We start from the raw sequence: 56376 nt of genomic DNA, 5'->3' as shown, positions 1-56376 counted from the left end.
GCACCTCGAGGCGGTTGCCGGGCACCAGCGGGCAGCGCAGCGCCCACTCGCGGGCCTGCTCCTTCGAGTCGACCCCGATGATCCAGAAGCCGTTGAAGAGCGACTCGGTCGGGCCGTAGGCGCCGTCGACGACGGTCGGCGGCTCGGAGGAGAAGTCGACCACGAAGCCGGAGGAGGCGACGTCGTCGGCCAGGCCGTCGCCCGAGAGCAGCACGCCCGCCTCGATCATCGCCTCGTTGTACTGCCCCATCCGGGTGATGATCTCGTCGAACGGGATGGAGGCGTAGGCCTCCTTCGCCGCATCGGTCGCGCGCATGATCAGCATGTACTTCATCGGGTCTCCCTGGAGTCGGTACGCGGGGGCGCAGGGCCTACTCTGGCCCATCCGGGGTGCCGGCGGAACGGTGGGTCCCGAGCGTCTGCGCCACGGGGGCGAGCGCGGAGCGACGGACCTTGCCCGCGTCGCTCCGAACGGGCTCGTGCACGATCCGGAGGGCTCGGAGGCGCCGCTCAGCGCCCAGCTCGGCGTTCGCCCGAGCGAGCAGACCGGCCGGGTCCACGCCCGCGTCGCCCACGTCGACGACCGCCTCCACCGCCTGCCCCAGCTCCGTGTCCGGCACGCCGAAGGCGACCGCCCCGCGGACTCCGGGCAGGGCCTCCAGCACCCGCTCGACCTCGGCCGGCCAGACGCTCACTCCGCCCCGGAGGATCAGATCGTCGGCGCGGTCGACCACCCAGAGCCACCCGTCCCCGTCGACGCGGCCGACGTCGCCGAGGGTGTCCCAGCCCTCCTCCGTCCGCCGCGAGCCCGCGCCGAGGTAGCGGTAGGCGGGGGCCTCGCCGCGGTGCAGCCAGATGCGGCCGAGCTCGCCGGTCGGAGCCTCCGTGCCGTCCTCCCGCAGGATGCGCAGGGTCGTCCCGCTGATCGGCCGTCCGACACTGCCCGGGTGCTCCAGCCACTCCCGTCCCGTGATCATCGTCAGTCCGTTCGACTCGCTGCCCGCATAGACCTCGACCACCCGCTCCGGGCCGAGCCAGCCGATCAGCGCCCGCTTGTCGGCGGGCGCGCAGGGCGCTCCGAGGTGCAGCACCGTCGCGAGCGAGGACACGTCCGCCCCCGACCGCTCGGGCGCAGCCAGCAGGCGGCGGATCGTGGTCGGGACGAGCAGGGTCCAGGTGACGCGGTGCTCCTCGATCGCCGCGAGGACCCGGGCGGCGTCGAACCGCGGCAGCAGCACCAGGCGCTGCCCGGTCATCAGCCCGCGGAAGGTGTAGGTGAAGGTCGCCGAGTGCATCAGCGGGCCGCTCACCAGCTGCACGCCCTCGCGCGGCAGGAACGGCGCGACCGGCGCGTCCGGGTCCAGCAGCGCCGGGCCCGCGGCGAGCACCACCTTCGGCCGCCCGGTGCTGCCGGAGGAGGTGGGCGCCTTCCAGGACGAGGCCCACCGGTCCTCGAGCGAGCCGGCCGGCACCTCCGGCCCGGGCCGCCAGTCGCCCGCGCGCCACGGGACAGCGGAGGAGGAGGGCGCGCCGATGACGAGCGCCGGCCGCGCGATCCGCTCCACCTCGGCGCGCTCCGCCGCCGACAGCCCGGTCGAGACCGGCTGCGGCACGGCGCCCGCCTTCCAGACCGCCGCGCAGACGACGAGCGCGTCCAGCGAGTTCGAGAGCGAGACGGTGACGAGGTCGTCGGTCCGGACGCCGAGATCGCGGTAGGCGCGGGCGAGGCGGGTGCTCTCGCGGTCGAGCTCCCCCGCCGTCAGCGCGCCCTCGTCGGCCACGGCGACGATCCGGTCGGGATCGGCGTCGGCGAGACCGGTGACGATGCGCGAGATCGACCGGCGGGTCACCGGCGGCGCCCGATCGTGTCCAGGCGGCAGGACGGAGTCATCCGGGCACGCCTGCTCGCGCGGATCCCGGCCCGTCCGGAGGAGTTCCTCCTGAGCTCTGAACCGAGCCGTCGAGCACCCGCTCGTAGAACCGCAGATGCGCGGCCGCGACGTCGTCCCAGGAGTGCGAGGCGGCCAGGGCCCGGCCGTCCGGCGAGGGCAGCGTCAGGGCCTCCTCCAGCGCGTCGGCGAAGGAGGCGGGGTCCCGCCCGTAGCGGACCGCGTCCCCGAACACCTCGTGGATCACCGGCAGCTCCCGCGCCACGACCGGCACCCCCGCGGCGAGCGCCTCCATCGCCGCCAGCCCGAACCCCTCCTTCACCGAGACGAAGCCCAGCGCGGAGGCGCCGGCGACGAGCGGAGCGAGCCTCTCCTCCGGAACGGTGCCGAGGATCACCGGAGCGATCCCGAGCTCGGCCGCCCTCCGGTCGAAGGCGGCCCGGTACTCGCGGTAGTCGAACAGGGTCTCGCCGCCGCCGAACACCAGCGCGACGTCGTGGCCGCGCTCGCGCAGCAGAGCCCACGCCTCGAGCAGCTCGATGCTGCCCTTCCGCGGCTCGATGCCGCCGAGGGCGAGGAGGTACGGGCCGAGCTCGGCCCGCCACCGCCCGGTCAGCGGATCGTCGACGGCGGCCGCGAACCGCGCCGCGTCGACACCGTTCGGGATCACGTCGGGCAGCAGCCCCCAGCCGGCGCGCACCTCCTCGGCGACCGCAGCGGACACGCACAGCCGGGTCAGGGGGAGCCGGACGGCGCGGTCGTGGCAGGCGCGCAGCTCCGGGGTGGTGAAGTCGTCCAGGTGGTGGATCGTGCGGATCGGCGCGAGTCCGGCGGCGAGCGCCGCGTTGGCCGAGATGCAGTCCTGCGCGTGGACGACCGGGGCGTCCTCGCCCCGCAGGGCCTCGGCCATCGCGGCGATGGACCGGACGATGCGGGCGCCGACCGGCTCGCCCTCGCGGTGCGGAAAGGGCACCACCCGCACGGTCACGCACGGATCGACGGGGCGGAAGAAGGAGTCGTCGCCGCCCCGGGCGAGCGTGCGCACCGTGACGTCGTGTCCGGCGCGCGCGAGCGCCTCGGCGAGGGCGAGGGTGTGCACCACCCCGCCGCGCGGCCTGGTGGAGTAGGTCAGCACGCAGATCCGCATCTCAGCTCCGGTAGGCGTGCTCCGCGCGGTCGCGGAGGTGGTGCATCGTGCGGCGGGCGCGGGCGACGGAGCCGGCGACGTCAGCGGAGGCGAGCGCGAGCCCGCCCTTCGCCCAGGTCTTCGCGATGATCTCTCCCGCCGGATCCACGACCTTCGCCTGCCCGAGGAACCGCAGGCCGCCGAGCACGCCGGTCTGGTTCGAGGAGACGAGGTAGACCTGGTTCTCGGCGGCGCGGGCGCAGTCGTAGAGATCGAACAGGTGGGCCTGGCGGTCGTTGCGGATCCGATCGGAACGGTCGGTCACGCTCGCGGGCCACGCGCTGAGGCAGGCCAGCACCTCCGCGCCGTCGAGGGCCAGCGAGCGCGAGGACTCCGGGAAGGTCTTGTCGAAGTCGATCAGCATCCCCATCCTCCCGATCGGCGAGTCGAAGGCGGCGAAGCCGCGACCCGGCAGGTACGCCTCGGACTCGCCCAGCGGCAGGTGGACCTTGCGGTGCGTGCCGATCACGCGCCCGCCGTGCACGCAGACCGCGGTGTCGTAGCGGACCTCGCGACCGCCCTCGAGCGCGCGCTCCGCGATCCCGAAGCACACGGTGAGATCGCCCGCCAGCTCGGCCACGCGGGCGACCTCCGGCCCATCGAGCTCGAGGCTCGGCGGCAGGTCCGGCCCGGGGTGCTGGAGGTCGAGCAGGTAGCCGCCGAGGGTCGCGTCCGGGAGCACGAGCAGGTCGACCGAGCGCTCGCGGGCGTGAGCGATGATGCCGGCGAGCTTGGCGAGGGTGCGGTCGATGTCGCGACCGAAGTGCGCTGCAACCGCACCCATCACCGTCTCCGTCATGCGAGGAGGCTATCCGGCGAGATCCGGCTCGCGCTCCCGAGCGAAGCGCCCCGCCTCGCGCACTCGCCGGACCTCCTCCGCCAGGTGCCCCGCATCGCGGGCGATCGCCTCGAAGCGGCCGGACCCCCAGGTGTGCAGCCACGGCAGCCCGAGGAACGACAGGCCCGGCACGCTCGTCACTCCGCGCCGGTGGGTGGGATGGCCGGCGCCGTCGAACACGCCGATCTCGACCCAGCGATAGTCGGAGCGGAACCCGACCGCCCAGACGACGCTGCCGATGCGCGCGAGGTCGAGCCCGGTCGCCTCGGACTCCGGCCGCCAGACCGGACGGCAGCGGTCCTCCTCGGGAGCGTCGATGCCGTGCGCCGCGATGTAGCGGTCGATGTCGTCCTTGATCGACTCCGCGACCGAGTCCGCGTAGTCGAGCGACGCCTCCGCCGTGGGGGCGAAGCGCAGCCGGGACCCCTCCACCCCGGCCAGTCGGCCGTAGAGGTGCATCCCGTCGCGGGCGAAGGCGCGCAGGTCGATGTCCCGCCCGCCCCCGCGCCCCGTCACGTAGTGGTTGGTCGACTCCCGCTTGGTGAGCCCGCCGACCTGCGCGTGGACGGGCACGTCGTACACGCCCATGTCCTGGAGCCAGGCGACGCAGTCGCGGCCCCGGTAGAAGCGCGCCACCCGCGGCGCGCTGCCGAGGGCGAGGTGGACCTCGCGCCCGGCGAGGAAGAGGTCCTCGGCGATCTGCGCGCCCGACTGCCCGGAGCCGACGACGAGCACGCCGCCGGGCGGGAGCGCCTCCGGCGAGCGGTAGTCGGCGGAGTGGAGCTGCAGCACGTCCGACGGCAGCCGCGCGGCGACGGCGGGGAGGACCGGGCGGTGGTAGCCGCCGGTCGCCACGACGACCTGGTCGGCCGTGATCGCGCCCGCGCTCGTGATCAGCTCGAAACCTCCCCCGACGCGCTCGCGGAGCCGGCTCACCTCCACGCCCTCGACCACGGGGGCGTCGAAGCTCTGCGCGTAGCGGCGCACCCACGCGTGCACCTCGTCGCGCGTCATGAATCCGTCCGGGTCCGGCCCGTCGTAGGGGTACCCGGGGAGGCGGCACTGCCAGTTCGGCGTGACGAGGGTGAAGGCGTCCCAGCGGCGGTCGATCCAGTCGTGGCCGATGGTCGCGCGCTCGAGCACGACGTGCTCGATGCCGTCGTCGACCAGGTGCCGGCTGATCGAGAGCCCGGCCTGCCCGCCTCCGACCACCGCGACCTCGACGTGGCGCCCGGGCTCGATAGCGGCGCTCACGGCCGCACCCGCTGCCCGGCCGGAGCGGGCGGCTCCATCGCGAGCACCCTGACCGTGCCGCCCTCGAAGCGCTGCGCCGTGCGGAGGATGTCGGACTCCTGCTGCATCGCGGAGGTGCAGGCGAACCCGAACCGCTCCCGCACCCGGTCCGACGCGATGCGCAGCGCCTCACTCGAACGGGCGACGAAGTCCTCGAGCGAGTAGGCGGTCCCGGTCCCGAGGAACTCGTGCACGACCAGGCTCGGCGAGTAGCAGCGCTCCTCCGAGCCGTCCGGCCAGCGGACGTGGAAGGTCATCTCAGGCATGGACGAGTCCTCCGTTCCAGACCCGGTCGATGTCGTAGGCGTCGGGCCGCCGGTCGCGCAGGTGGAACATCCCGCCGCGCATCGCCTCGAAGGCGCCGCGCACGTCGATGTCGGCGACGGCCATGCCTGCTCCGAGCAGCGTCGTCGCGAGCACGTTGCCGCCGGGATCGACGACCTTCGCGTTCCCGACGTAGCGGAGCGAGCCGAAGGTCCCCGACTGGTTCGAGGCGAGCCAGAACACCTGATTGTCGAGGGCGCGGGCGATGTCGAACTGATTGAACCGGTACGTCCAGCGGTCCTCCTGCAGGTTCTCGGCCGTCGCCGTCCGAGCGGCCGGCCACGCCGAGAGCGAGGCGATGATCTCGGCGCCGTCCAGCGCCATCGACCGCGCCGCCTCGGGGAACGCCTTGTCGTAGCAGATCTGCAGGCCCACCCGGCCGACCGGCGTCTCGAAGGTGCCGTAGCCCGGGCCCGGCGAGTACGAGAGGTGCTCGCCCAGCGGCTGGTGCACCTTCCGGTAGCTGCCGTAGACCTGCCCGCCGTCCAGGAGCGCGGCCGCGTTGTAGCGGGTCTCGCCGTCGTCGTCGAGCTCGCAGAAGCCGATCGCCACCACCAGGTCGCCGACGATCTCCTGCACCCGCCGCAGCTCCGGCCCGTCCAGGCGCACCGCCGGCGGGAGGGAGCGGCGGGTGGTGGCGACCGTGTCGCCGTGGTTGCCGAGCGAGGAGAGGTAGCCGCCGATCGCGGCCTCGGGGAGCACCAGGAAGCGCACTCCCCTCTCGCGGGCCTCCTCGGCCAGGGAGGCGATGAGCGCGTAGTTCTGATCCAGGTCGCGGGTGAAGTTCGCCGCGACCGATCCGACGAGGGTCATCGCGATCGCCTACAGGTTGTAGGTGGAGTTGATGATCGCGCCCTTGCGGGCGTAGTGGATGAGCGCGTCCTGCACGTCGAGCGGGTGGCAGGGGATGCAGCCCTCGATCAGGTCCTCCTCGCGGAGGCCGTGGAGCGCCATGCCGAACCGGCAGACGAAGACGCGGTTCCCCTCCTGGATGAAGGTCTCGATGGCGTTGTTGAGGTTCTGCTCGCCGGGGAATCCGGAGTCGCCGACCGTCGGGAAGCCGCGGGTGGCCATCGCGTTGATGGTGCCGGGCCCGTAGAAGTAGAGCGCGGACTCGTAGCCCTTCCGCGCCGCGCGGGTGGCCTGGAGCACTGCGACGAAGCTGACCGAGGACTCGTGGGCGATGCCGTGCACGAGGGTCAGGTACGACTCCCCGGGCTCGGCCTGGTAGTCGGGGAAGACCTTGGTGGAGCCGTAGAGGTTGCTGCCCTTCGGGAGCGCCGGGTGGGCGATCTCGGAGCGCGACATCTCGATGTTGGCGCTGACCTGGTCTTCGATCTCCTGGGAGACGGACATGGTTCCTCCTGGTGTCGGTCCGCCGAAGCGGCGTGCGAGTGCATGGCTCCGGCGGGATGCGCTGAGACGACGCGGGACGACGTCCGCCGGGGTGGAGCAGTGGTGCGGAGTGGAACGCGTCCAGTCAACGGCCGGGATGTTTCGGAGTGGTTTCCACCGGAAGAAGCTCCCGTGACGGCGGATCCGTAACGAGACCGCGTTCCTCCCGTCACGAGGGCGAAACACGAGGCGCCTTGACTGGGGGTGAGACGACCGCACCGACATCCCGGCCGCCGCTGTGCGCGGCCCGTCCGGCCCGCTCCGCGGTGCCACGAAGGAGTCCTCGTGACCGATCTCCGCAGTCCCTCCCCCGCGTCCTCGCCGCCGGCAACCGGTGCGGCGCACCCGGCCGCCGGCCCGCACCCGGTCGGCGGGGCGCACTCCCCGGGCGGGGCGCACTCGACCGGGATCCGCCGCACCGGCCCCTCCGCCCTCCGCACCCGCGTCGACATCGCCCTGCAGGGCATCCGCGTCGAGGCACCGGTGCACCGCGAGGCCGGCGCCGGCCCGAGCGACGACGGGCACGTGATGCTCGGCGGCCTGGGCGCCGCGATCCCGGTGAACCCCGACAGCCCCTACGTGGTGAGCGGGAACCGCCTCCTGCTCGAGGGCGCCGACATCGGCCTGGACGTGACTCCCGTCCGCCGCCCGCGCTTCTACGATCTCGACACCGCCGACGGCGTCTCCTACGAGAAGATCGCCCGGCTGCACGGCCGTGACATCCTCGCGACCACCGTCGTCCAGACCTGCATGCGCTACGACGAGGCGGAGCGCTGCCGCTTCTGCGCGATCGAGGCCTCGCTCGAAGCCGGTGCGACCATCGCGGTCAAGACCCCGGCCCAGCTCGCCGAGGTCGCGGAGGCGGCGGTCCGCCTCGACGGCGTGCGCCAGATGGTGATGACCACCGGCACCTCCAAGGGCCGCGACCGCGGAGCGGCCCACCTCGCGCGCTGCGTCCGCGCGGTGCTCGCGGCGGTCCCCGGGCTGCCGATCCAGGTCCAGTGCGAGCCCCCCTCCGACGTCTCGGCGCTGCAGGCGCTGAAGGACGCGGGCGCCGTCTCGATCGGCATCCACGTGGAGTCGATGGACGACGCGGTGCGGCAGCGCTGGACCCCGGGCAAGGCGCGGGTCAGCCTGGACGAGTACCGCTGGGCGTGGCGCGAGGCGGTGCGGATCTTCGGCCGCAACCAGGTCTCGACCTACCTCCTGGTGGGCCTCGGCGAGGACCCGGACGAGCTGGTCACGAGCGCCCGCGAGCTGATCGGGATGGGGGTCTACCCCTTCGTGGTGCCCTTCCGTCCGCTGCGCGGGACCCTGGCGACCGAGGTCGACCACGTGCTCCCGCCGGCCGGGTCACTGCTGGAGCGGGTCAGCGCCGAGGTCGCCGCGCTCCTGATCGAGGCCGGGATGCTGAGCAGCGGCCAGAGTGCGGGCTGCGCGGCGTGCGGGGCCTGCGGCGTCCTGAAGACGGCCGGCGCCTGATGGTGGAGCTCTCGATCCTCGAGGGTGTTCGGGTCGCGCCTGCGTTCACGGTGGTGCGGGCGGAGGAGCGCGAGCTCGCCGCGCACCGGGCCCTGCGGCGCGAGGTCTTCGTCGCCGAGCAGGGGCTGTTCGCGGGCGACGACCACGACGACGCCGACGACGATCCGCGCTCGGTGGTGCTCGTCGCGGTGGCTCCGGACGGCGCGGTGCTCGGCGGGGTCCGGATCGCGCCTGTCGGCGGCGGACGCGATCTGGGCTGGTGGACCGGCAGCCGCCTGGTGGTGGCGCGCGAGGCGCGGGGCGGCTCCGGGATCGGTGCCGCCCTCGTGCGCGCGGCCTGCGCGGAGGCGGAGGCGCGCGGGGTGCTCCGCTTCGAGGCCTCGGTGCAGCTGCGCAACGAGGTGCTGTTCCGGCGGCTCGGCTGGCGGAGGATCGGCACGAGCACCGTCGCCGGAGTCGAGCACGCCCGGATGCGCTGGCCGGTCGACCGGCTCGACCGGGCGGCCACCGCGGCCAAGGCGGCCCTCGGCGCCCTTCTGGCTCCGCTGGCGGCCGAGGGGGGCCTCGGTGGGGCCGGCTTCGTCGGCGACGACGGAGCACCGGTCCCGGGCAGCGACCTGATCGCCGTCTGCGACGCGATCGTCCCGTCCATGGTGGAGCGCCACCCGGAGTGGGCGGGGTGGTGCTCGGTGCTGGTCAACGTCAACGACCTCACCGCGATGGGCGCGACCGGCATCGGGCTGATGGACGCGATCGGCGCTCGCGACGCGGCCGCCGCCGCGCGCATCGTGAGCGGGCTGCGGGCCGCCTCCGCCGCCTGGGGCGTCCCCGTGCTCGGCGGGCACACCCAGCTCGGAGTGCCGGCGGCCCTGAGCGTCACCGGTCTCGGCCGTACCGCGGCGCCGGTGCCGGGCGCCGCCGCTCCGGGCGACGAGCTCTCGCTGACGGCCGACCTCGGCGGCGGCTGGCGGCCCGGCTTCGCGGGCGCCCAGTGGGACTCGACGTCGTCCCGGCGCGCGGAGGAGCTCCGGGCGATGGCCGCCTCCGTCGGACTCGCGCGGCCGAGGGCGGCGAAGGACGTGAGCATGGCCGGGCTGGTGGGGACGGTCGGCATGCTCGCCGAGGCCAGCGGAGGAGGAGCGGTGATCGACCTCGCGGCGGTCCCCGTCCCCGAGGCGGCCGGCACCGCCGACTGGCTCGGCTGCTTCCCCGGCTTCGCGATGATCACCGCCGACCGGCGGGGGGAGTCGAGGATGGGCACACCCTGGACCGCGACGGCCGCGGTGGGGAGCGTCGTCACGGAGCCGGGCGTGCGGCTGCGCTGGCCGGACGGCGAGGAGACGACGGCGATCGCCGGTGCGGTGACGGGGCTCGGCGCAGCGGGCTGACGGGCCGGGCCGGAGGCGCATCGTCCTCGGCGCGGCCGTGAGACGCAACCCCGCGCAGATCCTCGCCGAGCGGCGGAGACTGGCGGCGGCCCGTTGCTCGACGGGCGCTCATCGACGGAAGGAACGACCCCATGGTGGATCTCGGAGGACTCGCGGACAAGGCGAAGAACGCCGTGAACAGCGACAAGGGCGAGGAGCTGACCGACAAGGGACTCGACAAGGCGGGCGACGCCGCCGACTCCGCGACCGGCGGGAAGTTCGCCGGCCAGGTCGACAAGGCCCAGGAGGCCGGCGACCAGCACGTCGGCAACGACTGACCGCCGGGCGGCCCTTCCGCGCTGTCGTGGAGGGCCGCCCGTCCATCAGTCCCGGTCGCCGAGCCCGCGCAGCAGCGCCCGCACCACGGCGACGGAGCGATCGGCCGCGTCGTCGACGTGCGCCTCGAACTCGCCGGGGGCGCAGAGGTCCGAGATCCCGCGGACCGAGACGAACGGCAGCCCGTGCACGTGCGCCGTCTGCGCGAGCGCGACCGACTCCATGTCGGTGGCGAGCGCGCCGGGGAAGTCGCTCCGCACGCGGTCCACGTGGGCGCTGGAGACGAAGACGTCGCTCGAGACGATCAGGCCGCGGCGCACCTCCGGCCCCTCGGGCAGCTCGAGCTCCGCGGCGAGCGCCGCGTCGTCCCCGGAGTAGCGGGCGGGCATCCCCGGGACCTGCCCGAGCGCGTAGCCGAACGCCCGCGCATCGGCGTCGGTCTGCACGTACTCGGCGCCGATCACGACCTCGCCCACGCGGACGTCGGCGCCCAGGCCGCCGGCGGTCCCCGCGCTCACCACGAGCGGCCGCTCGCCGGCCTCCCGCAGGATCGCTGCGGTGAGACCGCCGGCCGCGTTGACGAGGCCGATGCCGGTGCGGACGAGCAGCACCGCGCGGGAGTCGAGCTCGAGCTCCCACTGCAGCGCGTTGCCGACGGCGCGCGGCTCGGAGGCGCTGGACGCGGCGGCGAGGAACGGCGCGGCCTCCTCGTCCATCGCGACCAGGACGATCGCCGTGCTCACGCGGTGACCGTCTCCCACTCCGAGCGGTGCGCGAGGAACGTGCGCGCCGCCTCCTGCGCCCCCTCGAGGGAGTGGTTGGCGCCCCAGCCGCACTGCGTCTCGTTGGCGGCCGGGACCTCGTCGGCCTCGGTGATGTCCTGGAGCGTCGCCTCGACCAGGCCGAGCACCTCGGAGAGCTCGGGCTCGCCCGAGAGGAGCAGGTAGAAGCCGGTCTGGCAGCCCATCGGCGAGAAGTCGATCACGCGGTCGGAGTGGTTGCGGGACTTCTCGGCGAATAGGTGCTCGAGCGAGTGCACGGTGGGCATCTCGAGGTGCCCGCGGTTGGGCTGGGTGAAGCGCACGTCGTACTTGACGAGGTGGTCGCCTCCGGGCAGCGTCTTCGCGTCGGCGAGGCGCACGTACGGCGCTGCGACGGTGCGGTGGTCGAGGTTGAACGACTCGACGTTCATGCGCGGCTGATCCACGGTGGTCTCCTTCGCTGGGGGTCCCTCCATTGTCCTCCGCTCTGCGGAGCAGAGGCGGACCCCGGCGGATCCCGCTGCTTCTCCTCCGGGGCTGCGCCCGGATGCGAAGAGCTCATCGCCGGCCACGACGAGGTACGCCGTGTCGAGCGCGATGATCACCAGGACCGCCCTGAACAGGCGCGCGGAGACCGTGCGGTCGTCCAGCGGGACCCCGCCGCCCAGACCCGCACGGAGGCGTGGAGCACCCCGGACAGCACCAGCGCGACGAGCGCCGTCACGCCGAGCACACTGTCCGGAACGACCACCGCCACCACCTCCTCCGTCGACGGGTCGAGCATGCCGTCGCGCCCGACGCGGCGGGGACCCGGGCCCCTGAGCGGTGGAGAACGGGCCGCTCCGATCCCTGGGGAGGAGCCTCGGCCGCTCCTCAGAACAGGTCCGAGAAGCCCATCGCGACGAGGTTCGCGTGCGAAGTCCGCAGGCAGTCGAGCGCGCTCCGCCCGTAGCGCTCGTCCTGCTCGACGAGGAGATGGTCGACGCCGAGCGCGAGGCTCGTCCCGATGATCCCCGGGAAGTCGAGGTTTCCCTCCCCCACCTCGGCGAACTGCACGTTCGAGGTGAAGGCGTGCACGGACCACCCGCCGGACACATCGGCGGGCGGCCCGACCCGGTAGTCCTTCAGGTGCACCAGGGCGACGCGCTCCCCGTACCGGCGCAGCGTCGTCACGGGATCGAGCCCGCCCCGCTGCACCCAGTGCACGTCGAGCTCGAGCCCCAGCAGCGGAGCCCGGTCGGCGACGACGTCGAGCAGGAGGCGGCCGCCGTGCCGCGCGAACTCGTGGTGGTGGTTGTGGAGCAGCAGCCGCAGCCCGTCGTCGCGGAGCCTCGCCGCGGCGGCCTGGCAGCGGTCGGCGAAGTCGAGCAGAGCGGCCGGCGAGGCCGCCGCGGAGGCGGGCAGCATGCCGATCCGGACCGTGCGCGTGCCGAGCGCGCGGGCGTCGGCGACGATCCCGGCGAGCCCGCCCTCGAGCGCGGCGCCCGGGGAGTCCCCCGGTGCCAGGCCCGCCGAGATCGCCGCGATCTCGACGCCGAGCTCGTCCCGCGCCCGCTGCAGCTCGGCCACGGTGGCCGCCGTCAGCGGGATCTGCGAGATCTCCACCGACCGGTAGCCGATCGCTCGGACCTCCCGGAGCGTCGCGAAGGCGCCCGCCGAGGCGAACGCGTCCTTCAGCATCATCGCCTGCACGCCGATCCTGGTCACGGCAGTCCTCCCGGTCGCGGTGGGGGCCGGCGTCTCCGCGGCCCGGAACGCCCCCGACGGTAGAGGCGCGCCTCCGATCTTGTCAATCGGTTGCCAATACGCGTATGGTCGTGGCACGGCGGCGCTCCTGCCCGCCGGTTCCCGACGACGAGAACGAGGCACCACCGTGACCACCGCACCCGCGACGACCGCACCCGCGACGACCGCATCCGAGAACCCCGCGCCCTGGACCCTCTCCGGCTTCGGCGACGAGATCGACCCCGACCCGGTCGTCCAGGTCGCCGTCCTCCGAGCGCTCGGCGCGCACAGCATCGAGGTGCGCAGCGCCTGGGGCCGGAACGTCGTCGACCTCGACGACGAGCGCCTCGCCCGCCTGGCCGCCGTGCTCGAGCGCGGCGGCCAGTCCGTCTCGGCCGTCGCCTCGCCCATCGGCAAGGTCGCCGTCGCCCTCGACCCCGAGCTCGAGGTGGCGCGCCTCGACCGCGTCATCCGCGCCGCGCACGCCCTCGGCACGCCGAGCATCCGCGTCTTCTCGTTCTACCGGGGCGAGGGAGTGCCGGTCGAGAGCATCCGCGACGACGTCCTGCTGCGCATGCGCAGACTCGCCGATCGAGCCGAGCGCGAGGGCGTGGTGCTGCTGCACGAGAACGAGAAGGACATCTACGGCGACGTCCCCGAGCGGATCCTCGACCTGGTCGAGTCCGTCGGCTCGCCCGCCCTGCGCCTCGCCTGGGACAACGCGAACTTCGTGCAGTGCGGGGTGCGGCCCTTCGACGACGGCTGGACGGCGCTGCGGCCCTACGTCGACTACCTGCAGGTGAAGGACGCGGTGGCCGCGACCGGCACCGTGGTGCCCGCCGGCGAGGGCGACGGCCAGCTGCGCGAGACGCTCACCGCCCTGCGCGACGACGGCTGGACGGGCGTCGCCTCGCTGGAGCCGCACCTCGCGATCACGGACGCCCTCGGCGGATTCTCCGGCCCCGAGTCGTTCGGAGTGGCCGCTCGGGCCTTCCGGGGGCTCGCCTCCTCGCTCGGGATCGACCTGCGATGAGCGTCCGCGCGGCGGTGATCGGCTGCGGCGACATCTCCTCCGTCCACCTCGCGGCGATCGGCACCGCACCCGGCGCGGAGCTGGTGGCGGTCTGCGACACCGACCCGGGCCGGCTCGCCGCGGCCACCGAGAGGCACGCGGTGCCGGGCTTCCCCGAGGCGGTCCGGATGCTCGACTCCGTCCGCCCCGACGTCGTGCACGTCTGCACTCCGCACAGCACGCACGCCGCGCTGGCGGTCGCGGCCCTGGACCGCGGCGTCGCGGTGCTCCTCGAGAAGCCGCTCGCCTCCTCCGTCGCCGAGGGCGAGCAGGTGATCGCCGCGGCCGAGCGGGGCGGGGCGCGCATCGGCGTCTGCTTCCAGAACCGCTACAACCCGCCCGTGCAGCGCCTCCGCGAGCTGCTGGTGTCCGGCTCCCTGGGCGCCGTGACGGGTGCGGCCGCGACCGTGCTCTGGCACCGCACTCCCGGCTACTACCTCGACCGCCCCTGGCGCGGGATGCGGGCCGAGGGCGGCGGCGGGATGCTGATGAACCAGGCGATCCACACCGTCGACCTCCTGCAGTGGCTCCTCGGCGAGGTGGTCGCGGTGAGCGGCTCCGCCTCCACGCGCCTGCTTCCGATCGAGGTCGAGGACACCGCCGACCTGGTGCTCACCCACGCCTCCGGCGCGCGCAGCGTCCTCTACGCGACCGTGGCGAACGCGTGGGACGAGCCGGTCGAGCTCCGCCTGCGCACCGAGCGCGCCACCGTCTCGCTGCGCGGTGCCCTCACCGTGCGGCGCGACGACGGATCCGTCGAGGTCGTCCCGGACACGGAGCGCCGATCCGGCGGGCGCTCGTACTGGGGCGCCTCGCACGAGCTGCTCGTGCACGACTTCTACGCCCGCCTCGGCGAGGACGAGCCCTTCTGGATCTCGCCCCGCGAGGCGGCGAGGTCGCTCGCGATCGTCCAGGCCGCCTACGCCCCGAGCGCGCCCGCGCGGATCCCCCACTCCACCCCGAACGAAGGACTCCTCCCATGACCACCGTCCGCCTCGGCATCATCGGATTCGGCGCCCAGGGCTCCTCCTACGCCCGCTTCCTCGCCGACGGCAGGGTGCGCGACCTCGTCGTCACCGCCGTCGCCGACGTCGACCCCGCCCGGGAGGCGGCGGCCGCCGCGCTCGCGCCCGGAGCGTCCTTCCACGCCGACCACCGCTCCCTCCTCGCGAGCGGGGAGGTCGACGCCGTCGTCGTCTGCACTCCGCACTACCTCCACCCCGGGATCGGCATCGACGCTCTCGAGCACGGGCTGCACGTGCTGGTCGACAAGCCGGCGGGCGTCTACGCCGCGCAGGTGGCGGAGCTGAACGAGGCCGCCGCCGCCCGTCCCGGGCAGCGCTTCGCGATCATGTTCAACCAGCGGGCTAACCCGCTCTACCGCCGGCTCAAGGAGGTCGTCGACGAGGGCGGGATCGGCCGGATCCTGCGCTCGAACTGGATCATCACGACCTGGTGGCGGCCGCAGGCCTACTTCGACCAGAGCGCGTGGCGCGCGACCTGGGGAGGCGAGGGCGGAGGCGTCCTGGTCAACCAGGCGCCCCACCAGCTCGACCTGTGGCAGTGGCTGTGCGGAGTGCCGGAGTCGGTGGTCGCGAAGGCCGGCTACGGGCGGTGCCGCGACATCGCGGTGGAGGACGAGGTGACGGTGCTCGCCGACTTCGGCGGGGGCACGACCGGTGTGCTGGTCACCACGACGCACGACCCGATCGGCACCGACCGCCTCGAGATCATCGGCGACCGCGGCCGGATCGTCGTCGACGACTCCCGGGTCGCGACGATCACCCGGCTGAACGCCCCCGAGCGCGAGGTCAGCGCCGCCCTCAGCGCCGAGGACGTGGGCCTCCTGCTCGGCGGTCGCTACGACACCGCGGGCCTCTCCACGACGGAGCGGATCGAGTCGGCGTCGGTCTGGGGCGAGCAGCACACGGCCGTCCTGCAGGACTTCGCGGACAGCATCCTGCACGGCACGCCGCTGCTCGCACCCGGGGCGGAGGGGATCCTCGGGGTCCGGCTCGCCAACGCCATCCACTACTCGAGCTGGACGGGACGCGAGGTACCGCTCGACCTCGACGAGGGCGTGTTCCTGGCGGCGCTCAACGAGCGCATCCGCGAGGAGGGGGCGTTCCCGGAGCGGAGCTGACGGGGCAGAGCCGCGCTGGACAGGTCCGGAGCGGTGGGCGGCCGGCCGGTGACGGCGGCCTCCCGGAGCGCGGACTCCCCGATCCGGCCCGACCCGGACGCGAGCGACGGGCCGGGCGGGCTTCTCGGCCCTGTGGCAGCATGGGCGGCGGACGGCGCCCCGTCCGCCGCCGTGCCCCTCGAGAGAAGACCGCGATCGTGCCCAGCGAAGACGCGCCCACCGGCCCCTCCGCCGCGAGACGCCGCGGCCGCTCCGCGACGACGATCTACGACGTCGCCCGACTCGCCGGCGTCGCCCCCTCCACCGTCTCGCGCGGGCTGAGCACGCCCGGACGGCTGAACGCCGCGACCGAGCAGCGGATCCGCGCCGCCGCCAAGGAGCTGGGCTACCGGCTCAACCCGATGGCGCGCGCGCTGCCGACGGGCCGCACCTCGACCCTCGGGCTGCTGGTGGCCGACATCACCAACCCGGCCTTCTTCCCCGCCGTGCGCGGAGCGGAGCGGGCGGCGTCGCTCCGCGGCTTCACGATGATCCTCGCCGAGTCGCAGGAGTCCGGGGAGCGCGAGGCCGAGGCGGCCGACCGCATCGCCGCCTCCACCGACGGGCTCGTCCTCGTCAGCACCCGCCTCAGCGACGAGGAGATCATCGCGCTGGCCGGGCGCATCCCCGTCGTCGTCCTCAACCGCGTGGTCCCCGGCGTCGCGGGGATCGTGCCCGATCTCGCCCCCGGGATCGACGCCGCGCTCGACCACCTCGCGGCCCTCGGCCACCGCTCCCTCGCCTTCATCGCCGGTCCGCCCGACTCGTGGATGAGCGCCGCGCGATGGGAGCTCCTCCTCGACCGCGCTCCGCAGCGGGGCATGACGGTCGTCGAGATCGGGCCGGGCGTCTCGACCCTCGAGGGCGGGAGGAGCGCGCTCGCGAGGGTGACCGCCTCCGGCGTCGGCGCGGTGATCGCCTACAACGACCTGGTCGCCATCGGACTGATGCGCGCGGCTCAGGAGTCGGGCGTCGCGATCCCGGAGCAGCTCAGCATCATCGGCTTCGACGACATCTTCGGGAGCGACTTCACCTCGCCGCCACTGTCGACCATCAGCGCACCGCTGGGCCGGATGGGCGAGCGGGCGGTCCGCCGGGTGCTCGGCGATGAGGAGCCTCCGGAGCGGGCCGACGACCTGCCGACGGAGTTCGTCCCGCGCGCCTCGACGGGGCCCCGCCGCGACTCCTGACCCCGGTCCGCGCCCGGTGCGCCATCCGGTGCGACACCTCTGGCAATCGGTTGACACTTCTCGGCACCCATACTTGGATGGCCCCGTGCCGACGAAGCTGCTGAACGATCCCGACCGACTCCTGCCGATCGACCCGACGACCCGGGCGATCGCCCGCGATCTCCACGCGAGCGTCGCCGACCTGCCGATCCTCTCCCCGCACGGGCACGTGGATCCGCGCCTCCTGCTCGAGGACCGCCCCTTCGCCGACGCGTCCGAGCTCTTCCTCCGGCACGACCACTACGTCACCCGTCTGCTCCACTCCGCCGGGATCGACCTCGGCGATCTCGGCATCCCGGGAGGCGAGCGCCTCGCCGGCCCGGAGGAGGTGTGGCGCACGTTCTGCGCGCACTGGCGGATCTTCGCGGGAACCGCCTCGGGCTACTGGCTCCAGTCGATCCTCGCCGAGCAGTTCGGCATCACCGAGCAGCCCGACGCCTCCACCGCCGACGCCCTCTTCGCGGCGATCGGGGCCCGGCTGTCGTCCGCCGCCTTCCGCCCGCGGGCGCTCTTCGAGCGGTTCGGGATCGAGGTGCTGGCGACGACCGACGATCCGCTGGACGACCTGGCCGTTCACCGGGCTCTGGCGGAGGATCCGGCGTTCCCGGGCCGGGTGCTGCCGACCTTCCGCCCCGACGCCTACCTCGATCCCTCCACCCCCGGCTGGCCCGAGCGCGTCGCCGCCCTGGCCGCCGCCACCGGAACGAAGGAGTCGAGCTTCCCCGGATTCCTCGAGGCCCTCCGCGCCCGTCGCCGGTACTTCCTCGACCACGGCGCCGTCTCCGCCGACCACGGAGTGCTGGAGCCGCTGACCGTCGACCTCGACCCCGCCGAGGCGCAGTCCCTCTTCGCCCGCGCCCGCGCCGGCACGATCGACGCCGAGGGCAGCCGCGTCCTCGCCGCCCACCTGCTGCTGCAGTCCGCCCGCATGAGCGTCGACGACGGCCTGGTGATGACCGTCCACGCCGGCGTGCTGCGCAACCACGATCGGCCGACCTTCGAGCGCTTCGGTCCCGACACCGGCCACGACATCCCCGTCGCGACCCGGTTCGCCGAGCCCCTCCGCCCGCTGCTGCAGGAGCTCGGCAACGCACCGGGCTTCCACCTCGTCCTCTTCGGGATCGACGAGAGCACTCACTCGCGCGAGCTCGCTCCCCTCGCCGGCTACTACCCGTCGGTGTTCCTCGGAGCGCCGTGGTGGTTCCTCGACGCGCCCGACGCGGTGCTGCGCTTCCGCGCCGCCGTGACGGAGACCGCCGGCTTCTCGCGGAGCTCCGGCTTCATCGACGACACCCGCGCGTTCCTCTCCATCCCGGCCCGTCACGACATGGCGCGGAGGCTGGACGCCGCGTTCCTCGCGCGCCTGGTCGCCGAGGGGCGCATCGACTCCGAGACGGCGAGCGCCGTCATCCTGGACCTCGTCGACGCCCAGCCGCGGAAGGTCTTCAAGCTGTGAGCGGGCACGGCGGAGGAGGCGGTCTCGATCGCGCGTCCGCGGGCCTGCCGGCGGCTCCCGTCCGCATCGTCCACCTCGGCCTCGGCGCCTTCCACCGAGCGCACCAGGCCTGGTACACGCACGCCGTCGACGACGACCACGAATGGGGCATCGCCGCATTCACCGGCCGGAGCCCCCGCGCGGCCGAGGAGCTCGCCGCGCAGGACGGCCTGTTCACGCTGATCGAGCGCGGACCGGAGGGCGACTCGGCGACGGTCGTGGGCAGCATCGTCGAGGCGGTCGACGGCGCGGACGTCGCGCGTCTCGTCGAGCTCGTCGCGGCTCCGGCGACGGCGATCGTCACGCTGACGATCACGGAGGCCGGGTACCGTCTCGCCGCGGACGGCGGCCTCGACCTGGACGACCCCGCCGTCCGGAGCGACCTCGCCGCCCTCCGATCGGGAGGAGCGCCGACGACCGCGCTCGGCCGCCTCCTCCTCGGCCTCACCGCCCGGCGCGACGCCGGCTCCGGCCCGCTCGCCGTCGTCCCCTGCGACAACCTCTCCGGCAACGGCCCTCTCGTGCGCCGTGGGCTGCTCCTGCTCGCCGAGCGGCTCGACCCGTCGCTCGCCGACTGGATCGACCGAACCGTCTCGTTCGTGTCGACCTCCGTCGACCGGATCACTCCGGCCGCCACGGCGGCGGACCGGGAGGCGGCGGCCGAGCTCACCGGCATCAGCGACGCCGCGTCCGTCGTGACCGAGCCGTTCCGCGACTGGGTCCTCTGCGGCGGCTTCCCCGCCGGCCGGCCCGCCTGGGAGCGCGCCGGAGCCCGCTTCGTGGACGACATCGAGCCCTTCGAGCGGCGCAAGCTGCGACTCCTCAACGGCGCGCACACGCTCCTCGCCGCCACCGGCCGCCGGCGCGGCCTCGCCACCGTCGCGGAGGCGATCGCCGACCCCGCCTGCCGGAGCGCCGTCGAGGCGTTCTGGGCGGAGGCGGCGGCCGGCCTCCCCGCCGGTCTCGACGCGGACGCCTACTGCGCCGCCCTCCTCGAGCGCTTCGGCAACCCCCGGATCGAGCACCGGCTCGAGCAGATCGGCGCCGACGCGACCGCCAAGCTCCGCATCCGGATCGTGCCCGTGCTCCTCGCCGAGCGCGCGGGCGGACACGGCGGAGCCGCCTCCCTCCGTGCCGTCGCCGACTGGATCGCACTGCTGCTCCAGGGCGACCGCCTGCCCGACGCGCAGCGCCCCGCCCTCGACCGCGCCCTCGGCTCCGCCCGGCCCGTCGAGGCGCTGCTGCGGCTCGTCGACCCGCGCCTCGCCGACGACCCGGCCCTCGTCGCCGCGGTCGCCGCTCAGGCGGCCTAGACCTCCACCCCGCCTCTCCGCGCGGCGCCTTCCGGCGTCGTCGGCAACCGATTGCCACCCTCGCACCGTCTCGATGCGGCGCGGATCCCGACGGGTCCGCGCCCGGGTAAAGGAGCCCGCATGATCCCCCGCACCACCGCGCCCGGAGCGCCCGCCGCTGAGAAGCTCTCGAAGCTGAGCATCGTGGGCTACGGCGCCGGCGACACGGCGAACAACCTCGCCTTCACCACCGCCACGATGTTCCTGCTCGTCTACTACACCGACGTCGCCGGGATCTCCGCGGCCGCGGCGGGCACGCTGCTGCTCGTCGTGCGGATCTTCGACGCGTTCGCCGACGTCTTCGCCGGCCGGGTCGTGGACCGCACCTACAGCAGGCGCTTCGGCAAGTTCCGGCCCTTCCTGATGTTCGGGTCGGTCCCGCTCCTGCTGCTCTCGGCCGCGACCTTCTCCGTCCCGCAGATCGGCGAGAGCGGAACCCTGCTCTACGCCTACCTGAGCTACGCCGCGCTCGGCCTCGCCTACAGCCTCGTCAACATCCCCTACGGCTCGCTCGCCGGAGCGATGACGCAGGTCGGCACCGAGCGCGCGAAGCTCGCCAGCGCCCGCGCCATCGGCGGCGCGATCGTGGGGGCCGGGCTCGGCACCTTCATGGCCCCGCTGGTCGTGCCCGGCGCCGATCTGCAGTCGCTCTTCTCGATCGTCACGCTGAGCTTCGTCGTCGTCGGCTCCGCGCTCTACCTCTTCACGATCCTGACCGCGAAGGAGCGCGTCCAGCGCGACGTCGCGCACGTCACGTTCCGTCAGAGCATGACGACCCTCCGCTCCAACCGGCCGCTGCTCTTCCTCTGCCTCAGCTCGTTCCTGTTCCTCACCGGGACGCTCGCGCTCCAGACCGTGCAGCTCTACTACCTGCGCGACGTGCTCGGATCGGTCCAGCTCTACGCCGCGATGTCGCTGATCCAGCTCGCCCTGACCTTCGGCCTGGCCGCCCTCGTCCCGACGATCGTGCGGCGGTTCGGCAAGCGCAACGCCTACATGGCCGGAGTCGCGGTCCTGATCAGCGGCGGGACGGTGGTCTTCCTCGCCCCGGGCGACGCGGTGGCGGTCGGCTTCGGCGGACTGGTCCTCGCCTACGTCGGCATCCAGCTCGTCAACATGCTCGTCTGGGCCATCGAGGCCGACACCGTCGAGTACGGCGAGTGGAAGACCGGCATCCGCTCCGAGGGCACGATCTACGCTCTGTTCTCCTTCACCCGCAAGACCGGCCAGGCGGTCGGAGGCGCCCTCGCCGCGTACGCGCTGGCCTGGGGCGGCTACGTGGCCGGCGCCGCGGAGCAGAGCGAGCACGCCGAGTGGGGCATCCGCGCCGCCGCCGGCCTCATCCCGGCCGTCGCGGCCCTGCTCGCGGTGCTGATCATGGCGTTCTACCCGCTGACCGACCGCCGGCACGCGCAGATCGTCGCCGAGATCGCCGAGCGCCGCGAGAGCACGGGACAGGCCGCGCCCGTGGCGCCCGGCCTCTCGACCGCCGCGTTCTCGATGGACCGCGCTCCCGGCCGGAACCCCTGACCCGATCCCCTACCACGAAAGGCATCCCATGAAGATCGACAAGGCCGAGGTCGTCGTCACCAGTCCCGACCGCAACTTCGTCACCCTCAAGCTCACGACCGACGACGGGCTGACCGGCCTCGGCGACGCGACCCTCAACGGCCGCGAGCTCGCCGTGGTCTCCTATCTCGCCGACCACGTCGTGCCGCTGCTCCTCGGCCGCGACGCCTCGCGCATCGAGGACACCTGGCAGTTCCTCTACCGGTCGTCCTACTGGCGCCGCGGGCCGGTCACGATGGCGGCGATCGCGGCGGTCGACACCGCCCTCTGGGACATCAAGGGCAAGGCCGCGGGCATGCCGCTCTACCAGCTGCTCGGAGGCGCGTCCCGCACCGGCCTGCTCGCCTACGGCCACGCGTCCGGGCGGACGGACGCGGAGCTGTTCGACAGCATCCGCGAGCACCAGGAGCAGGGGTACCGCGCGATCCGCGTGCAGACCGCGGTGCCGGGACTGACCTCGATCTACGGCATCGCCTCCAACGCCGTCCTCGAGGGCAACGCCGGCGTGCGCTACGACCACGAGCCGGCGCAGCGCGGCGGCCTGCCGACCGAGGAGGACTGGGACACCCGCGCCTACCTGCGCCACGTCCCCCGCGTCTTCGAGGCCGTCCGCAACGAGTTCGGACCGGGGCTCCCCCTCCTCCACGACGGCCACCACCGGATGACGCCGATCCAGGCCGCGGCCCTCGGCAAGTCCCTCGAGCCGTACGACCTCTTCTGGCTCGAGGACTGCACGCCCGCCGAGAACCAGGAGGCCCTCCGCCTCGTCCGGCAGCACACCACCACGCCCCTGGCGATCGGCGAGGTCTTCAACACCGTCTGGGACTACCAGCTCCTCATCCGCGAGCAGCTGATCGACTACATCCGCAGCGCGGTCACGCACACCGGAGGCGTCTCCCACCTCCGGAGGATCCTCGACCACGCCGCGCAGTACCAGATCAAGTCCGGGATGCACGGACCCACCGACGTCTCCCCGGTGGGCATGGCGGCCGCGATGCACCTGGGCCTGGCGATCCACAACTTCGGGATCCAGGAGTACATGAAGCACGGCGAGCGGACCGACAGCGTCTTCCAGCAGTCGTTCACCTGGAGCGAGGGACGGCTGCACCCGGGCGACGCCCCCGGTCTGGGCGTGGAGCTCGACGTCGACGCCGCCGGGAAGTACCCCTACGTGCGCGCGTACCTGCCCTTCAACCGCCTAGCCGACGGCACCGTCCACGACTGGTGACCTGCCCCCCTCCGCCGAGGCGATCCCGGACCGTCGCGGGAGCCACGACCAGCGGGCCCCCTCGACGGTCCGGGGTTCCCCCGCTGAGCAGAGGCCGGTCAGGGCACGAAGCGGTAGCCCATGCCGGCCTCGGTCAGCAGGTGCCGCGGATGCGCGGGGTCGGGCTCGAGCTTCTTGCGCAGCTGGGCGAGGTAGAGGCGCAGGTAGCCGGTGTCGGTGACGTGCGCGGGGCCCCAGATCTCGGCCAGCAGCGAGCGACGGGTGACCAGCTTGCCGGCGTTGCGGATGAGGATCTCGAGCACCTGCCACTCCGTCGGAGTCAGCCGCACGGAGACGCCGTCCCGCGTCGCGCTCTTGGCCACCAGGTCCACGGTGACCTCGCCGATCACGACCAGCGGCTCGCCGTCGGCCGGCTGCACCCGCCGTGAGAGGGCTCGGATGCGCGCGAGCACCTCGTCCATCGAGAACGGCTTGGTGACGTAGTCGTCCGCGCCGGCGTCGAGCGCGCCCACCTTGTCGGCCGCGCCCGTCCGTCCCGACACCACCAGGATCGGCGCGCTCGTCCAGCCGCGCAGTCCGTGGATGACCTCGACCCCGTCGAGCCGTGGCATGCCGAGGTCGATCATGTAGAGGTCCGGATGCTCGTCCACCGCGCGGTTGATCGCCTCGGTGCCGTCGCCGGCCGTCACCACGTCGTATCCGCGGGCGGTGAGCGTGATGCGCAGGGCGCGCAGGATCTGCGGGTCGTCGTCGGCGATCAGGATCTTCATGCGGCTCCTCCGGAGTCCTCGTGCGGAGCGGTGCCCGACCCGCCGTCGTGCGGGGCGGCCGGAGCGACGTGAACCGCAGGAGCAGCGGCAGCAGTCTCCGGCGCCAGCGGCAGCGTCACCACCATCGTCAGCCCGCCCCCCGGAGTGTCCTCCGTCTCGAGCGTGCCGCCCATCCCCTCCGTGAACCCCTTCGAGAGCGCGAGGCCGAGGCCCAGGCCCGTCAGGTTGTCGTCGTCGCCGAGTCGCTGGAACGGCACGAAGATCTCGGCGCGGCGCTCCTCGGGCACCCCGGGGCCGTGGTCGACGATCCGCAGCTGCGCGCTCCCGCCGAAGGCGCTGGCGGCCACGCGCACCCGGGTGCCGGACGGCGCGTAGCGGACGGCGTTCGCGAGCAGGTTGACCACGACGCGCTGCAGCAGCACGGCGTCGGCGAGCAGCGCCGGGCCCTCCGGATCGAGGTCGAGGTCGACCTCGCCGGGACCGAGCCCGAGCTCGTCGAGCGCGGGGAGCACCACGTCGGCGGCGTCGAGCGGGGCGAGCGCCACGGCGAGCGCCCCCGCCTCCAGCCGCGTCACGTCGAGCAGGTCGGTGACCAGCGCGGCCAGCACGGTGAGGCTCTCGTCGGCGGTGGCGAGCAGCTCCTCCCGGTCGCGCTCGCTCCAGACCACCTCGGGCGAGCGCAGTCCGCTGACGGCCGCGGTGGCCGCGGCGAGGGGCCGGCGCAGGTCGTGGCTGACGGCCGACAGCAGGGCGCTGCGCACCCGGTCGGTCTCGGCCAGCGGAGCGAGGGAGCTGGCCGTCTCGCTGAGAGCCGCGTTCTCGAGCACCGAGTCCAGCTGGGCGGCGACGACCTGGAGCAGCCGCCGCTCGCTCCCCTCCAGCTCGCGGCCGTGCAGCTCGAGCACCGCGCCCTCGCCCACCGCGATGCGCGCGGGATCGCCCTCCGGCTGCGGCTCGCCGTCGGCCGCGACGAGCTCGCCGCCGCGCAGCAGCCGCACGCCGGTCAGCCCGAACGCCTCGCGCGAGCGCTCGAGGATCGCCTGCAGCGCCCCCTGCCCGCGGATCACGCCGCCCGCGATCGTCGCCAGCAGCTCCGACTCCGCCCCCGACCGCTTGGCGGCCCGCGCCCGCCGGGCCGCGCGGTCGACCACGGCGCTGACGAGCGCCGCGTTGAGCACGTAGAGCACCAGCGCCAGCGCGTGCAGAGGCTCGTCGACGGTGATCGTGTAGAGCGGATCGACGAAGAAGAAGTCGAGGGTCAGCCCCGAGAGCACGGCCGCGAAGAGGGCCGGCCAGAGCCCGCCGACCAGCGCGACCACCACCACCAGCAGCTGGTACGAGAGCACGTCGCTCGTGATCGACTCGTCGCTGCGGAGGCTCGAGAGCAGCCAGGTCACCAGCGGGCCGCCCACGAGGGCGAGGGCCAGTCCCAGGAGGCGGCGCCGCAGCGTCAGGGCCCCGTCGAGCCTCGGCAGCACCGCGGTGCGCCCGGCGGCGGAGTGGCTGACGATGTGCACGTCGATGTTGCCGGACTCGCGGATCACCGTCGACGCGGTGCCGGGCGTCAGCGCCGAGGCGAGACGGCTCCGCCTGCTCACGCCGATCACCAGCTGCGTCGCGTTCACCGAGCGGGCGAACTCGACCAGCGTGCGCGGCACGTCCTCGCCGACCACCTGGTGGTAGCTGCCGCCGAGCTTCTCGACCAGCACCCGCTGCGCCTCGAGCACGTGCGGGCGCGGGGTGCGGAGGCCGTCGGGGGTCACCACGTGCACGGCGAGCAGGTCGCCCCCGGAGGCACGGGCCGCGATCCGCGCGCCGCGCCGCAGCAGGGTCTCCCCCTCCGGCCCGCCGGTGAGGGTCACGACCACGCGCTCGCGCGCCTCCCAGGTGCTGTCGATGCCGTGCTCGACGCGGTAGTCGCGGAGCGCGCTGTCGACCTCGTCGGCGAGCCAGAGCAGCGCGAGCTCGCGCAGGGCGGTCAGGTTGCCGAGCCGGAAGTAGTTGGACAGCGCGGCGTCGATGCGCTCGGGCGGGTAGACGCGGCCGTCGGCGAGGCGGTCGCGCAGCGCCTGGGGCGCCAGGTCGACGACCTCGATCTGATCGGCGGCGCGGAGGACCGCGTCCGGGATCGTCTCGCGCTGCGGTGCTCCGGTGATCGCGTGCACCACGTCGTTGAGCGACTCGATGTGCTGGATGTTCACGGTCGAGAAGACGGTGATGCCGGCGTCGAGGAGCGTCCTGACGTCCTCCCAGCGCTTCTCGTGCCGGGAGCCGGGGGCGTTGGTGTGCGCGAGCTCGTCGACCAGCGCGACGTCGGGCCGGCGGGCGAGCACCGCGTCGAGGTCCATCTCGTCGAGCAGCACGCCGCGGTGCTCGACGGCCCTCCTCGGCACGACCTCCAGCCCCTCGACCATCGCGGCGGTGGCGGAGCGGCCGTGCGTCTCGACCACGGCCACCACGACGTCGCGGCCCTCGGCGGCGAGCCGGCGGCCCTCCTCGAGCATCGTGTAGGTCTTGCCCACTCCGGGCGCGGCTCCGAGGAGCACGCGCAGGCGGCCCTTCGTCATGCTCCCGGCCTCCCCTCGTGCTCGCGGCGCCTGGGCGCCCCGGGCTCGCGGGACCGGCGTCGATCCGCTCGATCGGACGGTCCCGACGAGCCGATCGCGATTCTACGAGCCGGAGGCGCCACCGGAGCAGTCACAGCCGCGCGAGAGCGGCGTTGAGCTCGAGCACGTCCACCGTCGGCTCGCCGAGGTACCCGAGCTCGCGGCCCGCGGTGTGCTCCTCGACCAGCGCGCGCACGGCGCTCACGTCGAGCCCGCGGGCGGCGGCGACGCGGGGCGCCTGCAGCTGCGCGTAGGCGGGGCTGATCGCGGGGTCGAGCCCCGAGGCGGAGGCGGTCAGCGCATCGGCCGGCACCGCGGCCGGGTCGACGCCCTCGAAGGCCGCGATCGCGGCCCGGCGCTCCTCGACGGACGCGACCAGGTCGGCGTTCTCGGGGCCGAGGTTGCTGCCGGTGGAGGCCGCGGCGTCGTAGCCCGCGGCGGAGGGACGCGACTGGAACCACTCCGGCAGGGGCGCTCCGTCGGCGTCCGTGAACGACTGGCCGATCAGCGACGAGCCGATCACCGCGCCGTCCTGGTGCAGCAGCGAGCCGTTCGCCTGGGCGGGCAGGGCGAGCTGCCCGATCCCGAGCACCGCGAGCGGGTACGCCGCTCCCAGCAGCACGGTGAGCACGATCATCGCGCGCAGCGCGACACCGTAGGGACGGAACATGGTCTCTTCTCTCTGTCTTCGGTGGTCGGGACGGGCGGGTCAGAAGCCGGGGATCGCGGCGACGATCAGGTCGACGAGCTTGATCCCGAGGAACGGAGCGATCACTCCGCCCAACCCGTAGACCAGGAGGTTGCGGCTGAGGATGCGCGAGGCGGCGACCGGGCGGTACGCCACTCCCCGCAGCGCGAGCGGGATCAGCACGACGATCACCAGCGCGTTGAACACGATCGCCGAGAGGATCGCCGAGGCCGGCGAGTGCAGCTGCATCACGTTCAGCACCGCGAGCCCGGGGAAGACCCCCGCGAACATCGCCGGGATGATCGCGAAGTACTTCGCCACGTCGTTCGCGATCGAGAACGTGGTGAGCGCGCCGCGGGTGATCAGCAGCTGCTTGCCGATCCGCACGATGTCGATGAGCTTGGTGGGGTCGGAGTCGAGGTCGACCATGTTGCCCGCCTCCTTCGCCGCCGAGGTGCCGGTGTTCATCGCCACGCCCACGTCGGCCTGCGCGAGGGCCGGGGCGTCGTTGGTGCCGTCGCCGGTCATCGCGACCAGCGCGCCGCCCTCCTGCTCGCGCCGGATCAGGGCGAGCTTGTCCTCGGGGGTCGCCTCGGCGAGGTAGTCGTCGACTCCCGCCTCCGCCGCGATCGCCTTCGCGGTCAGCGGGTTGTCGCCCGTGATCATCACGGTGCGGATGCCCATCGCGCGCAGCTCCGAGAAGCGCTCGGCGAGCCCGTCCTTCACCACGTCCTTCAGGTGCACGACGCCGAGCAGGCGGGCGCCGTGGGCGTCCTTCACCGCGACGACCAGGGGCGTGCCGCCGCTCTCCGAGACGCCGTCGACGAGCACCGTGAGGCGCGCCGCGACCGCGGACGGCAGCGGCCCCTCCTCCTCCACCCAGGCGCGCACGGCCGAGCCGGCGCCCTTGCGGATGGAGGAGCCGTCGGGGAGGTCGAGCCCGCTCATCCGGGTCTGCGCGGTGAACGGCACCACGGCGGCCTGAGCGGGCTCGACGGCGGGGCGGCCCGAGTCGCCCGCGAGGTCGACGATCGACCTCCCCTCGGGTGTCGGGTCGCTGAGCGAGGAGGAGGCGGCCGCGTCGACGAGGGCGGCCTGCGCCACTCCGTCGAGGGGGAGGAACGCCACCGCGCGGCGGTTGCCGTAGGTGATGGTCCCCGTCTTGTCGAGCAGGAGCGTCGTGACGTCGCCCGCCGCCTCCACCGCCCGGCCGGACATCGCGAGCACGTTGCGCTGCACGAGCCGGTCCATGCCGGCGATGCCGATGGCCGAGAGGAGGGCGCCGATGGTGGTCGGGATGAGGCAGACGAGCAGGGCGACCAGCACCGGGACGCTCACGGAGGCTCCTGCGAACGAGGCGATCGGGTTCAGGGTCAGCACGACCACGACGAACACGATCGAGAGGCTCGCCAGGAGGATGTCGAGCGCGATCTCGTTCGGCGTCTTCTGCCGCGACGCGCCCTCGACCAGGCCGATCATCCGGTCGACGAAGGTCTCACCCGGCCGGGAGGTGATCCGCACCACGATCCGGTCCGAGAGCACTCGCGTGCCGCCCGTCACCGCGCTGCGGTCGCCCCCGCTCTCGCGGACGACCGGCGCCGACTCGCCCGTGATCGCCGACTCGTCGATGGAGGCGATGCCCCAGACGATGTCGCCGTCGCCGGGGACGAGGTCGCCCGCCTCCGCCACGACCACGTCGCCCAGCTGCAGCTCGGCCGAGGAGACCTCGACCAGGCGGGCCGACAGGGCGGAGGGGTCCGCGGGGTCGTAGTCGACCACGCGCCGGGCCGGAGTGCTGGTGCGGGTGGCGCGCAGACTCTCGGCCTGCGCCTTGCCGCGGCCCTCGGCCACCGACTCCGCGAGGTTCGCGAACACCACGGTGAGCCAGAGCCAGATCGCGATGCCGGCCGTGAAGGTGCCGGGCACCGTCGATCCGCCCGACTCCTCCGGCCCGCCGAGGAACGGCTCGGCGATCGCCAGCACCGTGGTCAGCGCGGCGCCGACCTCGACGATGAACATCACGGGGTTGCGCCACATCAGGCGCGGATCGAGCTTGCGCAGCGCTCCGGGGAGCGCGGCGGCGAGCTGGCGCGGCCCGAGGGCGGCGCGGGTGGGGCGCGCGGGTTCCGCGGGGGCCTCGGTGAGTGCAGTGGTCATCGGAGTCGCAGTCCTTCCGCCAGGGGGCCCAGCGCGAGTACGGGGAAGTAGGTGAGCGCGGTCACGACGACCGTGACGCCCACGAGGAGGCCGACGAACTGCGGCCGGTGGGTGGGCAGCGTGCCGGCGCTGGAGGGCACCGGCGACTGCGCCGCGAGCGAGCCGGCCAGGGCGAGCACCAGCAGGATCGGGAGGAAGCGGCCCAGGAGCATCGCGACGCCGAGCGCCGTGTTGAGCCAGGGCGTGTTCGCCGTCAGCCCCGCGAACGCCGAGCCGTTGTTGTTGGACGCGGAGGTGAAGGCGTAGAGCACCTCCGAGAGCCCGTGCAGCCCGGGGTTCAGGATCGACGTGCTCTCCACGTCCTCCCGCACCGCCGGGATCGCGAAGCTCAGGGCCGTGCCGGCCAGCACGAGCGTCGGCGTCACGAGGATGTAGAGGCTCGCGAGCTTGATCTCGCGCGGGCCGAGCTTCTTTCCCAGGTACTCGGGCGTCCGGCCGACCAGCAGCCCGCCGACGAACACGGCCAGCACCGCGAGCACGAGCATCCCGTAGAGGCCCGAGCCGACGCCGCCGGGGGCGACCTCGCCGAGCATCATGTTGAGCATCGGCAGCATGCCGCCGAGCGCGGTGAAGGAGTCGTGCATCGCGTTGACGGCGCCGGTCGAGGTGAGCGTCGAGGCGGTCGCGTAGAGGGCGGAGCCGGCGATGCCGAAGCGCGTCTCCTTGCCCTCCATCGCGGCTCCGGCGGCCTGCGCCGCGGATCCTCCGCCCGCCGCCTCCAGCGCGGTGAGGGCCGCGAGCGACACGACGAAGATCGTCGCCATCGCCGCGAGGATCGCGCGGCCCTGCCGCACGTCGCCGACCATCCGGCCGAAGGTGCGCGGCAGCGAGAACGGGATCGCGAGGATCAGCACGATCTGCAGCAGCGACACCCGCGCCGAGGGGTTCTCGAACGGATGCGCGGAGTTGGCGTTGAAGTAGCCGCCGCCGTTGGTGCCGAGCAGCTTGATCGCCTCCTGCGAGGCCACCGCGCCGCCCGGGATGCTCTGCTCGCCGCCGGTGAGCGTGGTCACCGTCAGCGGGCCGTTCAGGTTCTGGATCACGCCGCCCGCGATCATCACGACCGCCGCCACCACCGCGAGGGGCAGCAGGAGGCGCAGCGTGCCGCGCACGAGGTCGACCCAGAAGTTGCCGAGCGTTCCGGAGGAGCGGCGCGCGAATCCGCGGATCAGCGCCACCGCCACGGCCAGGCCCACGGCCGCCGAGACGAAGTTCTGCACGGCGAGGCCGCCGAGCTGCACCGCGAAGCCGAGGGTCGCCTCCGGGGAGTAGGACTGCCAGTTGGTGTTGGTGACGAACGAGACGGCGGTGTTGAACGCCAGCCCCTCCGGCACCGCGGCCAGGCCGAGGGAGCCGGGCAGGACCGCCTGGAGGCGCTGCATCCCGTAGAGCAGGAGCACGCCGACGAGCGAGAAGGCCAGCACGGCCCGGAGGTAGGCGCGCCAGCTCTGCTCGCCCGCGGAGTCGACGCCGATGAGGCGGTAGACGCCGCGCTCGAGGGCGAGGTCACGCGTCGAGGTGTAGACGCGGAACATGTGGTCGCCGAGGGGGCGGTGGAGGAGGGCGACGGCCAGGCCGACGGTCGCGACCTGGAGGACGGCGAGGAGCGGATCCATCAGAAGCGCTCCGGTCGGATCAGGGCCGCGACGAGGTAGACGACGGCGGCGAGCGCCAGCACGGCCGCGAGGGCGTCGAAGACGATCACCGGCCCGCCTCCTTCTCGCGGGTCCCGCGGGTCGCCGAGGGGGGCGGTCCGCCCAGCCGCTCGACCCCCTTCGCGGCGAGAGCGATGAGCGAGAAGAGGGCGAGCACGCCGAGGAGGTAGGCGAGGTCGAGCACGGAGGACTCCATCCGGGGAGCGGACGACGCCCGGGACCGGACGCCTGCCGGGAAGCGGCACAGGAAGCGATGCAACACCTCGCGGGGGCCCCTCGGAGCGGTCCTCACGGTTCCCCTACGGCCCGGCCCGGAGTCCTCGCGTTTCCCTCACGCGGACGGCGACGGGCGCCCGGCGGAGGGGCGCGAGCCGGGCGGGAGCCGAGCGGTGAGAGCGTTCTCCCCTAGCAACGGCGGGGGTCGACGTCCCGAAGATCACATTTCGGCATCGCCTGGACAAATTCGCCGCCCGCGCTTTACTCCCCCCGATCGAAGCAATATGTTCTCTCCGTGGACAAAGCCCCTCGGGGCTCTCCCGCCCTCCCGGGCGACGACACGACGACGTGCGCCACACGTGCACGCCTCTTGTCGTCCTCTCCCTCGGACACTGCTTTCAGAGAGGAATGCACTCCATGAAGTTCTCCCGCGGCATCACCACGCTGGCCGCCGCCGGCATCATCTCCCTCGGCCTCGCGGCCTGTTCCGCGAGCCCCGCCAACTCCGGAGGCGCCGCTGCCGGCGCCGGCGCGGAAGGCGACTGCACCGTCGGCATCTCGATGCCCACGCGCAGCCTCGAGCGCTGGATCAACGACGGCGAAGGCCTCCAGTCGCAGCTCGAGGGCGACGGCTGCACCGTCGACCTCCAGTACGCCGACAACAAGACCGATCAGCAGATCTCGCAGATCCAGAACCAGATCGCCGGCGGCTCCAAGATCCTGGTCATCGCCGCGATCGACGGCGAGGCGCTCGCGCCCGTCCTCGCCGAGGCGAAGAAGCAGAACGCCACCGTCATCGCCTACGACCGTCTCATCAACGGCACCGCGGACGTCGACTACTACGCGACCTTCGACAACTACAAGGTCGGCCAGCTCCAGGGCCAGTACATCGAGTCGACCCTCGACCTGAAGAACGCCGCGGGTCCCTTCACCCTCGAGCCCTTCGCCGGCAGCCCCGACGACAACAACGCGAAGTTCTTCTTCTCCGGCGCGTGGGACGTCCTGCAGCCCTACATCGAGAGCGGCAAGCTCACCGTCCCCTCGGGCAAGTCGCCCGCGTCGGACGACGACTGGGCCTCGATCGGCATCCAGGGCTGGGCCTCCGACAAGGCGCAGTCCGAGATGGACAACCGCCTCTCGTCCTTCTACACCGGCGGCCAGAAGGTCGACGTCGTGCTCTCCCCCAACGACAGCCTGGCCATCGGCATCGAGGCCTCGCTGAAGTCGGCCGGCTACACCCCCGGCGCCGACTACCCGGTCATCACCGGCCAGGACGCCGACAAGGCCAACGTCAAGGCGATCCTCGCCGACGAGCAGTCCATGACGGTCTGGAAGGACACCCGCACCCTCGGCGACCGCGTCTTCCAGATGGTGCAGTCGATCGTCGCGGGCGAGGAGCCCGAGGTCAACGACACCGAGACCTACGACAACGGCGAGAAGGTCGTCCCGTCCTACCTGCTGGAGCCGCAGGTCGTCACGAAGGACGACGTGCAGTCGGTCCTCGTCGACTCCGGCTTCCTCAAGGCCGGCGACGTCGGACTCTGATCCGTCGGGCGGGGGCGGGGAGGAGCGATCCTCCCCGCCCCCGCCTCCCCGTCCGCACACCACTCCCCCCCAACGAAGTGAGGCCCTGTTGGCCAGTCCCATCCTCATCATGCGCGACATCGTCAAGGAGTTCGGCGGCGGCGTCCGCGCCCTCGACGGCGTCTCGCTCTCGGTCCAGCCCGGCGAGGTCCACGCCATCTGCGGCGAGAACGGCGCCGGCAAGTCGACCCTGATGAAAGTCCTCTCCGGCGTGTACCCGTACGGCAGCTTCGAGGGCACCATCGAGTTCGAGGGCGAGGAGGCGCAGTACCGGTCGATCAACGACAGCGAGGCCGACGGCATCGTGATCATCCACCAGGAGCTCGCCCTCAGCCCCTACCTCTCCATCGCCGAGAACATCTTCCTCGGCAACGAGAAGTCGACCCGCGGCGTCATCAACTGGAACGCGACCAACGCGGAGGCGGCCAAGCTGCTCGCCCGCGTCGGCCTCGCCGAGAGCCCCGCGACCAAGATCCTCGAGCTGGGCGTCGGCAAGCAGCAGCTCGTCGAGATCGCCAAGGCCCTCGCCAAGGAGGTGAAGCTCCTCATCCTCGACGAGCCCACCGCCGCCCTCAACGACGAGGACAGCGACCACCTGCTCGGCCTGATCGACCAGCTCCGCAAGCAGGGCATCACCTGCATCATCATCAGCCACAAGCTGAAGGAGATCCGCGCCATCGCGGACACCGTCACGATCATCCGCGACGGCCGCACCATCGAGAGCTTCCCGATGGCCGGCGAGGAGGCGTCCGAGAGCCGGATCATCCGCGCGATGGTCGGCCGCGACCTCAACAGCATGTTCCCGCCGCGCGACCCGCAGATCGGCGAGGAGAAGCTGCGCGTCGAGAACTGGACGGTCCACCACCCCGTCGACATCAACCGCGTGGTCGTCGACGACGCCTCCTTCACCGTCCGCGCCGGCGAGATCGTCGGCTTCGCGGGCCTGATGGGCGCCGGACGCACCGAGCTCGCGATGAGCATCTTCGGGAGGAGCTACGGCACCGGCATCTCCGGCCGCGTCTACAAGGACGGCGAGGAGATCCAGACCCGCACCGTCGACGAGGCGATCCGCAACGGCCTCGCCTACGCGACCGAGGACCGCAAGCGCTACGGGCTCAACCTCATCGGCGACATCACCGTCAACGTCTCGGCCGCCGCGCTCTCGCGCCTGGCCCGGCTCGGCGTGATCGACAAGCACCGCGAGTACAAGGTCGCCGACTCGTACCGATCGAAGATGAACATCAAGGCGCCGACCGTCTCGGCCGTCACGGGGAAGCTCTCCGGCGGCAATCAGCAGAAGGTCGTCCTCTCGAAGTGGATCTTCTCCGGTCCCGACGTGCTGATCCTCGACGAGCCCACCCGCGGCATCGACGTGGGAGCCAAGTACGAGATCTACGGGATCATCAACGAGCTCGCGGCCCAGGGCAAGGCGGTCGTCGTCATCTCGTCCGAGCTGCCCGAGCTGATCGGCCTCGCCGACCGCATCTACACCATCTCCGAGGGACGGATCACGGGCGAGATCGATCGCGCCGACGCCACCCAGGAGCACCTCATGCACTACATGACCGCCGGAAAGGAACAGGCCCGATGAGCGCCACGACCACCACAGCGCCGGCGGACACGCCCGCCAACACGCCCTCCACCCCGCCCAAGCGCTCGCGCCGGCTGAACATCAACCTCCGGCAGTACGGCATCCTCGCCGCGCTGGCCATCATCATCCTGCTCTTCCAGGTGCTGACCGGCGGGCGCCTGCTCCTGCCCGGCAACGTCAACAACCTGATCCAGCAGAACGCCTACGTGCTGATCCTCGCGATCGGCATGGTGATGGTCATCATCGCCGGCCACATCGACCTCTCGGTCGGCTCGGTCGTGGCGATGGTCGGCGCCATCTCGGCGATCGCGATGAACAACTGGGGCCTGCCCTGGTGGGCGGCCGTCGTCGTCGCCCTCGTCACCGGCGCCGCCGTCGGAGCATGGCAGGGCTTCTGGGTCGCCTTCGTCGGCATACCGGCGTTCATCGTGACCCTCGCGGGCATGCTGATCTTCCGCGGCTTCACCCTCGTCCTCCTCACCGGCGGAACGATCAACGGCCTCCCCACCGAGTTCACCGCGATCGGCGCCGGCTGGCTGCCGGGCGTCCTCGGCGGCATCGCCGGGCGCGACGCGCTCACCCTGGTCCTCGGCCTGATCGTCTGCGTCGTCCTCGTGGCCCAGCAGCTCCGCAGCCGCGCGACCCTCCGCCGCCTCGAGCTGCCCCGCGAGCCCATCGGCTCGCTGGTCGCGAAGTCGGCCATCGCCGTCATCGCGATCATGGCCCTCTCCTGGCTGCTCGCCGGCTACAGCGGAACCCCGATCATCCTGATCGTGCTCGCCGTGCTGATCCTCGCCTACAGCTTCGTGCTCGGCCGGACGGTCTTCGGCCGCCACATCTACGCGATGGGCGGCAACCTGTTCGCCGCGATGATGTCCGGCGTCAAGACGAAGTGGGTCAACTTCTTCATCTTCGTCAACATGGGCGCACTGGCCGGAGTCGCGGGCATCGTCAGCACCGCCCGCGCCGGCGGTGCGGTCGCCTCGGCCGGACAGAACTACGAGCTGGACGCGATCGCCGCGGTCTTCATCGGCGGCGCCGCCGTCCAGGGAGGCGTGGGCACCGTCGTCGGAGCCGTCATCGGCGGACTCGTGATGGGCGTGCTCAACATGGGCCTCTCCATCCTCTCGGTCGACGCGGCCTGGCAGATGGCGATCAAGGGCTTCGTGCTCCTGCTCGCGGTGGCGTTCGACATCTTCAACAAGCGCCGCGCCGGCGGCCGCTAGGCGAACGCCGGGCGCCGCCCAGCGGCGCTCCGCGTCCTTCTCTTCTACAGTTCTCGGGCGCGGCTTCTCCTCGGGGGAGCCGCGCCCGAGTGCATCCGAGACCCGTCGGGGTCCAGCGACAGGCAGGCGATCATGGCAGGAGCAGTCGGAGCCTCCAGCAACGCGCTGCTGCGCCGCACGAACCTCGCGAGCCTCGCGACGCTGGTGCACCGCTCCGGTCCCACCAGCCGCGCCGAGCTCGGCCGCCTCACCGGGCTCAACCGCTCCGCCGTCGCGAACCTGGTCGGCGAGCTGAGCGAGCTCGGCTGGGTGGCGGAGGAGACCACCGCACCGGACGGCCGCATCGGCCGCCCCAGCGCCACCGTCGTCCCCGGCGACCGGTTCGCGGCCGTGGGCGTCCACCTCGACACCGACGCGATCATCGTCGGCCTCGTCGGGCTGCACGGCGAGCTGCTGCGCCGCGTCCGCTTCGACACCCCCAAGCCCGCGAGCCCGGCCACGGTGGTCCGCGTCGTCACCGGGATCGTCGAGGGCTTCCGCTCCGAGCGGGAGTCGCTCCGCACGCTGGTCGGCGCGGGCGTCGCCGTCCCCGGCCTCGTCCAGGCCGACTCCGGCTTCGTCCACCGCGCCCCGCACCTGGGCTGGCGCGACGTCGACCTCGCCACCCAGCTGAGCCGCGCCCTCGACCTCCCGGTCGCCGTCGGCAACGACGCGACCCTCGGCGCCATCGGCGAGTCCCTCTTCGGAGCCGCGCACGGCGTGGCCGACGTGGTCTACGTCACCGGCGGCGCGGGCGGCATCGGCGGAGGAGTCATCATCGGCGGCGTCCCGCTCCAGGGCTCCTCGGGGTTCGCGGCCGAGCTGGGCCACACCCTCGTCGCCACGAACGGCCGCCTCTGCGGCTGCGGCCGGCGCGGCTGCCTCGAGGCCGAGGTCCGGATGCGCTCCCTCCTCGACGTCCTCGGCGCCCGCGTCCTCGACCAGGACGAGCTCGACATCGCCCTGGGCACCTCCCGCGACCCCGCCGTCCTGGGCGAGGTCGCCCGCCAGGTCGACCTGCTCTCGGAGGGCCTGTCCACCTACATCAACCTCTTCAACCCCACCGCGGTCGTGCTCGGCGGCTTCCTCGGCTCGCTGCTCACCGTCGACCGCGAGCGCCTCGCCGCCCGCGTCTCGGCCCGCGCCCTGAGCGACCTCGCGCGCGGCGTGCGGATCGAGCGCGCGGCCCTGCGCTCGAGGCTGGAACTCGTCGGCGCCGCGGAGCTACCCTGGCGGCGGGCGCTGGCGGATCCCGCCGCCGTCACCGGGGGCGCACAGCCGCCGGGTGGGAGCAGCAGCCGCGAGGACGCTCTGGGCGCCCGCGCCTGACCCCGGCACTCGAGTGCCGGCACCGCGTCGAGGAGGACGAGCATGGCCGACTGGAACGACACGATCATCGAGGAGTTCCGCGCGAACGGCGGGACCGTGACCACGGGCGGCTTCGGGAGGAGCCTCGTGCTGGTGCACCACCGCGGCGCCCGCTCCGGTGAGGAACGCGTGACTCCGCTGATGGCGCTGCACCCCTCCGACGACGTCTGGCTGCTCGCCGCGTCCGCCGCCGGTGCGCCGAAGCACCCCGCCTGGTTCCACAACATGATCGCCCACCCGGACCTGGCGATCGAGACCCCCGACGACGGCACCGTCGACGTCCGGGCGCGTGTCCTCGCCGGGGAGGAGCGCGACGCCGGCTGGGCCCGCTTCACCACCGCCTCCGCCGGCTTCCTCGACTACGAGAAGCGCACCACCCGTATCATCCCGGTCGTGGAGCTCACCCGCCGCTGACCGCGAGCCGTCAGCGCAGCAGCACGGGCACCGTGTCCGGCGTGCTCCAGCTCAGCGCGATCCGCTCGCGGAAGCCGCCGCTGCGCAGCTCGGCCTCGAGCGCGTCGATCACCACGGGGAGCAGCGCGCGCCGCTCGATCAGCAGGTCGAGCACGAGCCGGTCGCCGGACGTCAGCAGCACCGGGCCCGATCCGGGCAGCACCGCGATCCACTGGCACTCCCCCACCTGCACGCTCCGGTGCCGGCGGAGGCGTCGGAGCAGCTCGGGCAGCGCCTGCGGATCGAGGGCGGACACGTCGGCACGGAGGGCGATCACCCCGCGAGCGTGCCCGCGCCGGACGACCTCGCGCCGACCTCCCGGTGAACACCGCCCCTCCGCGGGACACCGTCCGCGAGAACGACACGACAGGAGCCCGCCCCGCGGCGCACCGCACCGGGAACGGAAGAAGCCCCCGACCGGACATCCGATCGGGGGCTTCTCTCTGGTTCTCATGAACTCTGGTGCGCGAGGGGGGAGTTGAACCCCCACGCCCTTTCGGGCACACGGACCTGAACCGTGCGCGTCTGCCTATTCCGCCACTCGCGCTCACCAGCGGCACCGAAGCGCCGACGAGAAATCGTAGCATCCCCCGGCCCCCGAGCCGAACCGGCGCTCACCGTCCCGGGCCGCCGCTCCCCCGGGAGCCGCCGCCGAGCCGCCCCGGTGAGAGCGCGCACACGGCAGTCCGGCCGCGAAACCACTGCGGAGGATCGCGCATCCAGACCATCCCAGTAACATGCCCGTAGCCGTGCGCGGCGCAGACCAAGAAGAGGAAGCGGCGACGGGCGCGCAGACATCTCGATCCGTGCGCGACCGCCGAGAAGGCGAAGAACCGGAAGATCGGAAGACTGTGGGCATACTGGACAACTTCGAGAAGGGACTCGAGCGCGTCGTCAACGGCGCGTTCGCGCGGACCTTCAAGTCGGGTCTGCAGCCGGTCGAGCTCGCCTCCGCCCTCCGCCGGGAGCTCGACACCTCCGCCGCCGTGGTCAGCCGCGACCGCATCCTCGTCCCCAACAGCCTCGTCCTGCGGATGTCCGCGACCGATCTCGACCGGATGCAGCGCCTCGGCGCCACCCTGATCGACGAGCTCACCACGGTCGCCACCGAGCACGCCACCAAGCAGGGCTTCCGCTTCCCCGGCCCGATCGACATCTCCCTCGCCGTCGATCCGGCGCTCAGCGACGGCATGGTCGAGGTCGACTCCCGCAGCGTGAAGGGCACCGTCGCCTACACGCCCGTCCTCGACATCGACGGCCGGCGCCACCCGATCACGAAGGCGCGCACCGTCATCGGCCGCGGCAGCGACGCCGACATCACCGTCGACGACTCGGGCACGTCCCGCAAGCACGTCGAGATCCTCTGGGACGGCTCTCGCGCCCAGGTGCACGACCTCGGGTCCACGAACGGCTCCAAGCTCGACGGCCGGCCCGTCACGCAGGCGCCCCTGGCCCCCGAGCAGACCATCACGATCGGGCGCACCTCGATCGTCTACCGCGTCGTGCAGGGCTCCGCGCCCGCACGCACCGACCGCCCGTCGTCCGGCAGGGCAGCCGGACGCGGCTCCGAGGGATTCTGGGACGACCGGCTATGAGCGAGCTCACTCTCTTCCTCCTGCGCATCGCGTTCCTCGCGCTGCTGTGGTTCTTCGTGTTCGGCATCGTCTACGCGCTGCGCTCCGACCTGTTCGGGCAGCGCGTGCGCAAGCTGCCGCCCGGCGCGCAGGCCGCGTCCCCCGAGGCCCCGTTCGTGACGGCGGCCCAGCCCGTGGTCGCCGCGGCCGCCCCGGCTCCCGCGCCCGCGCAGCCCGCCTCCCCGTCGGCCCCCTCGGCCCGGAGGAGCCGCGAGGCCGCCGCCGAGCGCGCCGAGCAGGGAGGCGCCGCCACCGTCCACACGGCGCAGCGCCTCGTGATCACCTCGGGCCCCAAGCGGGGCACCGAGCTCGAGCTGACCGGCGACCCGCTGACGATCGGCCGCTCCGCGGAGTCGACGCTGGTCATCCGCGACGACTACACCTCGACCCACCACGCGCGCCTTCTCCTCTGGAACGACGAGTGGATGATCCAGGACCTCGACTCCACCAACGGCACCTTCCTCGACGGCCGCCGTGTCGGCGCGCCCACCAAGGTGCCGCTGGACACGCCCGTGAAGGTCGGCACCACCACCTTCGAACTGCGGCGGTCGTAGCGCGTGGCCCCCACTCCGGAGAGCGGCTCCGGCCACGGCGCGGTGCGCGAGAGCGCCGCCGTCTCGCACGTCGGCAGGATCCGCTCGAACAACCAGGACTCCGGCTACGCGGGCCGGCAGCTCTTCGTCGTCGCCGACGGCATGGGCGGCCACGCGGGCGGCGACGTCGCCTCCTCCATCGCGATCAAGCGCATCGCGGAGGCGGACCGCGTCTACGCCTCCACCTACGAGGCCGAGGACGAGCTCAAGCGCACCCTGCTGGCGGCCAACACCCTGCTGGCCGACGCCGTCGTCGACCACCCCGAGCTCACCGGCATGGGCACCACCGTCAGCGCGATCGCCCGCGTCGGCGAGTCGGTGGCGATCGCGCACATCGGCGACTCCCGCATCTACGTCCTCCGCGACGGCCGGCTCGAGCAGGTCACGACGGACCACACCTTCGTGCAGCGCCTCGTGGACTCCGGCCGCATCACGGAGGAGGAGGCGATGACGCACCCGCGCCGCTCCGTCCTGATGCGGGTCCTCGGCGACGTGCACACCAACCCCGAGATCGACACGCTCACGCTCGAGACCGAGCCGCACGACCGCTGGCTGATCTGCTCCGACGGCCTCTCCGGCGTCGTCCCGCACGACGAGATCCTCAAGGAGCTCAGCCGCGACGAGACCGCCCAGCAGGTGGCCGACCGCCTGATCCGCGACAGCCTCTCGCACGGCGCCCCGGACAACGTCACCGTCGTCGTCCTCGACATCCCCGGCGCGGGCGACACCGCGCGCATCCTCGCCCCCGTGGAGGAGCCGGTGGTCGTCGGATCGGCCGCCGCGCCCACGCCCTTCAGCACCGACGACTCGCAGAACCGCGTCCGAATCCCCGGCCTCCGCCTGCACACCCGGGCTCCCGCCGCGCAGGGCCCCACCCACTTCGAGCCCGCGTCCGAGGACTACCTCGACGAGCTGATCGAGGAGGACCGCCGCCGGCACCTGCGCCGCCGCATCACCTGGCTCGTCGGCCTGTCCCTCGTGCTCATCATCGGATTCCTCGGGATCCTCTTCGCCTACGACTGGACGCAGTCGCGCTTCTACGTCGGCACCGACGGGGACACCGTGATCATCTACCAGGGCATCCAGCAGTCGGTCGGCCCGCTCTCGCTCTCGGAGGTGAAGGAGGACACGGGAATCCCGCTCGACTCCCTCCGCGCCTACGACGTCGAGCAGCTGGAGCAGACGATCAGCGCCGACTCCTACGCCGGCGCGGTCGACATCGTCGAGCGCCTCACGGACGCGAACGGAGCACCATGACGGACGCCGCCACGGCCACCGCCCGCCCCGACCCCGAGCGGCAGGGCTTCTTCCGCCAGAAGCTGCGCAATCTCGAGCTCCTGCTCCTGATCGGCGCGTGCCTCATCGATGCCGGCGCGATCGTGCTCGTGCAGCTCGGCGCCCTCGGCTCGATCGACACCACGCTGGTCTCGCTGGGCGCCGGCCTCTCGGCGCTCGTGCTCGCCGTGCACGTCGTGCTGCGCTTCGCGGCCCCGGCGGCCGACCCCTTCCTCCTCCCGATCGCCACCGTGCTGAACGGCCTGGGCGTCGCCGAGATCTACCGGATCGACATCGCCGACGGCGCGACCGGCTGGGAGTCGGTGGCGGTGCGGCAGATCTTCTGGAGCGCCCTGGCCGTCGTGGCGGCGATCGTGGTGCTGCTGGTCATCCGCAACCACCGCGTGCTGTTCCGCTACACCTACGTCGCCGGGTTCGCGGCGATCGTGCTGCTCCTGCTGCCGCTCCTGCCCTTCATCGGCCGCGAGGTCAGCGGCGCGCGTGTGTGGATCGGGATCGGCGACGTGGCGAGCTTCCAGCCCGGCGAGATCGCCAAGATCGCCCTCGCGGTCTTCTTCGCCGGCTACCTCGTGCGCAACCGCGACTCCCTCTCGATGGTGGGCCGCACCGTCCTCGGGATGCGCTTCCCGCGCCTGCGCGACCTCGGCCCGATCCTGGTGGTCTGGGCGGTCACGATGGGCGTCATCGTCTTCCAGCGCGACCTGGGGACGGCGCTGCTCTACTTCGGCCTGTTCCTGGTCATGCTCTACGTCGCGACCGGCCGCACCAGCTGGGTCCTCATCGGCGTCGGCCTGTTCCTCGGCGGCGCGCTGCTGGCGAGCCAGACGCTCGACTACGTGGGCAACCGCTTCGCCAACTGGCTCGAGCCCTTCAGCGCCGAGCGCTACGGGGCGGATCCGGGCGGCAGCTACCAGCTCGTGCAGGGCCTCTTCGGCCTCGCGCACGGCGGGCTGCTCGGCACGGGCCTCGGCCAGGGGATGCCGGATCTCACGCCGGTCCCGCAGTCCGACTACATCATCGCCAGCCTCGGCGAGGAGCTGGGCCTCGCCGGGCTCTTCGCGATCTTCGGCCTCTACCTCCTGCTGGTCTCGCGCGGGTTCCGCATCGGCTTCGCCGGGCAGGACGACTTCGGGCGCCTCCTGGGAGTCGGCCTCTCGTTCGTGATCGCCCTGCAGTGCTTCATCGTCATCGGAGGCGTCACCCGCGTCATCCCGCTGACCGGCCTGACCACGCCGTTCCTCGCCGCCGGCGGCTCCTCCCTCGTGGCGAACTGGATGATCGTGGCGGTGCTGCTGCGCCTGTCCGACACAGTCCGCAGTCAGCCTCGTCTGGTGGTGTGATCCGTCGATGAACCGAGAACTCAAACGGGTGAGCCTCGTCGTGCTGACGATGTTCGTGGCCCTCTTCCTCTCCACCACCACCATCCAGGTGATCCAGGCCGACTCCCTCGACGAGGACGGCCGCAACACGCGGACCCTCTACGAGAGCTTCTCGACCGAGCGCGGTGCGATCCTCGCCGGCGGTCAGCCGATCGCCTCCTCGACGCCGTCGGACGACCTCTACAAGTTCCAGCGGCAGTACGCGAACGGCCCGCTCTACTCCGCCGTGACCGGCTACTTCACCCTGAACCAGGGCACCACCGGCATCGAGCGCACGCTCAACGACTACCTCTCGGGCACCTCGAACTCGCAGTTCTTCGACGAGATCAACAACCTCGTCACGGGCCAGGACCCGAAGGGCGCGTCGGTCGAGCTCTCGATCGACCCGGTCGCCCAGCAGGCCGCCTTCGACGCGCTCGGCGACTACACGGGGGCCGTCGTCGTGACCGAGCCGGCCACCGGCCGCATCCTCGCGATGGTCTCGAAGCCCACCTTCGACCCCACCGCGCTGGCCTCCCACGACACCGACGACGTCCTCGCCGCCTACCGGGCGCTGAACGACGACTCCTCCGAGCCCCTCGTGAACCGCGCCATCGGCGGCTCGCTCAACCCGCCCGGCTCCGTCTTCAAGCTCGTCGTGGCCTCGGCCGCCCTCGAGTCCGGCCGCTTCACCGCCGACTCGAGCTTCCCCAACGTCGAGTCGTACACGCTGCCCGGCTCCTCGTCGCAGGTGATCAACTCCGGAGGCGGTCTCTGCGGCTCCGGAGAGACGGTCACGCTGGCCACCGCCGTCTCGCTCTCCTGCAACGTCCCGATGGCCGAGATGGGCGTGCAGCTGGGAGCGGACGCGATCCGCTCGCAGGCCGAGAAGTTCGGCTTCGACACCGAGCTCGAGATCCCGATGTCGGTCGAGGCGAGCATCTACCCGACGAAGACGGACGACGCCCAGACGGCCCTCACCGCCTTCGGGCAGTGGGAGGTGCGCGCGACGCCGCTGCAGATCGCCATGGTCTCCGCGGCGATCGCGAACGGCGGCGAGGTGATGCAGCCGAACCTGGTCGACTCGATCCGCTCGCAGGACCTCAGCGTGCTGCAGCAGTTCCAGGAGAAGTCGCTCGGCCGGGCGGTGAGCACGCAGACCGCGGACGCCGTCAAGGCGATGATGGTCGCCAGCGTCCAGGGCGGCGCGGCGACGAATGCAACAATAGGGGGCGTCACTGTGGCCGGTAAGACCGGCACCGCCGAGAACGGCGGGGACGACCCGTACACCCTCTGGTTCACCGGCTTCGCGCCTGCGGACGACCCGCAGTACGCCATCACCGTGCTCGTGGAGAACGGTGGAGGGCTCGGCCAGACCGGGTACGGCAACCTGATCGCCGCACCCATCGGACAACAGGTACTAGAGGCGGTGCTGAACAAATGAGACCCACGACAGGCCTCACCTTCGGAGGACGCTACGAGCTGCAGTCCCGGATCGCCATCGGCGGCATGGGAGAGGTGTGGCAGGCGACCGATCTGGTCATCGGCCGCACCATCGCGATCAAGATCCTGAAGGACGAGTACCTCGGCGACCCCGGCTTCCTCGAGCGCTTCCGCGCCGAGGCCCGCCACGCGGCGCTGGTCAACCACGAGGGCATCGCCAACGTCTACGACTACGGCGAGGAGGACGGCTCGGCCTACCTGGTCATGGAGCTCGTCCCCGGCGAGGCGCTCTCGACCGTCCTCGAGCGCGAGCGCGTCCTCTCGACCGACAAGGTCCTCGACATCGTCGCGCAGACCGCGCTCGCCCTGCACGCCGCGCACGCCGCGGGCCTCGTGCACCGCGATGTGAAGCCGGGCAACCTGCTCATCACGCCGGACGGCCGCGTCAAGATCACCGACTTCGGCATCGCGCGCATCGCCGACCAGGTCCCGCTGACGGCGACCGGGCAGGTCATGGGCACGGTCCAGTACCTGTCCCCGGAGCAGGCGAGCGGCCAGCCCGCCTCCCCCGCCACCGACATCTACTCGCTGGGCATCGTCGCGTACGAGTGCCTGGCCGGGCGCCGCCCCTTCACGGGCGAGTCGCAGGTCGCCATCGCGATGGCGCAGATCAACGACACCCCGCCGGAGCTGCCGGTCACGGTCGCGGAGCCGGTGCGCAACCTCGTCTACTCCTGCATCGCCAAGAAGCCGGCCGACCGCCCCGCCACCGCCGCGCACCTCGCGCGGGCGGCCCAGGCGCTGCGCTCGGGCGACGTGCGCGGAGCGGCGCTGGCCGTCCCCGCGGTCCTCAGCGACCTTCCCGCGACGCAGGCGACCACGGTCCTCCCCTCCAACCAGGGCGCGACGCAGGCGACCACGGTGCTGCCCTCCGGCGCGCCCGCGGCCGCGGCCGCCGCTCCGTTCGTGCCGATCGAGGAGCCGCTCGAGCCGGTCGAGGAGCCGCGCAGGCGCAGCCCCTGGACCTGGCCGCTGATCGCCCTCATCGTGATCCTCGCCGTCGTCATCGCGGGCACGATCTTCGCCCTGACGACCGGCGGGAGCAGCGACCCGGCTGCCTCCCCCACCGCGCCGACCAGCACGGCCCCGTCGCCGACGCCGTCCGAGACTCCGAGCCCCACGCCGACACCGACCTCGAACACGGTGGTCATCGACAAGGCCGACTACGTCGGGCGCTCCTTCGACGACGTCGAGACCGAGCTCGAGGCCCTGGGCATGGGCGTCCGCCGCGCGGACGGCCCGAGCGCCCCCACCGCCGAGCAGGTCGGACTCGTCGAGGACGTGAACCCCACCGCGAACGTGGTGAAGGGCACGACCATCGAGGTCTCCGTCTTCACCGAGGTCGCGACCCCGGACGCACCGACCGCCGTGCCGACCGTCACCCCCGCCGCCTCCAGCGTCGAGGCGGGCGCGACGTTCAACGTCACCTGGAGCAACTACAACCAGTGCCCGAGCGGAACCTCCGTGAGCGGTTACCGGGTGACCGCGACCGGCGAGGGCGCGAGCGTGACGAGCACCAACCCGTCGAACTCGACGACCGCGACGATCCAGGCCGGCACCACGGCGGGCACGATCGACGTCACGTACACCGTGCTCTGCGGCGAGTCGGAGTCGGCGGCCTCGCCCACCCTCTCCGTCACCGTCGAGGAGCCGGCTCCGACCCCGGCGCCGACCCCCACCTCGAAGGCCACCTCGACGCCCACCCCCTCCGAGTAGCGGCGGCGCGCCGGTCGGGGCACCGCTCCGGCCCGGCGCCTCGCGGCCGTCGCGTCGCGCCCCCGCCCGGAACACCAGGGGCCCATAGGTACACTTGCCGTGGCTCCTCGGGGCCGCACCACACGGAAGTACAGGGCGGGAGCGTGCGCGTGACGGATGAGGGTCGCCTGATCGCGGGACGGTACCAGGTCGGGCCCCGGCTCGGCCGCGGCGGGATGTCCGAGGTGTACCTCGGCACCGACACCCGGCTCGGCCGCACCGTCGCCATCAAGGAGCTGAAGCTCTCCCTCTCCTCCGACTCCGCCTTCCGCCTGCGGTTCCGGCAGGAGGCGCAGTCCGCGTCGCGCATGTCGCACCCCACGATCGTCCGGGTCTTCGACGCGGGCGAGGAGGTCTCGCTCGACGACAACGGCGCCGAGTCGCGCCGGCCCTTCATCGTCATGGAGCACATCGAGGGCCGCCTCCTCAAGGACCTGATCGCCGAGGGCCCCCTCGACGTGGACGAGGCCGTCCGCATCACGGAGGGCATCCTCACCGCCCTCGAGTACTCGCACCGCGCAGGCGTCGTCCACCGCGACATCAAGCCCGGCAACATCATGCTGACCCCGTCGGGCCAGGTGAAGGTGATGGACTTCGGGATCGCCCGCGCCGTCTCCGACTCCGCCGCCACGGTCGCTCAGACCACGGCGATCCTCGGCACCGCGGCCTACTTCTCCCCCGAGCAGGCGAAGGGCGAGCAGGTCGACGCCCGCAGCGACCTCTACTCCGCCGGCATCGTGCTCTTCGAGCTCCTCACCGGGCGTGCGCCCTTCCGCGGCGACACCCCGGTGGCCGTCGCCTACCAGCACGTCAGCGAGACGCCGCCGGCGCCGAGCTCCATCAACCCGGCCGTCACCCCCGCACTCGACGCGGTCGTCGCCCGAGCACTCTCGAAGGACCGCTACGAGCGCTTCCAGGGAGCTGCGGAGTTCCGCGACGACCTGCGCGACGCCGCCGCCGGACGCCTCCCCGACCACCGCCCGATCGACGAGCTGACCACCTCGCTCTTCGCGGCCCGCAGCCAGGGTGGAGTCAACGACTCCGAGCTCGCCCTCCGCCAGCTGGCCGAGGACAACTCGATCGTCCGCACCCAGCGCCGCCCGCCGGTCCTCTGGATCTGGTCCTCGATCGTCGTGCTGGCCGTGATCGTCGCCGCACTCGTGATCTGGGTGCTGACGCTCCAGCCCGCGTCGACGCTGCCGTCGCAGTCGCGCGAGGTCCCCACCCTCACCGAGACCACCTACGACAGCGCGCAGTCGACCCTGACCGAGCTCGATCTCGTGCCGAGCCAGGTCGCGGAGTACAGCTCGACCGTCCCCGAGGGCGAGGTGATCCGCACGGATCCGGGCTCGGGCACGATCGTCGCGCCCGAGACGGTCATCCGCATCGTCGTGTCCCAGGGTCCGCAGCCCGTCGCCGTGCCGGACACCGTCGGGCAGAGCCTCGCCGAGGCCATCGACGCGCTCACCGCCGTCGGCTTCGTCGAGGGCTCCCAGACCCGTGAGAACTCGCCGACCGTCCCGGGCGACGTCGTGCTCTCCGCCTCCCCCGGAGCGGGCCAGCAGGTCGCCCCGGGCACGCCGGTCGACCTCACCGTCTCCTCCGGCCAGGTCACGCTCCCCGACCTCGTCGGGACGTCCCTCAGCAGCGCGCTGGCCACCCTCGCCTCCGAGAAGCTGCAGCTCGTGGGGGTCGAGGTCCCGGACGAGACCTGCGACGCGACCCGGGCGAACCCGCCCATCACGACCCAGTCCCTGGCTCCGGGCGACGTCCCGCAGGGATCGACCGTCCAGCTCGGCTACTGCGCGGGCTGACCCGGCCTGCGGCCCGCTGCGGCTGCGGCGTCGGCCGACGGTGCCCGGTGGAGGCCGGGCCGCTGCTCTGCGCGCCGAGAAGGGCTCGTCCGGACGTTGCTCGTCGGGTTCGATGCTCCACGGGGCCGACTGCCCCGAGGTGAACCGCTACGCCCGGCGTGCGTCGGCGAGCGGGGGCTGGAGCCGCACGACCTCGCCCGCTGCCGATCCGTCCGCGGGGCGTGCGATCCTGCCGCGGATGTCGCTCGGGGTGAGCCCCTCGCGGCGCTTGAGCGCACGGCGGAGGTGGTCCGCCGAGGAGAATCCGGACGCGGCGGCGATCGCCTCGAGCGGGACCTCCCGCGGGCGGCGGCGCAGGAGCTCCACGGCGCTGGCGACCCGGGAGCGCTCGATCTCGCTCGCGACCGTGGTGCCCGCGTCCTCGAAGAGCCGCTGGAGGGAGCGGGTGGACACGTTGACCGCGTCGGCCACCGCCTCCGGGGTGCAGCGCGGCGTGCGGTGCGTCCGGTCGATGACCGTGCGCGCGCGCCCGAGCGTGGCGGCCCGGACGCTCGTGGTGCCGGGCTGCGAGCTCGCCGCCGCGAGGAACGCGCTGGTGAGGAGCTGCTTGACCACGTGGGCGAAGCCGGTGACCTCGCCCTCGCCGGGCAGCCCCGTCCCGGACTCCGCCGCGAGGGCGAAGGCGGTCGTGAAGGCGTATGCGGCGCGGGTGGACCGGGCGTCGGGGTCGAGCGCGTAGACCGGGGCCGACGTGTCGAAGCCGTAGCGGCGCATCTCGTCGGCGCGCAGCGAGAGGTGGAGGATCGTGGCCGGAGTCGTCGACTCGGTCGTGAACGTCGTCGTCCCCTGCTGGTACGAGATCGAGCCCGGACGCAGCAGCACCGTTCGGTCCGGGGCGACCATGCGCACGAAGCCGTCGATGAGGAAGCTGAAGGTGAGGAAGGAGGTGTCGTCGGCCGGCCACGTCCCGCGGAGGACGCGCAGCGGCGAGACCGTCATCAGCACGACGCTCAGATCGGCGGTGCCGAATCCCGAACCGGTGATGCTCGGAACGGTGCCGGGTTTGACGACGATGCGCGGACCGAGATTCTCGAGTTCTCGGATTCCCGAGAAAGCCCAGGAGATCGATGCGACCATCTGGTCCCCCCGGACTTCTCTTGTGGCGCCGACCCCCTGTCGACGCCCTCTGATTATGCAGGGAAAAGGGGCCGCATCCTCCGCCGGGAGCCCGTCAAAACCCGCCACCTGATCGGGGGGTGCGCAAGGGGGTGGACAAGGTCACGCTCATACCCTGTCGCGGCGTTCTCCTCCGCCCGCCGTTATTTAGCCGTCAGATGGCGGATTTCTACGTGAGAACGCACTCAGGGCGGCATCCCCGTTCGGGGGACGGTGGTCGCTGATCATTCTCAATGCTCTCGACTCGATAACGAGCCCGATAAGCCCGGCGAATTCCGCCTCATCGAGCCGGGATCGAGAGTCCGGGCGTGTCGTCGGCCGATACGGACGCTCCGCCCGGCCTCACCTCGCGCAGCCAGTTCTCGAGAAGGCGCCGCCCGCCCTCGGTGAGGACCGACTCCGGATGGAACTGCACGCCCACGAGCGGAGCACTCCGGTGCCGGACGGCCATGACCACTCCCTCCGGTGTCCGCGCCGTCACCCGCAGCTCCTCGGGAAGGCTTTCGCCGTCGACCGCGAGCGAGTGGTACCGCATCGCGGCGAATCCGGAGGGCAGGCCGTCGAAGAGCGGATCTCCGTCGTGAAGGACCGCGGACGTCCGGCCGTGCAGCAGCTCCGGCGCCTCCGTGACGCGGGCGCCGAGAGCATGGGCGAGCACCTGGTGGCCGAGGCAGACTCCGAGCAGCGGCCGCCCGGTCGCCTCCGCCCGTTGCACGAGCGCCGTCGACGCGGGGACGTCCTCAGGACGGCCCGGCCCGGGAGAGACCAGGACCCCGTCCGCCTCCTCCGCGCGAGCCAGGAGCGCCGTGGTCCCGAGGTCGTCGCCCTCGACCACGTCGACCTCGGCACCGAGCTCGCGGAGATACGAGACGAGCGTGAAGACGAAGCTGTCGTGGTGGTCGACGACCAGGATCCGCGGGGCCGCGCCGGCGGTCACGAGCCGACGGTCACGTTCCGGTCGAGCACGAGCGGCTGCACCCAGGGGAACACCCACTCGTCGAGCGCCACCAGGACCGCCGCGACGAGGACGAGGACGATCAGGAGCCGGACCCACCACGGCCCGGGCAGGAGCCGCCACAGCGCTGCGTACACGGTCAGCCCTCCTGAGCCAGCGAGGCGGCGATCTCGGCGGGGGCGCCCGCGGACCGCGGCTGGAACGAGTCGAAGACGCCGTACGCGATGATCCGCTCGGCCGTCGAGTAGAGCGGGTTGCAGCTCGTCAGCGTGATCAGGCGATCGGTCGGAGCCGCGTCCGGAGTCCACGGAACTGGGTCGATCACCTGGACGTCGGAGGGCTGGACGTACTCGAGATTGCGGAAGCGGTAGGTGTACCAGCCGTCCGCCGTCTCGATGTAGATCGGGTCGCCGAGCTGGAGCTCGTCGATCAGGTGCATGCCTCCGCCGTACGCGCTGCGGTGCGCGGCGAGCGCGAAGTTGCCGGCCTGGCCGGGCATCTGCGTCCCGGGGTAGTGGCCGATGCTCCCCTCGTCGAGCACGTTCTCGGCGTCGATGCCCTCGGCGATCGTGCGCACCCACCCCTCGCCGTAGCGGGGGATGTAGAGGTTGCCGAAGGAGGTGTCGAGGGCGGCGACCGACGCGACGACCGGCTCCGCCGGGGCGGCCTCGGTCGGCTGCGGGGCCGGAGAGGAGTCGCCCCAGGTCTCGCGGAGCTCCGCCGCCTGCGTCGTCTGCCGGCCCGCGATCACCGCGTCGTTCCACCAGAGCTGCCAGGCCAGGAAGAGCAGGACCAGGACGCCGGCGGTCATCAGGAGCTCGCCGACGACTCCGAAGAACGAGAGTCGTCGGACCGGGCGGGCCCTCCGTCGCTTTGCTCGCGGCCGCAGAGCCGCCCCGTCGGGGTTCTGGGCGGTCATGCGACGAGTCTAGGCGCGAGCCGTGACCGGCTGTGGCGCATGATCCGGACCTGTGGAGAGCCCTCCCGAGTCGCCGCCTGAGGAGGGCCGATGGGACCACTCGAGCGCCTGCACCGGCCGCTCCGCGAGTCCGCACAGCACCCGCGCAGCCCCGGTGCTCCCGGCCCGGAGCCTCCGCCAGGTACAGTGGTCGGCATGGCACGAGCGACGAAGAGCCCGAAGCCCGAGCGCGACGAGGCCCGGACCGGCGAGAACGCACCGAATCCGGTCTGGTTCAAGCCGGTGATGTTCGGCTTCATGCTGCTCGGACTCGCCTGGATCATCGTCTTCTACGTGAGCCAGGGCACCCTGCCGATCCCCGATCTCGGCAACCTCAACATCCTGATCGGCTTCGGCATCGCGTTCATCGGCTTCCTGATGACGACGCGCTGGCGCTGAGCCTCCCCCAGTCGTGAACGACGCCCCGTCCGGTCCGCCGACGGGGCGTTCGTCGTCGGTGGAGCGTCTGCGCACCGCCGGCTGCGTCTTCGCCGAGGAGGAGGCGGGCCTGCTCGAGGAGGCCGCCGACTCCTCCTCCGACCTCGAGCTGCTGCTCCGCCGCCGCGAGACGGGCGAGCCCCTCGAGCAGATCCTCGGCTGGGTCGCCTTCCGCGGCCTGCGCGTCCCCGTCGCACCCGGCGTCTTCGTGCCCCGCGTGCGCACCGAGTGGCTGGTCGACTGCGCCCTGGAGGTCCTCCCGGGCGGCGCCGTGGTGCTCGACCTCTGCTGCGGATCCGGCGCCCTCGCCCGGTCGATCGCGGAGGAGCGGCCGGACGTCCGCCTGCTCGCGGCCGACCTCTCCCCCGCCGCCGTCGCCTGCGCGCGCCGCACGCTCGCAGGCCGCGCCGACGTCCACGAGGGCGACCTCTTCGACGCGCTCCCCGGGGGTGAGCGCGGGCGGATCGACGTCGTCGTCGTCAACGCCCCCTACGTCCCCACCGCGGCGATCGCGCTCATGCCGCCGGAGGCCCGGGTGCACGAGCCGATGCTCACGCTCGACGGCGGGTCGGACGGGCTCGCCCTCCACCGCCGCATCGCTCAGGAGGCGGGAGCGTGGCTCGCACCCCACGGCGTCGTCGTGATCGAGGTCGGCGCGGATCAGGCCGCGGCGAGTGCCTCCGCGTTCCAGGCGGCCGGGTTCGCCACCTCGCTGCACCGCGACGACGACCGTGAGGCGACGGCCCTGGTGGCCGTCCGCCGGAGAACTACACCGCTGTAATTATCCCCAGCTGTGGAATCTCCTGTGGAGAACTCCGCGGTCCCCGCCGCTCTGGCCTGCTCGAGGCGAGCAGGGCCCGGATCCGCACCAGTCCGCCGGTCCTCGGACGCGCCGCCGTCCCCGGATCGTCCTCCCGAGGAGGACACCCGGGACGTTCTCCCCAGTGTTAACAACTCTGTGGATAACTTCCTCCCCACCTGTTGAGAGCACCTGTGGACAGCGGTGGAGACGGTCGCCGCGGGAACGACGAAGCGGCGGGCCCGGGAGTGCGCGAGGCACTGCCGGACCCGCCGCTGCGGGAGGGGGATCAGCCGAGGACGTAGGCGCCCGCGGTGATCGCCACCAGTCCGACTCCGATGAGCCCGACGAGGAGGTTCTGCGTGCGCCGCTGGGCGCGCTGCCGCGTCTTCGTGAAGACCAGCCCGATGAGCGCGCCCGCCACCAGACCGCCGACGTGCGCCTGCCACGCCACGTTCATCCCGGGCAGGAAGCCGATGACGAGGTTCAGTCCGACCAGCACCAGCAGCTGCGACGCCTGACCGCCCAGGTGCCGGAGGATCACCAGGTACGCGCCCATCAGCCCGAAGATCGCACCGGAGGCGCCGATCACCGGGGTCAGCGGGTCCGCGAGGAGCAGGACGCCCACCGATCCGGCGAAACCGCTCAGGAGGAAGAGGGTGAGGTAGCGCCCGCGGCCCAGCATCCGCTCGAGCACCATGCCGAACACCCACAGCGTGTACATGTTCAGCACCAGGTGGAACGGGATGACGATGAAGAGCGACGTGCTGTGGAGGAACACCGAGGTGAGCATCCGCCACGGCTCGAAGCCGGCGCCGAAGCCGGGGAGCGTGTAGGCGGGGGCGTACAGGAGCGCGTTGACCGCCGGCCCGCCGACGAAGGGGAGGATCTCGACGATCCACAGCACGATGCAGAGCGCGATGATCGCGTAGGTCACCGTCGGCTGGTCGGCGCGGGTCATGGCCCGCACGCGGGAGAGGAGGGGACCGCGGGTGCGCGGCGCGGTGGCGCGCTGCTGCGCCATGTCGTCCGGGCAGATCACTCCGACCGGAGCGGGAGTCTGGCACTCGCCGCAGATGGTGCGGCCGCACCGCTGGCAGCGCACGAAGCTCTGCCGGTCGGGGTGTCGGTAGCAGGAGTAGGTGCTGCTCGGCGGGACCTGGGTCACGGACGTGCCTCCGGGGAGAACGAGGGCCGGGCCCTGACGGACCCGGCCCTCGAATGAGTGGTGGATGAGGCGATCAGACCTCGGTGATCTCGACGCTCTCGATCACGACGTCCTCGAGCGGCTTGTCACGGCCGTCGGTGGGGACCGCCGAGAGCGACTGCACGAGCTTCTTCGACTCCTCGTCGGCGACGGCGCCGAAGATGGTGTGCTTACCCTGGAGCCAGGTCGTCGGCGCCACGGTGATGAAGAACTGCGAGCCGTTGGTGCCGCGGCCCGCCTGCTTGCCGGCGTTCGCCATCGCGAGGATGTAGGGCTGGGTGAAGTCGAGCTCCGAGTTGATCTCGTCGTCGAACTGGTACCCCGGGCCGCCGATGCCCTGACCGAGCGGGTCGCCGCCCTGGAGCATGAAGTCGGGGATGATGCGGTGGAAGACGGTGCCGTTGTAGAGCGGCTCCTTCGTCTTCGCACCCGTGGCGGGGTGGGTCCACTCGATGTCGCCGGTCGCGAGACCGACGAAGTTGCGGACCGTCTTGGGAGCGTGGTTCCCGTAGAGGTTGACGACGATGTCGCCCTTGTTGGTGTGGAACGTCGCGACTGCGGTGTGCAAAGGCATGCTCGGATTCTCGCACAGCGCGTCTGTAGGCCCCTGCAACGCCCGGTGTCAATGCGCTGGGTGCGCGATGCGGACGCCGATCGATGAGTGGCAGTATTGAGGCGTTCGCTGCTCGTAGCCGATGGAGGACCAACATGGGTCTGTCACGTAAGCACAAGAAGGACCTCAAGCGTCTTCGCAAGAACGCCGAGGCGGTCTGGGGCGAGCAGCAGGAGGTGCTGGCGCACGCGGCCTCCGTGCTCGAGAAGAGCCGCCGCCACGCGTCGAAGTACGCCAAGAAGGAGCTCGTCCCCTTCGTCAAGGACACGTACGACTCGCGCGTCAAGCCGGTCTACGACAACGGCGTCTCGGCCGTCGAGGGCACGTACTCCTCGGCCCGCAACGCCTACAAGCACAAGGTCGTCCCGACCTTCGCCGCTGTGGGCGGTACGGCCGCCGCCGCCTTCGAGGCCGCCAAGGACTCGAAGAACCGCGCGAAGCTCGCCGAGATCTCGAAGGCGCGCTGGGAGGAGCTCACCACTCCCCCGAAGAAGAAGAACAAGGTCGGCACGGTCTTCGCGATCGGCGCCGCGCTGGTCGCCGTCGGCGGCATCGGCTACGCCGTCTGGCAGACGTTCCGCGCCGACGACGAGCTGTGGGTCGCCGAGGACGAGCCGCAGAGCGCCGCGCAGAACGCGGCCTCGACCGCTTCCTGACGTTCTCGTCGCTGGAGCCGGGCCCCTCAGGGGGTCCGGCTCCTTCGCATGCCCGGGTTAGGCTTCTGCGGTGGACATCCGGGTCGCCGCGTACGGCGTGATCATCGACGGCGAGCGGATGCTGCTCGCGCACTGGAACCAGGGCCCCTGGTCGGCCTGGACGCTTCCGGGCGGCGGGATCGACGAGGGCGAGTCGCCCGCCGACGCCGCGGTCCGCGAGATCTTCGAGGAGACGGGCTACCGTGCCGAGCTCGAGGCCCTCATCGGCGTGGACTCGCACGTGATCCCCGCGCACCGGCGCAGCGATCCCGAGGCCGGCCCCCTGCACGCCATCCGCGTCGTCTACCGCGCCCGCATCGTGGGCGGCGAGCTCACGCACGAGGTGGACGGCTCCACGGACGCCGCCGCCTGGTTCCCCCTGAGCGACGTCGAGGAGCTGGAGCGCGTCGAGCTCGTCGACGCGGCCCTGACCATGAACGAGGCCTGGCTCCTCCGCTGACGGTGCCCGGGAATCCCCGGCCGCGCCCCGGCGTTCCCTTCGTCGTGATCGTCGAGCTCTACACCTCCGCCTTCTGCGGCGCCTGCCATGCCGCGCGCTCGGTGCTGGAGCGGGCCGCGGAGCTCGTCCCCGCCGCCGAGATCCGCGAGCGCGACGTGGCCTTCCACCCCGTCGAGGCCGAGGCCGCCGGTGTCCGCTCGACCCCCACCGTCGTCGTGCGGGATACGGCCGGAGAGGTGGTCTTCCGGGCGGAGGGCGCTCCCTCCCTTCCGCAGGCTCTCGCCGCTCTGGCCCTCGCCCTGCCCGCGTAGGGTGGCCGCGGGAGGACCCATGCACCGTCGCGCTGCGCTCGCGAGCACCGTCGTTCTGCTCGGCGCCCTCGCGCTCTCGGGGTGCGCCTCCGAGGAGCCGGTGACCACGGCCGCGGTCGGGCTCGGACGGGGCGGCGAGCGAGGAGAGGTCCTCGGGGTCGTCGTCGTGTGCTCGGGGTCCGTCGACGGCCTCGACCTCGCCGCCTCCGACTCCGCCCCCCTGACCATCGGCGACGGGCTGCGGAGGGTCACCCGCTGGGTCTCCCCGTCACCGGTCACGCAGCTGGGCGCGACCGACCTCTCCGGATCCACGGTCTGGCCGGCCGACACGGTGATCGAGCGGTTCCCGCTCGGCGTCGACCTCGCGCTGGGCGCCTACGCGACCGACCGCTCCGTGCTCGCCCGCCCGGTCGTCTTCACGGCCGAGCAGTTCGACACGCTCTCCGTCGGCGAGATCATCGTCGGCGACATCCGCGACGGCACGTCCGAGACCCTCTCGGTCCAGCAGTTCCTCGGCCTCGCCTGCGTGGACCGCTGAGCGGGCGGCCGTCCGAGCGGCGGCCTCGATCGCGCGACCGCACGGTCGGCGACAGGAGAGGCCGCCGAAGACCTCGACACGGTGACCCCGCGACGGCGGAGGACCCGGAGTGCCGTGGGCCGGGAGACCAGAAGGGCCTGTGAGGGGAGCACCCGCGAGCGGGGAGGAAGTGTGGAGCCTAGGAGATTCGAACTCCTGACATCCTGCTTGCAAAGCAGGCGCTCTACCAACTGAGCTAAGGCCCCGGGCCGGAGACGGGGCGATCCGTCTCCGAGAGTCGAACGGCCCGCCACCGCGAGGTGACGGGCCGTTCGGACCGGGTGGGGGTACCAGGACTTGAACCTGGGACCTCTTCATTATCAGTGAAGCGCTCTAACCGCCTGAGCTATACCCCCGGAATGGCCAGAGGAGACTCTACCCGACATCGAGCAGGAATCCCAATCGGCCGGACCGTGCGCCCTACTGGTTGGTGAAGCCCACCAGGAGGCCGCCGGTGATCTTGACGCTGAGGTTGTACAGCAGCGCCACGATCGCGCCGAGCGCGGTGGTGACGATGGTGTTCAGCACCGCGACGACGATCGCGAAGCCCATGACCTGCGGCAGTGAGATGATCGTGTTGAGGTCGAACGCCTCCGCGCCGGCGATGTCCTGCACGAGGCCGTTGACCTCGTCGAACACGCCCGTCTGGGCCAGGACCGTGTAGACCAGGTAGACGACGACGATCGTGATGATCGCGAGCGTCAGGCCCAGCAGGAACGAGAGCTTCACGGCCGACCAGAAGTCGACGTAGACGAGCTTCAGGCGGACCTGCTTCGCCGCCGGGCTCTTCGCGGACTTCCTGGCGAGCTTCTCGGCGACGGTGCTACTCATCTACGGACCCATCCTCCTCCGACACCGGAGCGGACTCGGCCGGCGCCGCGGCGTCGGGATCCTCGTCCTGGGCGTCGAGATTGCGTTCGGTGTTCTTGGCGAGTGCGATGATGCGGTCGTCCTCAGCGAATCGTGCGAAGACGACTCCCATGGTGTCGCGACCCTTGGCCGGTACCTCGGCCACCGCAGAGCGTACCACCTTGCCGCTGGCGAGCACGACGAGCACCTCGTCGTCCTCTCCGGTGATGATGGCGCCCACGAGGTCGC

General features: G+C 72.5%; 56 protein-coding genes and 3 tRNA genes (2 of these 59 cut by a window edge). 29 read left to right on the top strand and 30 right to left on the bottom strand.

What is annotated here, in order from left to right; translation table 11 throughout:
- The 8 genes in view from C5C53_RS01120 to C5C53_RS01085 are tightly spaced (at most 37 nt apart) and all read right to left on the bottom strand, a layout consistent with a single transcriptional unit that may run on beyond the window.
- On the bottom strand, positions 1-334 hold the 5' portion of the coding sequence (locus C5C53_RS01120) for a YciI family protein (RefSeq protein WP_104222630.1). The gene continues 107 nt to the left of window position 1, outside the view; only the first 334 of its 441 coding nucleotides appear in the window; it begins with the start codon at positions 332-334; the stop codon falls past the left edge of the window.
- A gap of 37 nt (positions 335-371) precedes the next feature.
- The gene (locus C5C53_RS01115) at positions 372-1850 is read right to left on the bottom strand and encodes an AMP-binding protein (protein ID WP_104266582.1); all 1479 of its coding nucleotides are present in this window, start codon (positions 1848-1850) and stop codon (positions 372-374) included.
- Positions 1851-1887: 37 nt separating this feature from the next.
- Positions 1888-3024 carry an MSMEG_0565 family glycosyltransferase gene (locus C5C53_RS01110; RefSeq protein ID WP_258075340.1) on the bottom strand — a complete coding sequence of 379 codons (1137 nt, stop codon included), beginning with the start codon at positions 3022-3024 and terminating at the stop codon, positions 1888-1890.
- Positions 3025-3037: 13 nt separating this feature from the next.
- On the bottom strand, positions 3038-3874 hold the full coding sequence (locus C5C53_RS01105) for a carbon-nitrogen hydrolase family protein (RefSeq protein WP_104222633.1): 837 nt from the start codon (positions 3872-3874) through the stop codon (positions 3038-3040).
- A 9-nt stretch (positions 3875-3883) separates the two neighbouring features.
- On the bottom strand, positions 3884-5167 hold the full coding sequence (locus C5C53_RS01100; RefSeq protein ID WP_219813950.1) for an MSMEG_0569 family flavin-dependent oxidoreductase: 1284 nt from the start codon (positions 5165-5167) through the stop codon (positions 3884-3886).
- Positions 5164-5472 (bottom strand): MSMEG_0570 family nitrogen starvation response protein, encoded by a 309-nt coding sequence (locus C5C53_RS01095; RefSeq protein WP_104222634.1) that lies wholly within the window; start codon positions 5470-5472, stop codon positions 5164-5166. Before C5C53_RS01095 ends, C5C53_RS01100 begins: the two co-directional genes overlap by 4 nt.
- Positions 5465-6343, bottom strand: a complete 879-nt coding sequence (locus C5C53_RS01090; protein WP_104222635.1) for a carbon-nitrogen hydrolase family protein — start codon at positions 6341-6343, stop codon at positions 5465-5467. Before C5C53_RS01090 ends, C5C53_RS01095 begins: the two co-directional genes overlap by 8 nt.
- Before the next feature lie 9 nt (positions 6344-6352).
- On the bottom strand, positions 6353-6886 hold the full coding sequence (locus tag C5C53_RS01085) for an MSMEG_0572/Sll0783 family nitrogen starvation response protein (RefSeq protein WP_104222636.1): 534 nt from the start codon (positions 6884-6886) through the stop codon (positions 6353-6355).
- 324 nt (positions 6887-7210) lie between these two features.
- Between C5C53_RS01085 and C5C53_RS01080 the strand changes: the two genes are divergently transcribed.
- The 3 genes from C5C53_RS01080 to C5C53_RS01070 all read left to right on the top strand — a co-directional run bounded on the left by C5C53_RS01080 (position 7211) and on the right by C5C53_RS01070 (position 10112).
- The gene (locus C5C53_RS01080; RefSeq protein WP_258059779.1) at positions 7211-8407 is read left to right on the top strand and encodes an MSMEG_0568 family radical SAM protein; all 1197 of its coding nucleotides are present in this window, start codon (positions 7211-7213) and stop codon (positions 8405-8407) included.
- Positions 8407-9795, top strand: coding sequence for an MSMEG_0567/sll0787 family protein (locus C5C53_RS01075; RefSeq protein ID WP_104222637.1), 1389 nt, complete (start codon positions 8407-8409; stop codon positions 9793-9795). Before C5C53_RS01080 ends, C5C53_RS01075 begins: the two co-directional genes overlap by 1 nt.
- Positions 9796-9926: 131 nt before the next feature.
- The gene (locus C5C53_RS01070) at positions 9927-10112 is read left to right on the top strand and encodes an antitoxin (protein ID WP_104222638.1); all 186 of its coding nucleotides are present in this window, start codon (positions 9927-9929) and stop codon (positions 10110-10112) included.
- A gap of 45 nt (positions 10113-10157) precedes the next feature.
- Here C5C53_RS01070 and mtnN read toward each other — a convergent pair whose 3' ends face one another.
- The 3 genes from mtnN to C5C53_RS01050 all read right to left on the bottom strand — a co-directional run bounded on the left by mtnN (position 10158) and on the right by C5C53_RS01050 (position 12578).
- A complete protein-coding gene (gene mtnN / locus C5C53_RS01065) occupies positions 10158-10853 on the bottom strand; it encodes a 5'-methylthioadenosine/S-adenosylhomocysteine nucleosidase (protein WP_258075339.1) in 696 nt (231 codons plus the stop codon).
- The gene (locus C5C53_RS01060; RefSeq protein WP_308470742.1) at positions 10850-11347 is read right to left on the bottom strand and encodes an S-ribosylhomocysteine lyase; all 498 of its coding nucleotides are present in this window, start codon (positions 11345-11347) and stop codon (positions 10850-10852) included. Before C5C53_RS01060 ends, mtnN begins: the two co-directional genes overlap by 4 nt.
- A 397-nt stretch (positions 11348-11744) precedes the next feature.
- Positions 11745-12578, bottom strand: a complete 834-nt coding sequence (locus C5C53_RS01050) for a sugar phosphate isomerase/epimerase (protein WP_258075338.1) — start codon at positions 12576-12578, stop codon at positions 11745-11747.
- Between the two features lie 166 nt (positions 12579-12744).
- On the opposite strand from C5C53_RS01050, the gene C5C53_RS01045 reads away from it, so the two are divergent.
- The 8 genes from C5C53_RS01045 (at position 12745) to manD (ending at position 22723) form a co-directional block, all read left to right on the top strand.
- Positions 12745-13629: a sugar phosphate isomerase/epimerase gene (locus tag C5C53_RS01045; RefSeq protein WP_104266580.1), complete on the top strand. Its 885-nt coding sequence runs from the start codon at positions 12745-12747 to the stop codon at positions 13627-13629.
- Positions 13626-14651 carry a Gfo/Idh/MocA family protein gene (locus tag C5C53_RS01040; RefSeq protein WP_104257958.1) on the top strand — a complete coding sequence of 342 codons (1026 nt, stop codon included), beginning with the start codon at positions 13626-13628 and terminating at the stop codon, positions 14649-14651. Before C5C53_RS01045 ends, C5C53_RS01040 begins: the two co-directional genes overlap by 4 nt.
- Entirely contained in the window at positions 14648-15811 is a 1164-nt protein-coding gene (locus tag C5C53_RS01035; protein WP_104266579.1) for a Gfo/Idh/MocA family protein, read from the top strand. The genes C5C53_RS01040 and C5C53_RS01035 overlap by 4 nt, the downstream gene beginning before the upstream one ends.
- Positions 15812-16008: 197 nt before the next feature.
- Positions 16009-17040, top strand: a complete 1032-nt coding sequence (locus tag C5C53_RS01030; protein ID WP_159940282.1) for a LacI family DNA-binding transcriptional regulator — start codon at positions 16009-16011, stop codon at positions 17038-17040.
- A gap of 85 nt (positions 17041-17125) precedes the next feature.
- Complete coding sequence (uxaC, locus tag C5C53_RS01025) at positions 17126-18535, top strand: glucuronate isomerase (RefSeq protein ID WP_258075337.1); 1410 nt, start codon at positions 17126-17128, stop codon at positions 18533-18535.
- Complete coding sequence (locus tag C5C53_RS01020; protein WP_258075336.1) at positions 18532-19887, top strand: mannitol dehydrogenase family protein; 1356 nt, start codon at positions 18532-18534, stop codon at positions 19885-19887. Before uxaC ends, C5C53_RS01020 begins: the two co-directional genes overlap by 4 nt.
- A 120-nt stretch (positions 19888-20007) precedes the next feature.
- Positions 20008-21456: a glucuronide transporter gene (gene uidB, locus C5C53_RS01015; RefSeq protein ID WP_104233007.1), complete on the top strand. Its 1449-nt coding sequence runs from the start codon at positions 20008-20010 to the stop codon at positions 21454-21456.
- A gap of 28 nt (positions 21457-21484) precedes the next feature.
- Positions 21485-22723, top strand: coding sequence for a D-mannonate dehydratase ManD (gene manD / locus C5C53_RS01010; RefSeq protein WP_104222646.1), 1239 nt, complete (start codon positions 21485-21487; stop codon positions 22721-22723).
- 98 nt (positions 22724-22821) lie between these two features.
- Here the strand turns inward: manD and C5C53_RS01005 are convergent, their stop codons facing one another.
- From C5C53_RS01005 to C5C53_RS16940, 7 genes are all read right to left on the bottom strand, one after another.
- Positions 22822-23493, bottom strand: a complete 672-nt coding sequence (locus tag C5C53_RS01005) for a response regulator (RefSeq protein WP_104222647.1) — start codon at positions 23491-23493, stop codon at positions 22822-22824.
- Positions 23490-26060 carry an ATP-binding protein gene (locus tag C5C53_RS01000; protein WP_104266577.1) on the bottom strand — a complete coding sequence of 857 codons (2571 nt, stop codon included), beginning with the start codon at positions 26058-26060 and terminating at the stop codon, positions 23490-23492. Before C5C53_RS01000 ends, C5C53_RS01005 begins: the two co-directional genes overlap by 4 nt.
- 130 nt (positions 26061-26190) lie before the next feature.
- Positions 26191-26769: a K(+)-transporting ATPase subunit C gene (kdpC, locus tag C5C53_RS00995; RefSeq protein ID WP_104266576.1), complete on the bottom strand. Its 579-nt coding sequence runs from the start codon at positions 26767-26769 to the stop codon at positions 26191-26193.
- Positions 26770-26808: 39 nt separating this feature from the next.
- Positions 26809-28944 carry a potassium-transporting ATPase subunit KdpB gene (kdpB, locus tag C5C53_RS00990; RefSeq protein WP_104266575.1) on the bottom strand — a complete coding sequence of 712 codons (2136 nt, stop codon included), beginning with the start codon at positions 28942-28944 and terminating at the stop codon, positions 26809-26811.
- Entirely contained in the window at positions 28941-30620 is a 1680-nt protein-coding gene (gene kdpA / locus C5C53_RS00985) for a potassium-transporting ATPase subunit KdpA (protein ID WP_104266574.1), read from the bottom strand. Before kdpA ends, kdpB begins: the two co-directional genes overlap by 4 nt.
- Positions 30620-30709 carry a K(+)-transporting ATPase subunit F gene (gene kdpF / locus C5C53_RS00980; RefSeq protein ID WP_068209492.1) on the bottom strand — a complete coding sequence of 30 codons (90 nt, stop codon included), beginning with the start codon at positions 30707-30709 and terminating at the stop codon, positions 30620-30622. The genes kdpA and kdpF overlap by 1 nt, the downstream gene beginning before the upstream one ends.
- Entirely contained in the window at positions 30706-30855 is a 150-nt protein-coding gene (locus tag C5C53_RS16940; protein WP_167299012.1) for a hypothetical protein, read from the bottom strand. The genes kdpF and C5C53_RS16940 overlap by 4 nt, the downstream gene beginning before the upstream one ends.
- 437 nt (positions 30856-31292) lie before the next feature.
- Between C5C53_RS16940 and chvE the strand changes: the two genes are divergently transcribed.
- From chvE to C5C53_RS00955, 5 genes are all read left to right on the top strand, one after another.
- Positions 31293-32420: a multiple monosaccharide ABC transporter substrate-binding protein gene (chvE, locus tag C5C53_RS00975; RefSeq protein ID WP_374952918.1), complete on the top strand. Its 1128-nt coding sequence runs from the start codon at positions 31293-31295 to the stop codon at positions 32418-32420.
- A gap of 109 nt (positions 32421-32529) precedes the next feature.
- A complete protein-coding gene (gene mmsA, locus C5C53_RS00970) occupies positions 32530-34050 on the top strand; it encodes a multiple monosaccharide ABC transporter ATP-binding protein (RefSeq protein WP_104222653.1) in 1521 nt (506 codons plus the stop codon).
- Positions 34047-35276 (top strand): multiple monosaccharide ABC transporter permease, encoded by a 1230-nt coding sequence (gene mmsB / locus C5C53_RS00965; RefSeq protein ID WP_104222654.1) that lies wholly within the window; start codon positions 34047-34049, stop codon positions 35274-35276. The genes mmsA and mmsB overlap by 4 nt, the downstream gene beginning before the upstream one ends.
- A gap of 132 nt (positions 35277-35408) precedes the next feature.
- Positions 35409-36644 (top strand): ROK family transcriptional regulator, encoded by a 1236-nt coding sequence (locus C5C53_RS00960; RefSeq protein ID WP_104222655.1) that lies wholly within the window; start codon positions 35409-35411, stop codon positions 36642-36644.
- 42 nt (positions 36645-36686) lie between these two features.
- Entirely contained in the window at positions 36687-37097 is a 411-nt protein-coding gene (locus tag C5C53_RS00955) for a nitroreductase/quinone reductase family protein (RefSeq protein WP_104266573.1), read from the top strand.
- 10 nt (positions 37098-37107) lie between these two features.
- On the opposite strand, the gene C5C53_RS00950 is transcribed toward C5C53_RS00955, so the two are convergent.
- Entirely contained in the window at positions 37108-37413 is a 306-nt protein-coding gene (locus C5C53_RS00950) for a hypothetical protein (protein WP_104266572.1), read from the bottom strand.
- 183 nt (positions 37414-37596) lie between these two features.
- Positions 37597-37683, bottom strand: a tRNA-Leu gene (locus tag C5C53_RS00945).
- 304 nt (positions 37684-37987) lie between these two features.
- Between C5C53_RS00945 and C5C53_RS00940 the strand changes: the two genes are divergently transcribed.
- From C5C53_RS00940 to pknB, 7 genes are all read left to right on the top strand, one after another.
- A complete protein-coding gene (locus C5C53_RS00940; protein WP_104225775.1) occupies positions 37988-38731 on the top strand; it encodes a DUF3662 and FHA domain-containing protein in 744 nt (247 codons plus the stop codon).
- Positions 38728-39324, top strand: a complete 597-nt coding sequence (locus C5C53_RS00935; RefSeq protein ID WP_104225776.1) for an FHA domain-containing protein — start codon at positions 38728-38730, stop codon at positions 39322-39324. The genes C5C53_RS00940 and C5C53_RS00935 overlap by 4 nt, the downstream gene beginning before the upstream one ends.
- Positions 39325-39327: 3 nt before the next feature.
- Positions 39328-40620, top strand: coding sequence for a Stp1/IreP family PP2C-type Ser/Thr phosphatase (locus tag C5C53_RS00930; RefSeq protein WP_244229533.1), 1293 nt, complete (start codon positions 39328-39330; stop codon positions 40618-40620).
- Positions 40617-41999: an FtsW/RodA/SpoVE family cell cycle protein gene (locus tag C5C53_RS00925; RefSeq protein ID WP_104266571.1), complete on the top strand. Its 1383-nt coding sequence runs from the start codon at positions 40617-40619 to the stop codon at positions 41997-41999. The genes C5C53_RS00930 and C5C53_RS00925 overlap by 4 nt, the downstream gene beginning before the upstream one ends.
- A 7-nt stretch (positions 42000-42006) precedes the next feature.
- On the top strand, positions 42007-43461 hold the full coding sequence (locus C5C53_RS00920) for a penicillin-binding protein 2 (protein WP_104266570.1): 1455 nt from the start codon (positions 42007-42009) through the stop codon (positions 43459-43461).
- Entirely contained in the window at positions 43458-45236 is a 1779-nt protein-coding gene (locus C5C53_RS00915; protein ID WP_104225779.1) for a protein kinase, read from the top strand. The genes C5C53_RS00920 and C5C53_RS00915 overlap by 4 nt, the downstream gene beginning before the upstream one ends.
- 149 nt (positions 45237-45385) lie before the next feature.
- Positions 45386-47089 (top strand): Stk1 family PASTA domain-containing Ser/Thr kinase, encoded by a 1704-nt coding sequence (pknB, locus tag C5C53_RS00910; protein WP_104222663.1) that lies wholly within the window; start codon positions 45386-45388, stop codon positions 47087-47089.
- A gap of 147 nt (positions 47090-47236) precedes the next feature.
- Here pknB and C5C53_RS00905 read toward each other — a convergent pair whose 3' ends face one another.
- The 4 genes from C5C53_RS00905 to C5C53_RS00895 all read right to left on the bottom strand — a co-directional run bounded on the left by C5C53_RS00905 (position 47237) and on the right by C5C53_RS00895 (position 50139).
- Positions 47237-48226 (bottom strand): helix-turn-helix domain-containing protein, encoded by a 990-nt coding sequence (locus tag C5C53_RS00905; protein WP_104222664.1) that lies wholly within the window; start codon positions 48224-48226, stop codon positions 47237-47239.
- A gap of 319 nt (positions 48227-48545) precedes the next feature.
- The gene (locus C5C53_RS00900) at positions 48546-49202 is read right to left on the bottom strand and encodes an aminodeoxychorismate/anthranilate synthase component II (protein WP_104222665.1); all 657 of its coding nucleotides are present in this window, start codon (positions 49200-49202) and stop codon (positions 48546-48548) included.
- Positions 49199-49357 carry a hypothetical protein gene (locus C5C53_RS16935; protein WP_181127688.1) on the bottom strand — a complete coding sequence of 53 codons (159 nt, stop codon included), beginning with the start codon at positions 49355-49357 and terminating at the stop codon, positions 49199-49201. The genes C5C53_RS00900 and C5C53_RS16935 overlap by 4 nt, the downstream gene beginning before the upstream one ends.
- A 2-nt stretch (positions 49358-49359) precedes the next feature.
- Positions 49360-50139, bottom strand: coding sequence for a class E sortase (locus C5C53_RS00895; protein WP_104232997.1), 780 nt, complete (start codon positions 50137-50139; stop codon positions 49360-49362).
- A 195-nt stretch (positions 50140-50334) separates the two neighbouring features.
- On the opposite strand from C5C53_RS00895, the gene C5C53_RS00890 reads away from it, so the two are divergent.
- The gene (locus tag C5C53_RS00890; protein WP_104222667.1) at positions 50335-50577 is read left to right on the top strand and encodes a cell division protein CrgA; all 243 of its coding nucleotides are present in this window, start codon (positions 50335-50337) and stop codon (positions 50575-50577) included.
- A gap of 13 nt (positions 50578-50590) precedes the next feature.
- A complete protein-coding gene (locus C5C53_RS00885) occupies positions 50591-51397 on the top strand; it encodes a putative protein N(5)-glutamine methyltransferase (protein ID WP_181127687.1) in 807 nt (268 codons plus the stop codon).
- A gap of 307 nt (positions 51398-51704) precedes the next feature.
- Here C5C53_RS00885 and C5C53_RS00880 read toward each other — a convergent pair whose 3' ends face one another.
- Together C5C53_RS00880 and C5C53_RS00875 are read right to left on the bottom strand one after the other, a co-directional pair.
- Positions 51705-52583 (bottom strand): rhomboid family intramembrane serine protease, encoded by an 879-nt coding sequence (locus tag C5C53_RS00880; protein ID WP_104266568.1) that lies wholly within the window; start codon positions 52581-52583, stop codon positions 51705-51707.
- Positions 52584-52656: 73 nt separating this feature from the next.
- On the bottom strand, positions 52657-53196 hold the full coding sequence (locus C5C53_RS00875) for a peptidylprolyl isomerase (protein ID WP_104222669.1): 540 nt from the start codon (positions 53194-53196) through the stop codon (positions 52657-52659).
- A gap of 134 nt (positions 53197-53330) precedes the next feature.
- Here C5C53_RS00875 and C5C53_RS00870 point away from each other — a divergent pair, with 134 nt between their 5' ends.
- The 4 genes from C5C53_RS00870 (at position 53331) to C5C53_RS00855 (ending at position 55239) form a co-directional block, all read left to right on the top strand.
- Positions 53331-53891: a hypothetical protein gene (locus C5C53_RS00870; protein WP_104222670.1), complete on the top strand. Its 561-nt coding sequence runs from the start codon at positions 53331-53333 to the stop codon at positions 53889-53891.
- A 70-nt stretch (positions 53892-53961) separates the two neighbouring features.
- Positions 53962-54390: an NUDIX hydrolase gene (locus C5C53_RS00865; RefSeq protein ID WP_104266567.1), complete on the top strand. Its 429-nt coding sequence runs from the start codon at positions 53962-53964 to the stop codon at positions 54388-54390.
- 2 nt (positions 54391-54392) lie between these two features.
- The gene (locus tag C5C53_RS00860) at positions 54393-54701 is read left to right on the top strand and encodes a thioredoxin family protein (protein WP_258059787.1); all 309 of its coding nucleotides are present in this window, start codon (positions 54393-54395) and stop codon (positions 54699-54701) included.
- 19 nt (positions 54702-54720) lie between these two features.
- Complete coding sequence (locus tag C5C53_RS00855) at positions 54721-55239, top strand: hypothetical protein (RefSeq protein WP_104222672.1); 519 nt, start codon at positions 54721-54723, stop codon at positions 55237-55239.
- Between the two features lie 172 nt (positions 55240-55411).
- On the opposite strand, the gene C5C53_RS00850 is transcribed toward C5C53_RS00855, so the two are convergent.
- The 4 genes from C5C53_RS00850 to gyrA all read right to left on the bottom strand — a co-directional run.
- Positions 55412-55484 (bottom strand) — tRNA-Ala (locus tag C5C53_RS00850).
- Between the two features lie 76 nt (positions 55485-55560).
- Positions 55561-55634: transfer RNA gene (locus C5C53_RS00845), tRNA-Ile, on the bottom strand.
- A gap of 64 nt (positions 55635-55698) precedes the next feature.
- Positions 55699-56109 (bottom strand): DUF3566 domain-containing protein, encoded by a 411-nt coding sequence (locus C5C53_RS00840; protein WP_104222673.1) that lies wholly within the window; start codon positions 56107-56109, stop codon positions 55699-55701.
- Positions 56102-56376, bottom strand: partial view of a DNA gyrase subunit A gene (gyrA, locus tag C5C53_RS00835; protein ID WP_104222674.1) — the 3' portion only. It continues 2326 nt past the right edge of the window; 275 of the gene's 2601 nt are visible here — the last part of the coding sequence; the start codon falls outside the window, past its right edge; it ends in the stop codon at positions 56102-56104. The genes C5C53_RS00840 and gyrA overlap by 8 nt, the downstream gene beginning before the upstream one ends.

Source organism: Rathayibacter sp. AY1E3 (genome assembly GCF_002932235.1).
GTDB lineage: Bacteria > Actinomycetota > Actinomycetes > Actinomycetales > Microbacteriaceae > Rathayibacter.
Note: the sequence above shows the minus strand (reverse complement) of the source record. Positions and strands in the feature narration are given on the sequence as shown.

Coding starts and splice junctions, on each gene's coding strand:
- C5C53_RS00840 (WP_104222673.1), bottom strand. CDS start 56,109: ATGAGTAGCACCGTCGCCGAGAAGCTCGCCAGGAAGTCCGCGAAGAGC.
- kdpC (WP_104266576.1), bottom strand. CDS start 26,769: ATGTTCCGTCCCTACGGTGTCGCGCTGCGCGCGATGATCGTGCTCACC.
- C5C53_RS01085 (WP_104222636.1), bottom strand. CDS start 6,886: ATGTCCGTCTCCCAGGAGATCGAAGACCAGGTCAGCGCCAACATCGAG.
- C5C53_RS01105 (WP_104222633.1), bottom strand. CDS start 3,874: ATGACGGAGACGGTGATGGGTGCGGTTGCAGCGCACTTCGGTCGCGAC.
- C5C53_RS01005 (WP_104222647.1), bottom strand. CDS start 23,493: ATGAAGATCCTGATCGCCGACGACGACCCGCAGATCCTGCGCGCCCTG.
- uidB (WP_104233007.1), top strand. CDS start 20,008: ATGATCCCCCGCACCACCGCGCCCGGAGCGCCCGCCGCTGAGAAGCTC.
- manD (WP_104222646.1), top strand. CDS start 21,485: ATGAAGATCGACAAGGCCGAGGTCGTCGTCACCAGTCCCGACCGCAAC.
- C5C53_RS00925 (WP_104266571.1), top strand. CDS start 40,617: ATGACGGACGCCGCCACGGCCACCGCCCGCCCCGACCCCGAGCGGCAG.
- C5C53_RS00890 (WP_104222667.1), top strand. CDS start 50,335: ATGGCACGAGCGACGAAGAGCCCGAAGCCCGAGCGCGACGAGGCCCGG.
- C5C53_RS00915 (WP_104225779.1), top strand. CDS start 43,458: ATGAGACCCACGACAGGCCTCACCTTCGGAGGACGCTACGAGCTGCAG.
- C5C53_RS00955 (WP_104266573.1), top strand. CDS start 36,687: ATGGCCGACTGGAACGACACGATCATCGAGGAGTTCCGCGCGAACGGC.
- kdpA (WP_104266574.1), bottom strand. CDS start 30,620: ATGGATCCGCTCCTCGCCGTCCTCCAGGTCGCGACCGTCGGCCTGGCC.
- C5C53_RS01060 (WP_308470742.1), bottom strand. CDS start 11,347: ATGGAGGGACCCCCAGCGAAGGAGACCACCGTGGATCAGCCGCGCATG.
- C5C53_RS01075 (WP_104222637.1), top strand. CDS start 8,407: ATGGTGGAGCTCTCGATCCTCGAGGGTGTTCGGGTCGCGCCTGCGTTC.
- C5C53_RS01070 (WP_104222638.1), top strand. CDS start 9,927: ATGGTGGATCTCGGAGGACTCGCGGACAAGGCGAAGAACGCCGTGAAC.
- C5C53_RS00870 (WP_104222670.1), top strand. CDS start 53,331: ATGGGTCTGTCACGTAAGCACAAGAAGGACCTCAAGCGTCTTCGCAAG.
- C5C53_RS00960 (WP_104222655.1), top strand. CDS start 35,409: ATGGCAGGAGCAGTCGGAGCCTCCAGCAACGCGCTGCTGCGCCGCACG.
- kdpB (WP_104266575.1), bottom strand. CDS start 28,944: ATGACCACTGCACTCACCGAGGCCCCCGCGGAACCCGCGCGCCCCACC.
- C5C53_RS00905 (WP_104222664.1), bottom strand. CDS start 48,226: ATGGTCGCATCGATCTCCTGGGCTTTCTCGGGAATCCGAGAACTCGAG.
- C5C53_RS01035 (WP_104266579.1), top strand. CDS start 14,648: ATGACCACCGTCCGCCTCGGCATCATCGGATTCGGCGCCCAGGGCTCC.
- C5C53_RS01090 (WP_104222635.1), bottom strand. CDS start 6,343: ATGACCCTCGTCGGATCGGTCGCGGCGAACTTCACCCGCGACCTGGAT.
- C5C53_RS16940 (WP_167299012.1), bottom strand. CDS start 30,855: ATGGAGTCCTCCGTGCTCGACCTCGCCTACCTCCTCGGCGTGCTCGCC.
- C5C53_RS00920 (WP_104266570.1), top strand. CDS start 42,007: ATGAACCGAGAACTCAAACGGGTGAGCCTCGTCGTGCTGACGATGTTC.
- mmsA (WP_104222653.1), top strand. CDS start 32,530: ATGCGCGACATCGTCAAGGAGTTCGGCGGCGGCGTCCGCGCCCTCGAC.
- C5C53_RS01040 (WP_104257958.1), top strand. CDS start 13,626: ATGAGCGTCCGCGCGGCGGTGATCGGCTGCGGCGACATCTCCTCCGTC.
- mmsB (WP_104222654.1), top strand. CDS start 34,047: ATGAGCGCCACGACCACCACAGCGCCGGCGGACACGCCCGCCAACACG.
- C5C53_RS00895 (WP_104232997.1), bottom strand. CDS start 50,139: ATGACCGCCCAGAACCCCGACGGGGCGGCTCTGCGGCCGCGAGCAAAG.
- C5C53_RS01095 (WP_104222634.1), bottom strand. CDS start 5,472: ATGCCTGAGATGACCTTCCACGTCCGCTGGCCGGACGGCTCGGAGGAG.
- C5C53_RS00855 (WP_104222672.1), top strand. CDS start 54,721: ATGCACCGTCGCGCTGCGCTCGCGAGCACCGTCGTTCTGCTCGGCGCC.
- C5C53_RS01000 (WP_104266577.1), bottom strand. CDS start 26,060: ATGACGAAGGGCCGCCTGCGCGTGCTCCTCGGAGCCGCGCCCGGAGTG.
- chvE (WP_374952918.1), top strand. CDS start 31,293: ATGAAGTTCTCCCGCGGCATCACCACGCTGGCCGCCGCCGGCATCATC.
- C5C53_RS00875 (WP_104222669.1), bottom strand. CDS start 53,196: ATGCCTTTGCACACCGCAGTCGCGACGTTCCACACCAACAAGGGCGAC.
- C5C53_RS00935 (WP_104225776.1), top strand. CDS start 38,728: ATGAGCGAGCTCACTCTCTTCCTCCTGCGCATCGCGTTCCTCGCGCTG.